69 protein-coding genes and 3 pseudogenes (2 of these 72 cut by a window edge) are annotated in these 54,087 nt (G+C 43.2%); 54 read left to right on the forward strand and 18 right to left on the reverse strand.

What is annotated here, in order from left to right:
- A protein-coding gene (locus QQ041_RS13240; protein WP_285954167.1) for a DASH family cryptochrome crosses the window boundary here: on the reverse strand, positions 1-331 show its start. 1,028 nt of this gene lie to the left of the window's left edge; the window shows 331 of its 1,359 coding nt (coding positions 1-331); it begins with the start codon at positions 329-331; its stop codon lies off the left edge, out of view.
- A 171-nt stretch (positions 332-502) separates the two neighbouring features.
- A complete protein-coding gene (locus tag QQ041_RS13245) occupies positions 503-925 on the reverse strand; it encodes a universal stress protein (RefSeq protein WP_285954168.1) in 423 nt (140 codons plus the stop codon).
- Between the two features lie 235 nt (positions 926-1,160).
- On the opposite strand from QQ041_RS13245, the gene QQ041_RS13250 reads away from it, so the two are divergent.
- The 4 genes and pseudogenes from QQ041_RS13250 (at position 1,161) to QQ041_RS13260 (ending at position 3,045) form a co-directional block, all read left to right on the forward strand.
- A complete protein-coding gene (locus QQ041_RS13250; RefSeq protein WP_146491494.1) occupies positions 1,161-2,291 on the forward strand; it encodes a PcfJ domain-containing protein in 1,131 nt (376 codons plus the stop codon).
- A gap of 23 nt (positions 2,292-2,314) precedes the next feature.
- The gene (locus QQ041_RS13255) at positions 2,315-2,449 is read left to right on the forward strand and encodes a hypothetical protein (protein ID WP_017107965.1); all 135 of its coding nucleotides are present in this window, start codon (positions 2,315-2,317) and stop codon (positions 2,447-2,449) included.
- Between the two features lie 27 nt (positions 2,450-2,476).
- A pseudogene (locus QQ041_RS24155) lies at positions 2,477-2,548 on the forward strand (GNAT family N-acetyltransferase); the annotation flags it as partial.
- Between the two features lie 242 nt (positions 2,549-2,790).
- A complete protein-coding gene (locus tag QQ041_RS13260; protein WP_017059204.1) occupies positions 2,791-3,045 on the forward strand; it encodes a DUF3297 family protein in 255 nt (84 codons plus the stop codon).
- Between the two features lie 145 nt (positions 3,046-3,190).
- Here the strand turns inward: QQ041_RS13260 and QQ041_RS13265 are convergent, their stop codons facing one another.
- The gene (locus tag QQ041_RS13265) at positions 3,191-3,691 is read right to left on the reverse strand and encodes a hypothetical protein (RefSeq protein ID WP_285954169.1); all 501 of its coding nucleotides are present in this window, start codon (positions 3,689-3,691) and stop codon (positions 3,191-3,193) included.
- Between the two features lie 179 nt (positions 3,692-3,870).
- Complete coding sequence (locus QQ041_RS13270; RefSeq protein ID WP_285954170.1) at positions 3,871-4,590, reverse strand: hypothetical protein; 720 nt, start codon at positions 4,588-4,590, stop codon at positions 3,871-3,873.
- Between the two features lie 555 nt (positions 4,591-5,145).
- Between QQ041_RS13270 and glpT the strand changes: the two genes are divergently transcribed.
- The 8 genes and pseudogenes from glpT to QQ041_RS13310 all read left to right on the forward strand — a co-directional run bounded on the left by glpT (position 5,146) and on the right by QQ041_RS13310 (position 10,763).
- Positions 5,146-6,519 (forward strand): glycerol-3-phosphate transporter, encoded by a 1,374-nt coding sequence (gene glpT, locus QQ041_RS13275; RefSeq protein ID WP_146491495.1) that lies wholly within the window; start codon positions 5,146-5,148, stop codon positions 6,517-6,519.
- Between the two features lie 77 nt (positions 6,520-6,596).
- On the forward strand, positions 6,597-7,652 hold the full coding sequence (glpQ, locus tag QQ041_RS13280) for a glycerophosphodiester phosphodiesterase (protein WP_285954171.1): 1,056 nt from the start codon (positions 6,597-6,599) through the stop codon (positions 7,650-7,652).
- A 225-nt stretch (positions 7,653-7,877) separates the two neighbouring features.
- Positions 7,878-8,342, forward strand: coding sequence for an ASCH domain-containing protein (locus QQ041_RS13285; RefSeq protein ID WP_285954230.1), 465 nt, complete (start codon positions 7,878-7,880; stop codon positions 8,340-8,342).
- A gap of 75 nt (positions 8,343-8,417) precedes the next feature.
- Positions 8,418-8,552, forward strand: a pseudogene (locus QQ041_RS13290) (D-2-hydroxyacid dehydrogenase family protein); the annotation flags it as partial.
- Between the two features lie 39 nt (positions 8,553-8,591).
- Positions 8,592-9,092, forward strand: a complete 501-nt coding sequence (locus tag QQ041_RS13295) for a GNAT family N-acetyltransferase (protein ID WP_285954172.1) — start codon at positions 8,592-8,594, stop codon at positions 9,090-9,092.
- A 43-nt stretch (positions 9,093-9,135) separates the two neighbouring features.
- Positions 9,136-9,639, forward strand: a complete 504-nt coding sequence (locus QQ041_RS13300; protein ID WP_285954173.1) for an HAD family hydrolase — start codon at positions 9,136-9,138, stop codon at positions 9,637-9,639.
- Positions 9,640-9,751: 112 nt separating this feature from the next.
- Positions 9,752-10,132, forward strand: a complete 381-nt coding sequence (locus QQ041_RS13305) for an STAS/SEC14 domain-containing protein (protein ID WP_285954174.1) — start codon at positions 9,752-9,754, stop codon at positions 10,130-10,132.
- A gap of 229 nt (positions 10,133-10,361) precedes the next feature.
- Complete coding sequence (locus QQ041_RS13310; protein WP_017097423.1) at positions 10,362-10,763, forward strand: NUDIX domain-containing protein; 402 nt, start codon at positions 10,362-10,364, stop codon at positions 10,761-10,763.
- Between the two features lie 53 nt (positions 10,764-10,816).
- Here QQ041_RS13310 and QQ041_RS13315 read toward each other — a convergent pair whose 3' ends face one another.
- Entirely contained in the window at positions 10,817-11,218 is a 402-nt protein-coding gene (locus QQ041_RS13315) for a YkgJ family cysteine cluster protein (RefSeq protein ID WP_146491500.1), read from the reverse strand.
- A gap of 212 nt (positions 11,219-11,430) precedes the next feature.
- On the opposite strand from QQ041_RS13315, the gene QQ041_RS13320 reads away from it, so the two are divergent.
- From QQ041_RS13320 to QQ041_RS13395, 16 genes are all read left to right on the forward strand, one after another.
- Positions 11,431-11,592, forward strand: coding sequence for a hypothetical protein (locus tag QQ041_RS13320; RefSeq protein WP_017059212.1), 162 nt, complete (start codon positions 11,431-11,433; stop codon positions 11,590-11,592).
- Positions 11,574-12,290, forward strand: coding sequence for a pseudouridine synthase (locus QQ041_RS13325; RefSeq protein ID WP_285954175.1), 717 nt, complete (start codon positions 11,574-11,576; stop codon positions 12,288-12,290). Before QQ041_RS13320 ends, QQ041_RS13325 begins: the two co-directional genes overlap by 19 nt.
- A gap of 65 nt (positions 12,291-12,355) precedes the next feature.
- Positions 12,356-12,730, forward strand: coding sequence for a VOC family protein (locus QQ041_RS13330; protein ID WP_285954176.1), 375 nt, complete (start codon positions 12,356-12,358; stop codon positions 12,728-12,730).
- A gap of 96 nt (positions 12,731-12,826) precedes the next feature.
- Positions 12,827-13,435, forward strand: a complete 609-nt coding sequence (locus tag QQ041_RS13335; RefSeq protein WP_146491503.1) for a sugar O-acetyltransferase — start codon at positions 12,827-12,829, stop codon at positions 13,433-13,435.
- 315 nt (positions 13,436-13,750) lie between these two features.
- Positions 13,751-14,164 carry a GFA family protein gene (locus QQ041_RS13340; protein WP_285954177.1) on the forward strand — a complete coding sequence of 138 codons (414 nt, stop codon included), beginning with the start codon at positions 13,751-13,753 and terminating at the stop codon, positions 14,162-14,164.
- A gap of 111 nt (positions 14,165-14,275) precedes the next feature.
- Positions 14,276-14,833 carry a nucleotidyltransferase family protein gene (locus QQ041_RS13345; protein ID WP_285954178.1) on the forward strand — a complete coding sequence of 186 codons (558 nt, stop codon included), beginning with the start codon at positions 14,276-14,278 and terminating at the stop codon, positions 14,831-14,833.
- Between the two features lie 25 nt (positions 14,834-14,858).
- Entirely contained in the window at positions 14,859-15,272 is a 414-nt protein-coding gene (locus QQ041_RS13350) for an NUDIX hydrolase (protein WP_146491506.1), read from the forward strand.
- A gap of 49 nt (positions 15,273-15,321) precedes the next feature.
- The gene (locus QQ041_RS13355) at positions 15,322-15,729 is read left to right on the forward strand and encodes a VOC family protein (protein WP_285954179.1); all 408 of its coding nucleotides are present in this window, start codon (positions 15,322-15,324) and stop codon (positions 15,727-15,729) included.
- 32 nt (positions 15,730-15,761) lie between these two features.
- Complete coding sequence (locus QQ041_RS13360; protein WP_146491508.1) at positions 15,762-16,181, forward strand: GNAT family N-acetyltransferase; 420 nt, start codon at positions 15,762-15,764, stop codon at positions 16,179-16,181.
- Between the two features lie 89 nt (positions 16,182-16,270).
- Positions 16,271-16,627 (forward strand): hypothetical protein, encoded by a 357-nt coding sequence (locus QQ041_RS13365; protein WP_285954180.1) that lies wholly within the window; start codon positions 16,271-16,273, stop codon positions 16,625-16,627.
- Positions 16,628-16,662: 35 nt separating this feature from the next.
- Positions 16,663-17,133: a GNAT family N-acetyltransferase gene (locus QQ041_RS13370; RefSeq protein WP_285954181.1), complete on the forward strand. Its 471-nt coding sequence runs from the start codon at positions 16,663-16,665 to the stop codon at positions 17,131-17,133.
- Positions 17,134-17,180: 47 nt separating this feature from the next.
- Positions 17,181-17,597, forward strand: a complete 417-nt coding sequence (locus QQ041_RS13375) for a VOC family protein (RefSeq protein ID WP_285954182.1) — start codon at positions 17,181-17,183, stop codon at positions 17,595-17,597.
- Between the two features lie 187 nt (positions 17,598-17,784).
- The gene (locus QQ041_RS13380) at positions 17,785-18,366 is read left to right on the forward strand and encodes an HD domain-containing protein (protein ID WP_285954183.1); all 582 of its coding nucleotides are present in this window, start codon (positions 17,785-17,787) and stop codon (positions 18,364-18,366) included.
- A 172-nt stretch (positions 18,367-18,538) separates the two neighbouring features.
- Positions 18,539-18,997: a DUF302 domain-containing protein gene (locus QQ041_RS13385; protein WP_285954184.1), complete on the forward strand. Its 459-nt coding sequence runs from the start codon at positions 18,539-18,541 to the stop codon at positions 18,995-18,997.
- Between the two features lie 259 nt (positions 18,998-19,256).
- Positions 19,257-19,772, forward strand: a complete 516-nt coding sequence (locus QQ041_RS13390) for an adenylate kinase (protein WP_285954185.1) — start codon at positions 19,257-19,259, stop codon at positions 19,770-19,772.
- A 132-nt stretch (positions 19,773-19,904) separates the two neighbouring features.
- Positions 19,905-20,129, forward strand: coding sequence for a hypothetical protein (locus QQ041_RS13395; protein WP_285954186.1), 225 nt, complete (start codon positions 19,905-19,907; stop codon positions 20,127-20,129).
- 96 nt (positions 20,130-20,225) lie between these two features.
- Here the strand turns inward: QQ041_RS13395 and QQ041_RS13400 are convergent, their stop codons facing one another.
- A complete protein-coding gene (locus QQ041_RS13400; RefSeq protein ID WP_017068336.1) occupies positions 20,226-20,558 on the reverse strand; it encodes a PBPRA1643 family SWIM/SEC-C metal-binding motif protein in 333 nt (110 codons plus the stop codon).
- Positions 20,559-20,813: 255 nt separating this feature from the next.
- Between QQ041_RS13400 and QQ041_RS13405 the strand changes: the two genes are divergently transcribed.
- From QQ041_RS13405 to catB, 4 genes are all read left to right on the forward strand, one after another.
- Positions 20,814-21,530, forward strand: a complete 717-nt coding sequence (locus QQ041_RS13405) for an HAD family hydrolase (RefSeq protein WP_285954187.1) — start codon at positions 20,814-20,816, stop codon at positions 21,528-21,530.
- Positions 21,531-21,600: 70 nt separating this feature from the next.
- Positions 21,601-22,020, forward strand: coding sequence for a nuclear transport factor 2 family protein (locus tag QQ041_RS13410; RefSeq protein ID WP_146491516.1), 420 nt, complete (start codon positions 21,601-21,603; stop codon positions 22,018-22,020).
- Between the two features lie 16 nt (positions 22,021-22,036).
- The gene (locus QQ041_RS13415; RefSeq protein WP_146491517.1) at positions 22,037-22,768 is read left to right on the forward strand and encodes a glucose 1-dehydrogenase; all 732 of its coding nucleotides are present in this window, start codon (positions 22,037-22,039) and stop codon (positions 22,766-22,768) included.
- 93 nt (positions 22,769-22,861) lie between these two features.
- The gene (gene catB / locus QQ041_RS13420; RefSeq protein WP_146491518.1) at positions 22,862-23,488 is read left to right on the forward strand and encodes a type B chloramphenicol O-acetyltransferase; all 627 of its coding nucleotides are present in this window, start codon (positions 22,862-22,864) and stop codon (positions 23,486-23,488) included.
- A gap of 82 nt (positions 23,489-23,570) precedes the next feature.
- On the opposite strand, the gene QQ041_RS13425 is transcribed toward catB, so the two are convergent.
- Both QQ041_RS13425 and QQ041_RS13430 read right to left on the reverse strand, forming a co-directional pair.
- Positions 23,571-24,749, reverse strand: a complete 1,179-nt coding sequence (locus tag QQ041_RS13425) for a BamA/TamA family outer membrane protein (RefSeq protein WP_285954188.1) — start codon at positions 24,747-24,749, stop codon at positions 23,571-23,573.
- Positions 24,750-24,864: 115 nt separating this feature from the next.
- A complete protein-coding gene (locus QQ041_RS13430) occupies positions 24,865-25,233 on the reverse strand; it encodes a cytochrome c (protein ID WP_285954189.1) in 369 nt (122 codons plus the stop codon).
- A 205-nt stretch (positions 25,234-25,438) separates the two neighbouring features.
- Here QQ041_RS13430 and QQ041_RS13435 point away from each other — a divergent pair, with 205 nt between their 5' ends.
- The 3 genes from QQ041_RS13435 to QQ041_RS13445 are packed head-to-tail and all read left to right on the forward strand — an operon-like array spanning position 25,439 to position 26,429.
- Positions 25,439-25,690: a Rho-binding antiterminator gene (locus tag QQ041_RS13435; protein ID WP_146491521.1), complete on the forward strand. Its 252-nt coding sequence runs from the start codon at positions 25,439-25,441 to the stop codon at positions 25,688-25,690.
- Positions 25,691-25,698: 8 nt separating this feature from the next.
- Positions 25,699-25,932, forward strand: coding sequence for a hypothetical protein (locus QQ041_RS13440; RefSeq protein WP_136980905.1), 234 nt, complete (start codon positions 25,699-25,701; stop codon positions 25,930-25,932).
- Positions 25,933-25,979: 47 nt separating this feature from the next.
- The gene (locus tag QQ041_RS13445; RefSeq protein ID WP_285954190.1) at positions 25,980-26,429 is read left to right on the forward strand and encodes a GyrI-like domain-containing protein; all 450 of its coding nucleotides are present in this window, start codon (positions 25,980-25,982) and stop codon (positions 26,427-26,429) included.
- A 202-nt stretch (positions 26,430-26,631) separates the two neighbouring features.
- Here the strand turns inward: QQ041_RS13445 and QQ041_RS13450 are convergent, their stop codons facing one another.
- The gene (locus tag QQ041_RS13450) at positions 26,632-27,222 is read right to left on the reverse strand and encodes a glutathione S-transferase (RefSeq protein WP_285954231.1); all 591 of its coding nucleotides are present in this window, start codon (positions 27,220-27,222) and stop codon (positions 26,632-26,634) included.
- A gap of 173 nt (positions 27,223-27,395) precedes the next feature.
- Here QQ041_RS13450 and QQ041_RS13455 point away from each other — a divergent pair, with 173 nt between their 5' ends.
- A complete protein-coding gene (locus tag QQ041_RS13455) occupies positions 27,396-29,651 on the forward strand; it encodes a peptidase U32 family protein (protein ID WP_285954191.1) in 2,256 nt (751 codons plus the stop codon).
- Between the two features lie 159 nt (positions 29,652-29,810).
- On the opposite strand, the gene QQ041_RS13460 is transcribed toward QQ041_RS13455, so the two are convergent.
- Positions 29,811-30,275, reverse strand: coding sequence for a thioesterase family protein (locus QQ041_RS13460; RefSeq protein WP_048658683.1), 465 nt, complete (start codon positions 30,273-30,275; stop codon positions 29,811-29,813).
- A 131-nt stretch (positions 30,276-30,406) separates the two neighbouring features.
- Positions 30,407-32,230, reverse strand: coding sequence for an ABC transporter ATP-binding protein/permease (locus QQ041_RS13465; protein WP_285954192.1), 1,824 nt, complete (start codon positions 32,228-32,230; stop codon positions 30,407-30,409).
- 569 nt (positions 32,231-32,799) lie between these two features.
- On the opposite strand from QQ041_RS13465, the gene artP reads away from it, so the two are divergent.
- The 7 genes from artP (at position 32,800) to QQ041_RS13500 (ending at position 38,903) form a co-directional block, all read left to right on the forward strand.
- Positions 32,800-33,528, forward strand: a complete 729-nt coding sequence (gene artP / locus QQ041_RS13470; RefSeq protein ID WP_146491526.1) for an arginine ABC transporter ATP-binding protein ArtP — start codon at positions 32,800-32,802, stop codon at positions 33,526-33,528.
- A 106-nt stretch (positions 33,529-33,634) separates the two neighbouring features.
- Entirely contained in the window at positions 33,635-34,366 is a 732-nt protein-coding gene (locus tag QQ041_RS13475; protein WP_123305080.1) for a lysine/arginine/ornithine ABC transporter substrate-binding protein, read from the forward strand.
- A 3-nt stretch (positions 34,367-34,369) separates the two neighbouring features.
- Positions 34,370-35,056 carry an arginine ABC transporter permease ArtQ gene (gene artQ, locus QQ041_RS13480; RefSeq protein WP_123326108.1) on the forward strand — a complete coding sequence of 229 codons (687 nt, stop codon included), beginning with the start codon at positions 34,370-34,372 and terminating at the stop codon, positions 35,054-35,056.
- A complete protein-coding gene (gene artM / locus QQ041_RS13485) occupies positions 35,053-35,721 on the forward strand; it encodes an arginine ABC transporter permease ArtM (RefSeq protein ID WP_285954193.1) in 669 nt (222 codons plus the stop codon). The genes artQ and artM overlap by 4 nt, the downstream gene beginning before the upstream one ends.
- Before the next feature lie 313 nt (positions 35,722-36,034).
- Positions 36,035-36,865, forward strand: coding sequence for an MBL fold metallo-hydrolase (locus QQ041_RS13490; protein WP_285954194.1), 831 nt, complete (start codon positions 36,035-36,037; stop codon positions 36,863-36,865).
- A 213-nt stretch (positions 36,866-37,078) separates the two neighbouring features.
- Positions 37,079-38,320, forward strand: a complete 1,242-nt coding sequence (locus tag QQ041_RS13495) for an AAA family ATPase (protein ID WP_285954195.1) — start codon at positions 37,079-37,081, stop codon at positions 38,318-38,320.
- A complete protein-coding gene (locus tag QQ041_RS13500; RefSeq protein ID WP_285954196.1) occupies positions 38,313-38,903 on the forward strand; it encodes an HNH endonuclease in 591 nt (196 codons plus the stop codon). The genes QQ041_RS13495 and QQ041_RS13500 overlap by 8 nt, the downstream gene beginning before the upstream one ends.
- A gap of 339 nt (positions 38,904-39,242) precedes the next feature.
- On the opposite strand, the gene QQ041_RS13505 is transcribed toward QQ041_RS13500, so the two are convergent.
- Positions 39,243-40,271, reverse strand: coding sequence for an IS110 family transposase (locus QQ041_RS13505; protein ID WP_285954197.1), 1,029 nt, complete (start codon positions 40,269-40,271; stop codon positions 39,243-39,245).
- Between the two features lie 283 nt (positions 40,272-40,554).
- Here QQ041_RS13505 and QQ041_RS13510 point away from each other — a divergent pair, with 283 nt between their 5' ends.
- The 11 genes and pseudogenes from QQ041_RS13510 to QQ041_RS13560 all read left to right on the forward strand — a co-directional run bounded on the left by QQ041_RS13510 (position 40,555) and on the right by QQ041_RS13560 (position 45,267).
- A complete protein-coding gene (locus tag QQ041_RS13510) occupies positions 40,555-40,782 on the forward strand; it encodes a hypothetical protein (protein ID WP_285954198.1) in 228 nt (75 codons plus the stop codon).
- Positions 40,783-40,902: 120 nt separating this feature from the next.
- Positions 40,903-41,382, forward strand: a complete 480-nt coding sequence (locus tag QQ041_RS13515) for a GNAT family N-acetyltransferase (protein WP_253656744.1) — start codon at positions 40,903-40,905, stop codon at positions 41,380-41,382.
- Positions 41,383-41,487: 105 nt separating this feature from the next.
- Positions 41,488-41,685 carry a hypothetical protein gene (locus QQ041_RS13520; RefSeq protein WP_285954199.1) on the forward strand — a complete coding sequence of 66 codons (198 nt, stop codon included), beginning with the start codon at positions 41,488-41,490 and terminating at the stop codon, positions 41,683-41,685.
- Positions 41,682-42,227: a GNAT family N-acetyltransferase gene (locus QQ041_RS13525; RefSeq protein WP_285954200.1), complete on the forward strand. Its 546-nt coding sequence runs from the start codon at positions 41,682-41,684 to the stop codon at positions 42,225-42,227. Before QQ041_RS13520 ends, QQ041_RS13525 begins: the two co-directional genes overlap by 4 nt.
- 112 nt (positions 42,228-42,339) lie before the next feature.
- On the forward strand, positions 42,340-42,822 hold the full coding sequence (locus QQ041_RS13530) for an ATP-binding protein (RefSeq protein ID WP_285954201.1): 483 nt from the start codon (positions 42,340-42,342) through the stop codon (positions 42,820-42,822).
- Positions 42,823-42,897: 75 nt separating this feature from the next.
- Positions 42,898-42,966: pseudogene (locus QQ041_RS13535) on the forward strand (DUF1801 domain-containing protein); the annotation flags it as partial.
- A 174-nt stretch (positions 42,967-43,140) separates the two neighbouring features.
- Positions 43,141-43,473 (forward strand): hypothetical protein, encoded by a 333-nt coding sequence (locus QQ041_RS13540; protein ID WP_285954202.1) that lies wholly within the window; start codon positions 43,141-43,143, stop codon positions 43,471-43,473.
- Between the two features lie 59 nt (positions 43,474-43,532).
- A complete protein-coding gene (locus QQ041_RS13545) occupies positions 43,533-43,814 on the forward strand; it encodes a hypothetical protein (protein WP_017077829.1) in 282 nt (93 codons plus the stop codon).
- Between the two features lie 63 nt (positions 43,815-43,877).
- Positions 43,878-44,327 carry a DUF3291 domain-containing protein gene (locus QQ041_RS13550; RefSeq protein WP_017080506.1) on the forward strand — a complete coding sequence of 150 codons (450 nt, stop codon included), beginning with the start codon at positions 43,878-43,880 and terminating at the stop codon, positions 44,325-44,327.
- 103 nt (positions 44,328-44,430) lie between these two features.
- Positions 44,431-44,727 carry a hypothetical protein gene (locus QQ041_RS13555; protein ID WP_353057837.1) on the forward strand — a complete coding sequence of 99 codons (297 nt, stop codon included), beginning with the start codon at positions 44,431-44,433 and terminating at the stop codon, positions 44,725-44,727.
- An 87-nt stretch (positions 44,728-44,814) separates the two neighbouring features.
- Complete coding sequence (locus QQ041_RS13560; protein WP_285954204.1) at positions 44,815-45,267, forward strand: hypothetical protein; 453 nt, start codon at positions 44,815-44,817, stop codon at positions 45,265-45,267.
- Between the two features lie 108 nt (positions 45,268-45,375).
- Here QQ041_RS13560 and QQ041_RS13565 read toward each other — a convergent pair whose 3' ends face one another.
- From QQ041_RS13565 to QQ041_RS13590, 6 genes are all read right to left on the reverse strand, one after another.
- Positions 45,376-46,878, reverse strand: coding sequence for an efflux transporter outer membrane subunit (locus tag QQ041_RS13565; protein WP_285954205.1), 1,503 nt, complete (start codon positions 46,876-46,878; stop codon positions 45,376-45,378).
- Positions 46,879-46,880: 2 nt separating this feature from the next.
- On the reverse strand, positions 46,881-50,000 hold the full coding sequence (locus QQ041_RS13570) for an efflux RND transporter permease subunit (RefSeq protein ID WP_285954232.1): 3,120 nt from the start codon (positions 49,998-50,000) through the stop codon (positions 46,881-46,883).
- 10 nt (positions 50,001-50,010) lie between these two features.
- Positions 50,011-51,126 (reverse strand): efflux RND transporter periplasmic adaptor subunit, encoded by a 1,116-nt coding sequence (locus QQ041_RS13575; protein WP_285954206.1) that lies wholly within the window; start codon positions 51,124-51,126, stop codon positions 50,011-50,013.
- 99 nt (positions 51,127-51,225) lie between these two features.
- Positions 51,226-52,104: a LysR family transcriptional regulator gene (locus tag QQ041_RS13580; RefSeq protein WP_285954207.1), complete on the reverse strand. Its 879-nt coding sequence runs from the start codon at positions 52,102-52,104 to the stop codon at positions 51,226-51,228.
- Between the two features lie 241 nt (positions 52,105-52,345).
- Positions 52,346-53,005, reverse strand: coding sequence for a sugar transferase (locus QQ041_RS13585; protein ID WP_060982013.1), 660 nt, complete (start codon positions 53,003-53,005; stop codon positions 52,346-52,348).
- A gap of 9 nt (positions 53,006-53,014) precedes the next feature.
- Positions 53,015-54,087, reverse strand: partial view of a glycosyltransferase family 2 protein gene (locus QQ041_RS13590; protein WP_285954208.1) — the 3' portion only. 115 nt of this gene lie beyond the right edge of the window; only the last 1,073 of its 1,188 coding nucleotides appear in the window; its start codon lies off the right edge, out of view; it ends in the stop codon at positions 53,015-53,017.

Consider the following 54,087-nt stretch of genomic DNA (forward strand, 5'->3'; position numbering starts at 1 on the left):
CATGGGCACAATGTGAACTGACAAAAACGTGTGTCACGTGCTGAGTTTTGATGATTTGAACTAAGTTCTCATTAGTATTTTGGTCTAACACAAAAAGGCGCTGTCCAAGACGCGCCAAACTCAAGGCTAAATCATCTATAGCTTGCTTAATGAAAAGGTGACGATGCGCTCCGATTTCCTGTTCTTGTGAAAGTCGAACAGAATAAGTAGAAAGCTTTGGTTCAATGGCGACGTATAGTAGATCATCGACGAGCTGCGACGCCCGATGAAGTAGTGTGTTGTCGTTGATTCTTAAGTCATTTGTAAAAAGATAGAGACCAATCTTTTTCATGCTTACACTCGTGAATTGTTAATTATTAGACGCTTACGAGTTGATAGGTTGACAAGATCACAAATGGATACTCTGAGTGGGCAATAGCAGGGATAAGGGGGTATCAAGCCAACCAATAATACCGATAGAGGTTGGCAATGCATGATGATTTTAGGAATCGAGCTGCAGCAGCTATTCCATAGGAACAACGAGAATATCGATAGGAGACGTATCGATGATTTGTTTAGAATGGGATATGAGCTTATGCCAGAAATCATGGTGGTGACCACATAGCAATAGGTCGATGCCGTTTGCTTCGATGACATTTTTGAGCTTATCGTTCAAATCGCCGGTACCCACGAAAATGTGTTTGATTGGGTGTTTAGCGTAGGCCTCAAACTCTTTCAAATGCTTAACGGCATCTTCATTGATGGGTAAATCACCGTCATTTCCTTGAATATCAACGAGTTCAGGATAAATTTCCCCATGCGTTCCATCGATATAAACAAATGAAATGCCAGCCTCCAGTTTATCAGCGAAGAAGGTCGCTCTATCAATGAGAATCTTGGTGTCGTCAGACAATTCAAGTGCGACCAGAATATGTCGGTAATCCATAATTAAAGCCTCTTGTTGTGAGTTATGTAATAAGCATAGTTTGTGTTAACACAAATGATATCGAAGAGATCTCATATTGCGTAAAATCATCATTCAATGTTCTTCTAAGGACCATCGTATTTATATCGCTTTGATTGATAAGAAATTTACAAAAGGTTGATATAGTTGTTGAAGCGTTAGCTTATGCTTTTAGATAGGCTTGATAGTTCAATGCGCCAATAACGAAGAGGCATCAATGACAGCACTACTAACCATTCCCACTCGAACATTAGGTTTTGACTACGATATTGAGATCCTAGATTGGTCTCAAAAGCTCGTCGGCTTTCATGTGTTCGAAGATGGTAGACGACCGCTTGATGGGGGGATTGGACTTAGCCTAAACCTCGTTGAGCAGTTTGATGTGAATGGTCGTTGGCTAGATTCGTTGCCTGCGCGTTATCGTGAAATCACCGATGACTTTCCTGAATATCAATACCAAATGTTGTGGTTAGCTGCGAACACTTACGAAGCTGCACAGCTACTTGAACTAAGGCCTGTTATTTTGGCTCTTATCTGCATGAAATACAGCGTCGACAACAAGAAAGCATTGGCACTAAGTCGCTTAGGGCAGAAGAAGATCCTTGCCAAGTTGGGCTTAGACAGTAGCAAAGCGACACTCAAATTCATCGACAAGCTAGAATTGCATTACAATGTTGGTGATGAGCTTGACCACATTGTTCGTATTCTCGAACCGTTGCAAAGACGGGTTCTTAAATTCAAGCATTACTCAAAAGTTGGATACACAGCCCTGCGTTTGGACCAAGTTCATCCATTTCTAACCGGCAGTCGATTAGGAATTGCAATGGTGGAAGAGGGCAGACTTAATGCACCGTCGAAGATGGCGATGTTCCAAGATGCGATATTGCTAGGGCAAGATTTGGAGATGGATGACCCACTGCGAGCCATTACCAGTCAGAACTCTTTTGCTATGTTTGAACAACTCCATGATCGCTGGACGGAGCAACGACAATTACGTCGTTTGGAGGGGAATCGCCCAATGGATAAAGACATCCCTTATCCAGTTCCTTTACTCGGTAATGGCAACATTCACCCGCTCACGGATTATTACGACCTTGAACACGAAGGCATAGAGCAGAAGCACTGTATTGGCGTGTATCACAACCGAATCATGAGCGATCGTTATGTGGTGTTCCGCATGCTTAAACCTCAGCGTTTAACCATAGGTTTACGCCGCGTTCCGAGCAAAGTATTTCCGTTTGAAATTGATCAAATCTGCGGAAAGCGAAATGCTCCGCCATCGGAGTCCGCTCGCCAAGTTATTCATGATTGGTTAGAAGCGAGTAAGCAAAAGTATCCTAAGCAATAGCCATGAAGTAGAAGGAATACAGGATGTTTCAACAAGGTGATCTTTGCCCGCATTGTGGTTTGATTATTGTCATGCCAACGGATTTGCAAGCGGAGTGCTTAGGCTGTGGCGAAGAAATCAATGAAGACCCAGCAGACAGTTACGAAGAAGAAGAGTAGCTTTATCTGCACTGATATAAACCAAGGCTAGGTTGGTCAGTCGTCGATATCGAATCAGAACCTAACCATAAAGTGATGAGTATTGAGCTTAATCGATAAGCTCGGAATAAAAGCCTGATATTAGGTTATCTGCCGTTCGAGTAATGAAGCTCTCCCTTTCATCCATAACGCATAAAACTGTTAAATTTTCGTTGAAACTCATGCCGATATTGCCTTTAAATCAAACAACTAGCTGTTGATTAGACCTATCAATACGATTTATTGCAGCAGTTGTTGAGCACAAAGCCTATATTGACTAGAATGACGCACTTTTTTTATTTACGTACATACAGGTAATGAACATGAGCGATACTAATTCAAGACCAGCTTTACCAGATCATCTTGCAGGTAACCCACGCAGCCCACACCACGTTGCTGAGTGTTTCGAATACCCAATCGGCATTCGTCTAAATGGTAAAGAGCGTACTGATGTTGAAGAATACTGCATCAGCGAAGGTTGGGTTAAGATCCCTTCTCCAAAAGCGCTAGATCGTTTTGGTCAGCCAATGCTTATTACTCTAAAAGGCACTGTAGAAGCTTTTTACATCGACGCATAATCACTTCGTGTGGCTAGTTAATACTTCATGTAATTAGCTAATGTTTGTCTAATCAGTCAACATTAAGTGACCAAGTGTTATTACCTAAAAGGGTCTAGAGAAATCTAGACCCTTTTTGTTTTTCAAATCCATTGGGTTATTACCTTTACCAAGCGATACCTGCACCAATTGAGAACTCCAAGTCTTCACCTTCTGCTTTATCGAAACCTGCGGTCACAACAAAGCCACTGTCCATAATGTAGGTTGCATCTAAGCCACCAACTTGTTTGGTTGAGCTATCAGAGAACTCGCGGCTATCTAAAGTTACGTCCGTATGGGTACGCTTAATCCCGTAACCTGGTGTGATGTACAAGTTTTCGGTGATTCCAATAGGGGCGTGAAACTGATATTCGGTGTCGCGTTGTTTGTATTCGTACGAGTCTTCATCTTCGTTATAAGCTGATCGGGTAAACTCAATGCCATAACCTAAGCTGCCCGGGCCGCGATATTTGATGTAAGAAGCAGACCAATCTCTCCACCCACGTTCAGCCGATAGACCAAATGTAATAGCAGTTTCTTCTTGGTTTTGTTCATAGGCTTGTGCGTTAGACATAGTGAACAGCAAGGCAGCGGCTAATGTCAGAAGAGGAAGCTTTTTGATGGTCATTGGATCTCTCGCTTATGTATATAAAATATTGGCGAATTCAAAGTATTGAACGCCAGTAGATTAGTAACCTAGTCCGGATCTTCCTTGAGCTTTTAATTAGTGTGTTATTTGTAGATGTTTTTGAACGGCATCCTCTTGGATTAGAGGATGCCTATTTGATATGGGAATGGTGAAAAGCGTTACTTCAAAGTACGTAGCTTGTTAACCTGCATTTTTGTTCGCACTTTGGTGACCTCTGCTTGCGAAGGTAAATTTTCTTTAACTTTGTTCTTAATATCTGCGACAGGGATGAAGTTCCACTGGCCGTCGTGATACTTAACCACAAAGGTCTCACGGTCCATCTCTTCACGGAACACCCAAACACCATCGTCGAGACGCTTAAAGTCACCAACTACATTGCCGTTGGTACCTCGAACCGTCCAAAAGGTGTAATCATCATCGGCATAAGTGATGGAATCTTTTTGGCCAGAGATCACCTTGTCACCAGAGCTGATTTCCACATTGCCTTCACGAATGATGATTTCACCAACTCGCTTGTCATTTACGTAGATGCTGTACAGAGTTTCGTGATCATCAGAACGTTCTTTAACGCTTGAGACATGTGCATCGCTGTCGTCTCGGTTAAAGAAAGGAATGTCTCCCAACTCAGGGATATGAATAAAACCTAAATCAGCTTCATCAATTCTGTCGGCAATATTTTTTGGGTTGCCGTACGTTGGGTCTGCGTTGTCATAACCATTATCACCGTCAAAAGATGGGTCGCCGTTACCAAAATCTGGATCGATATTTTCGAAACCATAGTCGCCATCAAATTGAGGTTGTGCTGGTCCAGAATCACCACTAGATGAACAGCCTGCTAAAACCGCAGTAAGAATGAGTGCGATAAATGATTTGTTCATGATATTTCCTATCGTTTATTGAATTCGTAAGATGCTCACTGACTAACCTCACTACTAGGTGACGGGTTCACGTCTTGTGTATAGACATTGCTGCATCGCTTGAGATGTACAATAAACAACTTTGGTAATTCGATAAATAAACGGAAAGAAATACAAAACATCACCACTGGCTATATATTACTGGTCATATGCATTGCTGGTGGCGATGTCCAACCCATAAGTTCATATTAATTTGGGTGTAAAGAGGTTGGTTGCATTTACAATTATTTAACTTAATTGCATGTCCTCATTTTAATAGTTCGATATTCGCTCACTCGAAAGATAGTTTTCTGTACAAGCGCACTCTTCACTGAAGGGCAACACAAACAAAATATGAAGCGTAGTCTAATTAAATGAAACTAATATGCTGTATTTAAAGTTATTTTTTGTTAATGACTACCTCTATCACAGAAATTAATCCTGAAGCACATACAATTCCCTTGATTTCGAATGAGCGCTAAATTTTTTCGTTCGAGCATTTTAATTCTTCCTTCGCCCAATAATTATGAGGTTCCTATGTTTGGAATATTCAAACCTATGGCGCATATCGATCGCTTGTCATCAGATAAGATCGATAGCACCTACACACGACTACGATGGCAGCTGTTTCTCGGCATCTTCGTTGGCTATGCGGGGTACTACTTAGTCCGAAAAAACTTTAGTTTGGCGATGCCTTATCTCATTGAACAAGGTTTTAGCCGCGGAGAACTAGGGGTTGCATTAGCGGCGGTTTCTATCGCTTACGGCTTATCTAAGTTCTTAATGGGCAGTGTTTCTGACCGTTCTAACCCTCGTTATTTCCTCAGCGGTGGCTTGTTAATGTCGGCGCTAGTGATGTTCTGCTTTGGCTTTATGCCATGGGCTACAGGCAGCATTACTGCGATGTTTATTCTGTTGTTCTTGAATGGTTGGTTCCAAGGTATGGGCTGGCCGGCTTGTGGACGAACCATGGTGCACTGGTGGTCACGTAAAGAGCGTGGCGAGATAGTGTCAGTATGGAACGTTGCTCACAACGTGGGCGGTGGATTAATTGGTCCAATGTTCCTGTTGGGTCTATGGGCTTTCAATGACGATTGGCGAACCGCTTTTTATGTTCCTGCATTTTTTGCCACTCTCGTTGCTATTTTTGTTTGGTTCACAGTAAGAGATACGCCTCAGTCTTGTGGTCTACCTCCAATTGAAGAGCATAAAAATGACTACCCAGATGATTACGACAAGTCTCACGAAACTGAGATGACAGCAAAAGAGATCTTCTTTAAGTATGTCTTTAATAACAAGCTGTTGTGGTCAATCGCTATCGCAAACGCGTTCGTTTACCTGATTCGTTATGGTGTACTTGATTGGGCTCCTGTTTATCTAAAAGAAGCGAAAGACTTCTCTGTAGATAAATCATCTTGGGCTTACTTCTTATACGAGTGGGCAGGTATTCCGGGCACGCTATTGTGTGGTTGGATCTCAGATAAGTTGTTTAAGGGCCGACGCGCACCAGCAGGGATCCTGTTCATGGTTCTCGTGACTGTCGCAGTGTTGGTGTACTGGTTGAACCCAGCGGGTAACCCAACGGTTGATATGTTGGCACTGATTGCAATTGGCTTCCTTATTTATGGCCCTGTAATGCTGATCGGTTTGTATGCACTGGAACTTGCGCCTAAGAAAGCGGCGGGTACAGCGGCTGGCCTAACAGGTCTATTTGGTTACTTAGGTGGCGCGGTTGCTGCCAACGCAATACTTGGCTTTATGGTTGACCATTACGGCTGGGATGGTGGTTTCATTATTTTGGTCGGCGCTTGTGTGGCTTCAATAATCTGTCTGCTTTATGCCTTCTTAGGTGAGCGTGCGCACCATAAACAAAAAGATCTCGAACGAGAGAAAGAAGCGCTAGCTCAGTAGTGTGTTTACTGAATTACATCTATAAATAACAACAGAGGCAGGTCTATCCTGCTTCTGTTTTATCAAGGGAAACAATAATGAAAACAACGTCACTGTCTCTGACCTTATTATCACTAAGCTTATCTGCACAAGCGTTCGCTGAGCCTTTAGTGATTGCTCATCGCGGTGCTTCTGGTTATTTACCTGAACACACATTACCCGCCAAAGCGCTGGCTTATGCGATGAAACCCGATTACATCGAACAAGATGTCGTGATGACCAAAGACGACCAATTGGTGGTGTTACATGATCACTATCTAGATCGAGTAACAGATGTCGCTGACCGCTTTCCAACACGCGCTCGTGCAGACGGTCGCTTCTACGCAATTGATTTTACGCTTGCAGAGATCAAATCTCTGAAAGTGACCGAAGGCTTTAACCTAGATGAACAAGGTAACAGAGTGGCAGGGTACCCAACGCGCTTCCCAATGTGGCAGTCTGATTTCCGTGTCGCTACCTTTGCAGAAGAAATCGAACTGATCCAAGGGTTAAATAAGACCTTAGGTTATGACGTAGGTATCTATCCTGAAATTAAAGCACCTTGGTTCCATCGCCATGAAGGCAAAGACATATCTAAAGCGGTACTAGCCACATTACAGCAATATGGTTACCTATCGAAAGATGACAAAGTGTATTTACAGTGTTTCGATGCTAATGAACTTCAGCGCATAAATGATGAACTCATGCCGGCGATGGAGATGGATCTTAAGCTCGTTCAGTTGATGGCCTATACAGACTGGAACGAAACCATGACTTACAAGGGCGATAAAGCAACGCCATACAGTTATGACTGGATGTTTGAAGCGGGTGGTATGGAAAAAGTTGCGACTTATGCGGAAGGAGTAGGCCCTTGGAAGCCAATGCTGGTGGACGATGCATCGACCAAAGATAACATCATCATTAAACCATTAATGAAATCTGCCAAAGATGCAGGCTTAGATGTTCATCCGTACACGTTCCGCGCTGATCCAGGCCGAATTCCAGGTTATGTCGATAACTTCGATGGCATGTTGGATGTGTTTTATAACCAAGTGAAAGTCGACGGGGTGTTTACTGATTTCCCAGACAAAGCAGTCGACTTCTTAAACCGTTAATTGGTTAATCCACAATAAAATACAAAGAGTTAAAAGCACTGCTTGAAGGTGTTTTTAGCTCTTTTTTTGATCTAACAATCCTGCATTAAATCTACACTCTTAGTACACACTTTAATCGTTACTTGATTTACACCGTTTACACTCCTTGATAGGTTACGCGCAATGCAGTCAGGTGCTCAATATGTAGCGCTTCTGGCTGAAACGAATATTGAAAATGGACACATCATGGAAGAAAGAAGCAAAGCTTATCTCGATAGCTACCTCAACACATTACCAGCGGACATTGCTTCGCAATACACCTCTTTTAGTTCCGACTATTACTGTGCTGACGAATACAACGCCAACCTATGTGCCCAGTTAATTCTCAAAGGTGAAAAACAGGCATCTTGCAGCCTTGAACATTGGTACAGCCATGAAGGAGAAGTTATGCCTGTCGTTGGACATTTGCAAGTCGTCACCGATTGGGATGGCAAACCAGTTTGCCTTGTCGAGGTAACCTCGGTGTCGCTGTGCAAATACAACGAAGTGACCGCTGAGTTTGCTGCCGCAGAAGGCGAGGGTGATAAAACACTAGAATGGTGGAGAGATGCGCACTGGAACTTCTTCTCACGTGAATGTGAAGAGCTCAAAATTGCACCAACTGAAGACATGTTACTCGTACTTGAGCGTTTCAAAGTGGTTTATCAATAATACAGTAACCGTGAGTGTATTATTGAATCGCAAGGCTCGGCACTTTAGGTGTCTTTGACTAAAGCAAGATAACTAGACACCGAACCGGTATTGTCCTTAGCAAACGTCACTGCGACTCCATATTTGGGCTATGTTGAACAAAATAGCTACGAACTCTACTTTGATATCGCCTTCGACAACATTCTGTCCTATCAAAAGGATGGCATATAGCGATAGAATCTGCCCAAAGCAATAAAAGGGTAGAGAAATATGAGCTTAACAATCAGAGAAGTCGCGGTAGAAGATGCACAAGGCATTATTGATGTATTGAATCCAATCATTATCGAAGCGCGTTATACGATCTTGGATCAGACTTTTACTGTTGATGAAGAAAAGGCATTCATTGAGTCGTTCCCAGAACGTGGTGTATTTAGCGTTGCAGTCAACGAGACGACAAGCCAGCTGCTTGGTTTTCAGAATGTAGAACCATTCGCTACTTACACTAAGGCCTTTGACCATGTTGGTATTATTGGTACTTATGTTGATGCTAATAGCCGTGGACAGGGCGTTGCAAAACAGTTGTTTGATTACACATTCAAAGCGGCAGAAGCCAAAGGTTATGAAAAGCTGTTTGCCTATGTACGAGCAGACAACGAGCGTGCTTTAGCGGTTTATCTTAAGCAAGGTTTTGACATCGTCGGAACGGCTAAGAAACACGGTAAGATTGGCGATCAGTACTTTGACGAAATCCTTATCGAGAAATTTTTATAGGATCACTTAAACGCTAGGTAACTCATCGTATGCAGGAGGCAAGATGAAAAAGCTAATCGAATTAACAGAAATAGTCTTATTCGACTGGGGCAATACGCTGATGGTTGATTTCCCAGACGCACAAGGGAAGATGTGTGACTGGGAAACCGTACAAGAAGTGAGTGGTGCTCGTGCATTATTAGCGGAATTGTCGAAAACTCATCAAGTTTATGTTGCCACCAACGCAGGCGACTCCAGTAAACAGGACATCATTCGAGCCTTTGAGCGTGCAGGCCTGTCTCAATATATTTTGGGTTACTTTTGTAAGTCGAGCATTGGCTTTTCTAAGTTCGAGTCAGGGTTCTATCCTGCCATCATTTCCAAACTCGGTGTTGCACCACAAGATATCACCATGGTAGGTGACACTTTAGAGAAAGACATTTACCCAGCACTTGAAGCGGGTTTGCAAGCGGTGTGGTTGAACGCGGAAGGAGTTGAGTTCAAGTCCGAGCATCCGAGCATCATTCAAGTTCAATCTCTAAGCGAACTGTTGAAAAAACACAATTAATTCTCTGATATTAAGCCCAGATCAAGCGCTTGTCTGTTTTGACGCCGACCTCTCATCTCTTTGTTGTTTAATCCTCTAAGCTAACTCTAGTTTCCACTATGAGGGCTAGGTTATGAGTATCGAACGTCACGGAATATCAGTTGGAATTGAACGTGTTAGCGGTGAAACCATCGTTGTGTTTAAAGCGAAAGGCAAACTCACACACGATGACTATCAAGCAATGATGCCAATTCTAAGTACTACGTTAGAAGAACTCGATTCATCTAAACTTAAGATGCTGGTCGACATCTCCACCTTAACGGGCTGGGAGTTGCGTGCTGCTTGGGATGATTTCACATTGGGATTAGAGCTCAATTCGAAGATAGACAAAATTGCGATTTATGGTGATAAAAGCTGGCAAGAATTGGCTTCAAAAGTAGGCAGCTGGTTTGTGTCTGGTGAGATTAAGTCATTCGAAGGCCATGACTCTGCGCTTAAGTGGTTGGTCGACTGATACTCTTTTTCGGACAACTACTGGGTAATCAGTAAACAACGCCAATGACAGTTGACGAGTATCGTCTCTTAGGCTGTCATTTTTCGTTTTGGCTATGATATTTCCTATTCGATTCAATAGAGTATATTCATTCCAGCGTGTAACATACATAGGCTTTGTTTGGTCTTGAGCAATAGAGCGATCAGACTCAGTAATAACGAGAACCAAAACAGAAATAAGGTCTAACGACATGAATAAGGTAATTGATAAGCTCGCTTGGATATTCATTAAAGATGGCAAGTTGTTGATGGTGAGATCAAAAGGCAAAGAACTGTTCTATCTACCGGGTGGTAAACGTGAAGCTGGCGAAAGTGATGAGCAAGCACTGGTTCGCGAAATCAAAGAAGAGATCTCAGTCGATTTAGTGCCGGATTCAATCAAATACGTTGAGACCTTTACAGGCCAAGCTGATGGAAAAGCGGAAGGCGTATCGGTGCAATTGACTTGCTACCTTGCTGATTATACTGGAGAACTGTCTCCGGATGCTGAAATCGAAGAACTTAAGTTTGTTGATGGTAATGACAGAGCGGTATGCTCATTGGCAGCACTGGTTGCGCTTGATTGGTTAGAAGCGAACCAGTATTTGGCCTAAGGTTTTAGCTACTATTAGCTAATGCTGAAGAGGGATCTTCAAAAGCTCATCGCTTATGAATAGCTTGAAGGGCGACTGTCTTTCATCAACAGGTCGAGTTTCCTTTGAGCTTTCTTCGTGTCTTGCAAGTCCACCACTTCAATCATTTCACATTCATCTCGCACCATCTCATTAATCAGGCTTGGATAGTGTCGGCAATCTTCTGGTCGATCTAAGTAAATGCTACATGTGTACTTGGCTTGAGCCTTGGTATCTTTTGTCGTAACCAGCTCTAGAAAAGGGCATCGAGTTAAACGTTCGCCAGTTTCTGGGTCAAACCATATCTCGCTTCCGCGAACATATTCAAAGATGTCGGGGTTGAACAGCTCCCACAAATCGATCTCTTCTTGAGTCGCGGCAAGGTCACCATCGCCGTATTTGATACAGCATTTTCCACATTGATTACAATCTTTCATTATCGACTTCATAAGTTGGTGATCTTTTACCATTTTACCACTGTTGGGCATGGCACGTTGACTTTGTTGTTCATGGTTAAGTCATTACGGGGCGGGAACTTGGAGGAATTGCGGCGACTAAAATCCATTTATCTATACACCACCACTCCAATCGAACCTGTAAATGGTGATACAATTTGTGCCTCTCACGTTATTCAAACAAAGGCGTCAAAATGAGAACCGTATATACCACCGAAGGCAACATCAACGCAAAGAAACAAAAAGAGGCTTACCCAAAGCTCGCTTTATGTGACAAGTGCGTTGGTGATTATGTGGTTATCGAACAAGGTGAACGAACGTACAAGCCTTGTGCTAAATGTGGTGCCGACGATTAATGCGCCTTGATAAATACCTATGTAAAAGCACTGACCTAACCAAGTCTGAAGCGATTGAACGCATACAAAATGGTGAGGTCGACGTAAACAGCGAGACGGTTACCGATGAATCGACTCAGGTTCATGAAAGCAACACCATCTTGTTAAATGGCACTCCGCTTAAGTTGCGAGAATTTCGATACCTCTTAATGCACAAGCCTGCGGGTACTATCTGCTCTAATATCGATGAAGTTTATCCTTCATTGTTCAACTACATCGAGATAGACAAAGCATCAGAACTGCACATCGCAGGGCGCTTAGATGCAGACACTACAGGCTTAGTTTTGATTACCGATGATGGGCGATGGTCATTCAATATCACGCTGCCAACCAAGTCATGTAAGAAGGTATACCGCGTGACATTGTCACGAGATATCAAAGATGATGTCGCTGACAAGTTCAAAGCGGGCGTTAAATTGCAGGGCGAACAAAATCTGACGCGTCCGGCAGAGCTTGAAGTGATTACCAGTAAAGAAGTGCTGTTGACCATAACTGAAGGCAAGTTTCATCAAGTGAAACGAATGTTTGCTGCGGTAGGTAACCGAGTTGTTGGTCTTCACCGTGAACAGATTGGTGATGTGCGTTTAGATGTTGAAGCAGGTCAGTGGCGTTATTTAACCAAAGCCGAAGTCGACTCATTTCAGCAGGGCTCCGAATAAACGTTTTAACCGCTTAATGCGATAAGCCTATTATTACCAGAACATCAACACGATGAGGATGCAGGATGGAAAACCTAAAAGTCACAGAAATTAAGTCTTTCGTGCCCGCTAAAGACTTCGAACTATCTAAGCGATTTTACCAATCAATTGGCTTTGAAGTGATGTCTGAATTTCACGACATCGCCTATCTGCGACACGGCAGTTGTGCATTCCTTCTACAAAATTTTTATGAACCTGCGCACTGTCACAATTACATGATGCACTTGCTGGTCGAAGACGTAAAAAGTTGGTATCAACACATCCAAAACTCTAATGTAGTGCCGGAATTTGAAGTTACCGTTTCCGAGCGAGTTGAGCAGCCTTGGGGAATGCTTGAGTTTTGTATCACTGACCCAAGTGGTGTGCTATGGCGTGTGGCTGAAAACATCAGGCCGCACTAATTCATCCAACTTGTATTAAGGCCAGTGAAAACTTCAAATTATCCATCTGTTTCTTTATTTATGCCGACATAAGGCAATGATCAAATAGGTTCAAACATGGATATAAAGGCTAAAATGCACAGCCAAGACGTTTACTATTGTGACGACGTTGATCTGGTCGCTGAGCAAACACAATGCTTAGAAGTGCTTTACGATTTCAACCACACTCGCCCGAGTGAAGGTGACAAACGCCAACAAATCATGAAGCAGCTGTTCGCCGAAGTCGGTGAGGGCTGCTACATAGAACCACCGTTACATGCGAACTGGGGGCGTCACACGCACCTAGGCAACAACGTATACGTGAACTTCAACCTCACTCTTGTTGACGACACAGACGTATTCATCGGCGATAACGTGATGATTGCGCCTAACGTGACCATTGCCACTGGCACGCATCCTATCAGCCCGGAACTCAGGCTAAAAGCCGCGCAGTTCAATGTTCCTGTTCGCATCGGCAACAACGTATGGCTTGGTGCGCACACGGTTGTACTTCCTGGCGTCACCATCGGTGAAAACTCAGTAATAGGTGCGGGCAGCATTGTCACTAAAGACATCCCAGCCAATGTAGTAGCAGTCGGTAATCCATGCCGTGTGGTACGCGAAATCAACGAACGCGACCGAGAGTATTATCACAAAGAACGCCGCATTCCAGATGAACTAAAGTAAGCAATTTTGACACGCCTGAAATTAGCTGTGACATAAGCCATTGTTATGCAATGGCTTGAACAATTTGGTAGAGTGACAGTTCAATGAGCATGGAGGTTTTATAATGGGAACTGTAATCGGTCTGGTGATTCTAGCTGCTATAGATTGGTATCTTGTTCGTAAAACAGGGCTTCATATACATAAATGGATCTCTAAAAAGTATGCCGCGTATCTGTCGGAGAAGGGAAACAAAAAATAGCCTTTCTTATTAAGTCATCGGTATAAAAAGCGTTATCCGCTATTAATTTTACACACATTGCAAAGATTGGAGGACTCATGAAAGGTAAAGGAAAGTGTCTATGTGGCTCGGTTGAGTTGGAAGTAGAATACGCCAGTAATGAATTAGGGGCTTGTCATTGTAGTATGTGTAGAAATTGGTCTGGCGGTCCGATGTTAGTCATTGATTGTGCTGATTCAGTTAAAATATCAGGTGAATCAAATGTAGTGAGATATAAGTCATCAGATTGGGCGGAAAGAGGCTTCTGCGGCAAATGTGGCACTCATTTGTTCTACTATTTGGTACCAAATAATCAGTTCCACCTTCCTATCGGGTTATTGATGTCAGAGGATGACTACAAGCTAACACATCAGATATTCATCGATGAAAAGCCTGAATACTACGAATTTAAAAATGAAACACAAAATATGACTGGTGCGGAAGTATTTGCCCACTTTGAAAGTGGAGAGTAAGCACTGGGCTGTCACTTCATATTGAAACTGAGACGCTAAAGATCTCATTCGATATGGGAAGTGGCGATACGCTTGTAAAAGTGCGCCATTACTGGACGTTGATAGTTCACGATGAATAAACAAAAACTAAAGAACCTCATTCAACAAGTTCCTGAGTTAATTGAAACAGCCAATGTATGTCGTGGAGTGGGTTTGCCAAACTTCTATATTGCAGGCGGCGCTATCACTCAAATGGTCTGGAATGATATCGAAAACAAACCGCTTCTAGAGCAAGTTAAAGACTTCGATGTAGTCTATTTCAATAATGCCTCAGTCATTACTGAAGATGAGTTCAAAATCCGCATTCGTTCACGGTTAAGTCATTGTGTCGACGTGGACGTAAAGAACCAAGCGACCATTCACGAGCGTTACGCTAAGAAGTTCGGTTGCTTAATTCACCCCTACGATTGTGTTGAACAAGGTATCGAGTCTTGGCTTTCTGCGTTTGCTATCGGGTTTACTCTGGATGATTCAGGAGATATCAAGTTGTTTACACCATACGGTGTAGAGGACGCGTTTGATATGTTGATTAAACCGAATAAGCGAGCAATGACAGAAGTGAACTATAACAAAATGACCGCTGGTTATAAGGCTCGATGGCAGCAAGTCAAAGTGCTCCCTTGGGATTAAACGATAGAGTATTAAGGAGTTTTAAGTGAGTCAGGAAGTAAGAGTAGGTGTCGCTGCGGTTATTCTACGTGAAGGACGAGTGCTACTTGGAGAACGAATTGGTTCTCATGGGGCTCATACTTGGGCAACCCCGGGCGGACACCTTGAATGGGGTGAGAGCATTGAAGAGTGTGCAAAACGCGAAACACTCGAAGAGACTGGCTTAGTTGTTAGTACATTTGAGAAGCTGTCTTTCACCAATGATATTTTTGAGAAAGAGAACAAGCATTATATAACGCTGTTTGTTGTTGCTTCTGACGCTAGCGGCGAACCGCAGATAACAGAACCTGATAAATGCAAGCAATGGAAATGGTTTAAGCTAAATGAGTTACCTGAGCCATTGTTTCTTCCTCTGACGAATCTGTTGAGCGATCCGGCCATCCTTGGGAAGCTAGCTTAGTAAAACAGATTCTTCTCATATCTCTAATTGAATGACTAAAGGATCAATGATGACGTTACGAATAGTTCCAGAGCTTTATTGTTTCGATATTAATGTGAGCAAATACTTCTTTGTCGATGTGTTAGGGTTTGAAGTGAAATATGAGCGCCCAGATGAGGAGTTTGTGTATCTAACGCTTGATGGTGTTGATGTGATGCTTGAAGGGATTGCGGGCAAAAGTCGAAAATGGCTATCGGGTGATCTGGAGTTACCTTTAGGGCGTGGTGTTAACTTTCAATGGGATGTTATCGACATCGAACTTCTTTATCAGAGAGTAAACGAAAGCGGCGCTGATTCTATTTACTTAGCGTTAGAGTCGAAGTCTTATCAATGTGGAGACTCGATCGCGACTCAGAAGCAATTCATTGTTCAAACCCCAGACGGTTATCTCTTTAGGTTCTGCCAAGATATTAGTTAGATATAAGCTGTTAATCCAAAGGTAGGAAGTCAATGAAATATAAATTAGATATCGAGCCTTCTGATGACGACATTAATGAAGTCAGAGGTGGATTAATCAAACACAACACACCGTTTCTGGAAGGGATCCCCAAGTCTCAAGCTGCGTACTACGCGATGGAGGAAGGCAACAAAGTCGGTGGCATTATCGCTGACCTTTGGGGAAACTGGTTACTGATTAAGTTCCTCTGGGTCGATGATTCGATGAGAGGAAAGCAAGTCGGCAGTGAGCTGCTTGAACGTATTGAAGAGTACGCACAGTCTCAAGGCTGTACGTTGTCACTGGTCGATACATTAAGTTTCCAAGCGAAGCCTTTCTATGAGAAACGAGGGTATGAATGTCAGATGGTGTTAGAAAATTACCCTGTAGATTCCTCGCTATCGTTTCTTACCAAGTCGCTCGTCAAAAAGTAGCAATTAAAGACCCCGTATATACAAGGAGAGTAGAGTGGTAAACATTCGAGTACACTCCAATATCAAAACAATCCTTGGAGTATTTAGAAATGTTGTTTTCTAGTCTGTCTAAACCATCGGTTCATGGCTCCGAGTTATGTTCTGAACTGCTCAATTTCTTAACCGAGCATAAGAGTGATTTCGAAGAAAAGTTAATCCCTGATCTGTCATACATCGATGATATGGCACATGTGGTGAACGGTATTAAAATCAAAGACGTTCTACACATCAATGCGAATCAATACCGACTTCAATATTCGTTTGACTGGGAGCTGTTTCTAGGTTGTTCGGATAGGAACGAAACTGGCGCAGAGAATGGAAGTGTTCTATTCACACTTGAGGACGATAACGTTCTTAATATCAACTTCCCAAACTACGGTTCTCGAGATACTAGCGATGAGCTCTAGTCGGTTTTTGTGCGTGTTATATAGAGGAAAGAAAAATGATAACTATCGAAAGGCTTGAAGAGTCACATGTGGCGTTAGTTCAGGCCATCCAATTAGCCGATGAACAGGTCAAGTTCGCTGGCACAGCAGCAGAGTTTTTATTAGACGGCAGTGAAACTACGCACTTACATGTGATTAAGTTTGATAACGAAGTTGTTGGTTTCTTTAAGCTGGATATCGCTTACGCGGAGCACTATGAATTTTGCCCTGAAGGAAGCATTGGGTTAAGAACTTTTGTGCTTGATAAAGACCAGCAAGGTAAAGGTTTAGGAACTGGCACGGTCAAAGCTTTGTTTCCATATTTAAAAGTGAATTACTCAGCGTATGAGTCGATTTACTTAACTGTGAATTGCAAAAATCCCGCAGCATTTCACTGTTATAAGAAAGGTGGCTTCGAAGATACTAATGAACAGTATTTAGGTGGCGCAGCAGGTCCGCAATTTATCATGTGTGGGCGAATTGCTTAGTAACATGAAACAGTTTCCACTGAGTTAAAACCCCAACAAGGTATGTTATGAAACAGAATATTGTCCATATTGCGCTGGTCGTAAAAGACTATGACGAAGCCCTCGATTTTTATGTTACCAAGCTTAAGTTTGATCTCATCGAAGACACCTATCTACCGGAAGAAGATAAGCGCTGGGTTGTTGTTGCTCCACCAAACTCAACTGGTGTGAGCCTGTTGCTTGCTAGAGCTTCCAAGCCAGAGCAACTTGATTTTATCGGTAACCAAGCTGGTGGACGCGTATTTTTATTCTTAAACACCGATGATTTCTGGCGTGATTACGAACGTATGACGTCTTTGGGCATTAACTTTGTCCGAGAGCCTAAAGAGCAAGACTATGGTACCGTTGCTGTGTTTGAAGACCTCTACGGTAACTTGTGGGATCTGCTTCAGTTAAACCCTGAGCATCCAATGGCTAACAGGTAGATTTTGGTGTGACGCTCGAACCTCTGCTCTAGGTTTTTATCGAAGGTTTGGGATGGCGATTGAGGGAAGTGAATTCGAAAAATCGGGTGTCTCTTATTACAAAATGGCGGTTCAATGGGGTTAATGACTCTGGCTGATTGCGCTAACCATTTACCTATCTAAACTCATCAACTCAAGGAAGACCATCGTGGAAGACATTAAAGGCATTCTTCAATTCATGGCTGAAATCGAAAAGCTAAAGGATGTTTATCGACAAACAAAACCGGTTGGATTGGATCGATATGAAAATTCGGCTGAGCACAGTTGGCACGTCTGTTTAAGCGCGCTTATGTTGAAAGACTATGCCAACGAAGAAATCGATATTATACGAGTGATGAAGATGCTTTTGATTCATGACCTAGGGGAAATCGACGCAGGCGACACGATCATTTACGCCAGTGAGACCGAAGAAAACAAACTCAAAGAGAGAAACTGCGTTGAGCGCTTGCTTAAGTCATTACCTAACCATTTAAGAACCGAGTATTTAGAACTATGGCTTGAATTCGAAGCGGGAGAGTCACCAGAAGCTCGATTTGGTAAAGCGATTGATAGAGTGCCCCCTTTACTTCATAACATCCATGGTGGTGGTCATAGCTGGAAGAAGCACAACATATCCAAAGATAAGGTAATGACTTTTAACGGTGAGCGCATTTCTAAAGGCAGTCGTGCTCTATGGAAAGAGCTAGAAGTGCAACTTGAAGGGGCTGCGGAGCAGGGATTACTCAAGTAGAGCTGCTCGGAGATAAAATAAGAACACATAGCGATAATAAGACGCATTAGAAAAGTGATCCTCTCTGCAAACTGAGAATGGGAACATGTCTATACTGAGGTTGGTTACGTCGCTTCCTCTATAAGTGGCGCTATGAATGTAAGCTTTACTAGGTTAAATCTCAGAGGTGATGATGAAAAAATTACTAGCACTATGCGCCATTTTACTTTCGGCATCCTTTTCAGTTGCGGCTTCTGATGGTTTGATTAAATACCAGAGTAATTATTCAGTGAAAGAGACTGCTGACCGCTTTGAAGAAATCGCCAAAAGCAAAGGCCTGACATTGTTTGCGAGAATTGACCATCAGAAAAACGCGAGTAACGTTGATCTCGAACTTAGACCAACCGAGGTTATTATTTTCGGTAATCCAAAAGTAGGGACACCATTAATGCAATGCGCTCAAGATGTCGCGATAGATTTACCGCAGAAGATATTAGTCACTGAGGATTCTAATAAAGAAGTATGGCTATCTTACAACGATCCTAATTACTTGGTAGAGCGTCACGCAATCAATGGCTGTGACGAAGTGGTTAAGAAGATATCGGGTGTACTAAGCAAGCTTTCAGAAGCGACAGTGGCGAAAGCGAAATAGCAAAGTCCAATAAGTACTCATTAAGCTTACTAATGGGTGCAATATGACGATGATATTGCTTACTAGTCAGTGTGTTGACAACTAAACAACAATATATAAAAGTAGTTATATGAAACTGAATTTAGCGCCATCTAACCAACGAATTATCATCATTCCTTAGGAATGATGGGTTTTTGGATGCGTTTTATTTATCGAACCCACCCGTGAGGTGGGTTTTTCGTATCTGCCTTATGGGTTTTATCTCAAAGAAGGAAGTTAGATGAAGAAAGTAGCGGTATTTGGTAAGCCTGGTAGTGGCAAATCTACCGTAAGTAAGGCACTCGCAACTGCGACTGGCTTAGAGCTTCACCAGCTAGACTCCATCGTTTACAAGGCGAATGGTGAGTTCGTTGACAGTGCTGAGTTTGAACAAGCACACGAGAGCATACTGCGTTCCGACAGCTGGATCATCGATGGCTTTGGCCCGCTAGACTCGTTTAACAAGCGCTTAGACGCGGCAGATACTTTGGTTTATATCGATCTTCCTTATCCGATGAGTTATTGGTTTGTGACCAAACGTATGTTGAAAGGCTTGTTTGTGAAACCAGAAGGTTGGCCTGAAGGCAGTTCAGTTGTGAAAGGGACGATACAAAGTTACAAGACACTAAAACTGTGCCCTAAATTTTGGAATGAAGACTTCAGAGAACGCTTAGAATTACGAGCCAAAGATAAAGAGGTACACATCATCACAAGCGTAACTGAGCTAAACAACTTTGTGCGCCAACACGTTGGTTAATAAGTAGAAAACCAAGATCACACTTGAGCATTTCGACTTGCGAGCAACTTTATAAAATGTATCGATTTAGTTCAACGTGTGGCATATTTACCATGCGTTGGATTTTTGTGATTGGCAAAGGCGATAGATATTATGTATGGAAGCGAACAAACAAGAGCGTTCTGTTGTAACTGCAAAGAACTGACTCTGCACAAGTACACTATGTTCAGTAACCAATCCGAAAAAGCGCCACAACATGAAAAGAAGCCAGGGTTACTTGGAATGATTTTATCGTCGCTAGCTTCAAGTGGCGGAAACGGTGACTATAAATGTATAAAGTGTGGAACCAATTTAAGTACACCAGACAACCTAGACTGAGTTTGGTTTACACAAATAAAAACGGGAAGACCCCAATGATCTTCCCGTTAGGTATTGCTTAACTCATCGTGCTATTGGCAGTTTGAGTAAGAAGCCTTATGCACAACACTTCTTGTATTTCTTACCGCTACCGCAAGAACACGGGTCGTTACGGTTAGGGGTCTTTTCAAACGTCATCGTTTTTGGCTTGTTTAGTAGAGTATCAAGCTCGATGGTGTTCTCTTCTTTGTCTGCGTCGACTGTAACGGTAACGAAGATAGTATTTTCAGCGGCTAGTGCTTCAACTTCTGCTTTGCGCGCTTCAGTTTGAACCATTACTGCGATTGGAGATTCTTCAGTACCCGCTTTTACATCGCGGTTTACGTTGTAGCCAGCAAGAACGTGGTTCTGTCTTGTTTCGATACGGCCTTTGAAAAATAGTTTCGACATTGGGTACTCATTAAAAATGTTGAATGGCGCTATTTTTAACGGCGATAGCGCAATGGAGCGGGGATTATACGCATATATTGCAATTGATAAAGCAGTGATGTGAGCAAAGGCTGTTTGGTTTTTGTTTTCTAGCAACGATTTGTTCTCTAGCTCTGTTCCTATTAGACAAATTTTGAAATTTAAGACAATAAGGTTTCCCTCAATAGGGTTTTGAGTGATAAATTCAAATCGTCAATTTAAACAAAGAGATAGTGTATGAAGTTAGATGCCATCCTGTGGGATTACGATGGAACCTTAGTCAATTCTGTTCCCAAAAATATTGCAATCACAAAAGACATTATCTCTTTGGTCGCACCACACTTGTCAGGTGATAACTTACCTAAATATCTGCTCAGCGAAGCGCTTTATCATGAAGCCAACCACGGCGCTAAAAACTGGCAAGCCTTATATGTCGACTACTACGGCTTATCCCATGACGAAATGTTGATCGCTGGTGGAATGTGGGCAGAGCATCAAGAGAAAAACCAAACAGCCGTAGCTTTGTTTGACGGCATGGAAACGGTGGTCAATCAGTTTGCTCATCTTCCTCATGGAATCTGCTCTCAAAACTCTCAATTGAACATTCGCGCCGTGCTCGACAGTTATGGCATTGGCGATTTGTTTAAATCGGTAGTGGGTTATGACGATGTCTCTAATGGCAACCAAAAACCACACCCGTTTGGTGGTGTGAAATGTGTTGAGAACATATTTGGAGCAGAACAAGCTAATGAGCTTTGTTTGATGTATATCGGTGACCATGAAGCGGACACACAATTTGCTCGTAACATTGAATCTGCACTGGGTAAGAGCACAAAAGTGATTGCCGTGGCCGCAGGTTATAGCCGATCTGAGCCTGAAAATTGGCAAACCAAGCCCGATTACATTGCGAACAGTGTCGATGATCTTTTAACGATCATTAGTAAGTACGCATAGAAAGCTAAGTATGCATAACGAAGCAGTAAACTTAAAAATCACCAAACGTGAATGACTTTAAGGAAGAGTGATGACACCAAAACAAGTGGTATTAGGATTTTGGGATGCAATGCGCAGTAATGATTTTGCAAAGGCAAGTGAATGGCTAGCCGCAGATTTTGAAGGCTATTGGCCCCAGTCGTCTGAATTGACGGTAGGGCGTGCCAACTTCACGGCAATCAACTCTGAATACCCAGCCAATGGTGTTTGGGAGTTCACGCTCAATTCGATTGTCTGTGAAGGTGATACCGTAGTAACGGACGTTTCAGTTACAGACAGTGTATTGAAAGACCGAGTGATCACCTTTCACACGGTCGTTGATGGTTTAATTCAAAAGCAAACTGAGTTTTGGCCAGACCCATTTGAAGCGCCGGCGTGGCGATCGCAGTGGGTTAAGGTAGTATCGAGCAATCAGCTTATATCGAATAATCAGGTTGCATCGAATAAGTAAGTATTAGGAGGTTTCATTGAGCAAGGTAGTGATTGTAACCGGCGGAAGCCGAGGCATTGGCGCAGCGACGTCTAGATTGTTGGCCACTAAAGGCTATGCCGTATGCGTTAACTTCATACACAATGAGTCGCGAGCTGAAGACCTAGTGAATGAGATTCGTGAGCAGGGCGGAACCGCGATAAGCGTGCGTGCGGATGTGTCTGTTGAATCGGATGTGAAATCCTTATTCGAGATTGCTCGTAACAAGCTAGGCCCAGTGACCCACTTGGTCAATAATGCCGGGATTTTGTTTACCCAGTCACCATTAGTTGACATCGAATTGGATCGCTTTGAAAAGGTGATGAAGTCCAACGTATCAAGCTGCTTTCTGTGCAGTAAAGCCTTTATCAAACAAGCTGATGGTGCAGGTTCGATTGTGAATGTATCGTCTGCCGCTTCTCGCACAGGCGCACCGTTTGAGTATGTGGATTACGCAGCATCGAAAGGTGCGATGGATTCACTAACCAAAGGCTTATCGCTTGAATTGGCTTCACGCAATATCCGAGTGAATGGCGTAAGGCCAGGTTGTATTTATACTGAGATGCATGCAGACGGCGGAGAGCCAGATCGCGTAGACAGACTAGCTTCGCAGCTACCATTACAACGAGGTGGCACACCAGAAGAAGTAGCGAACTCTATCGCTTGGTTATTATCTGATGAAGCTTCGTATGTAACCGGCTCGTTTATTGATATTGCTGGCGGTCGATAGGGCGTATTGGTCTTCAAATTAAGGTAAACCAGTTACAACCATCAACACGCAACAAAAGTACCTAACTAAAAGAACGAAACTAAGAGTACAAACATGAAAAACTATTTTGAAAGTCCGTTTGTTGGTAAGTCACTCAAAGAACAAGTGACCAACCCAAACATTATTGTGGGCGAGCACAGCTATTACTCGGGTTACTACCATAACCACAGCTTTGATGACTGTGCGCGTTACCTATTACCGGATAGATCAGACATCGATAAACTGATCATTGGCAGCTATTGCTCGATTGGCTCTGGCGCCGTGTTTATGATGGCGGGCAACCAAGGTCACCAAAACCAGTGGGTGAGTACCTTCCCATTCTTCTATCAAGACGACGAGAAGTTTGAAGGTGCGATAGACGGCTTTGAACGCTCTGGTGATACCGTGATTGGTAACGATGTTTGGATTGGCACAGAAGCCATGATCATGAGTGGTGTTAAGGTCGGTGATGGAGCCATCATCGCAAGTCGAGCGGTTGTGACTAAAGACGTCGCACCATACTCGATTGTTGGTTCAAACCCAGCGCGTCACATCCGTTATCGTTTCAATGAAACTGAAATCGCTCAGTTACTAGCAATGAAATGGTGGGCGTGGAGCGAAGAACAGATCAAAGGCGCAATGTCGTTGATGTGTTCTTCAGATATCAATGGGCTTTACCAATATTGGAAAGCATTCAAGTAATTATTGTGACCGGAGCGCTTTGTCTCATCGTTACTGCTTTGGTTTATCGCTTTGATTTATCGGGTAAGCACTGCGTAATGAATTAGATACCCGCACCGACTTGGAAGTAGAGGGCGGTATCTTCTTCACTGAACGCAATATCAATGCCTGAAATAAGACCATAGCGTCTTGCGATAAGGTAACGGAACCCGACGCCGTAAGCCGCGTGAGAGCTTTGATCAAACATGTCTTGATTACTGCTACCCGCATAGCCAATTCCCGTAAACACCGCGGTTGACCAACGTCGTGTCCATTGTTTGCTTACTTGAACTTCTGCCGCGACCGTGTGTTCACCTTGATAACGATTACGGGCGATACCTCTCAGTTCAATGTCTGGGTAATATTGAGGAGAAAGCACTCGTTCATTGGTCGACAATGATTTGTACTGTCCTCGCAATGCTAGGTTCCACTCCTTGTTTAACTCCCAATAGTTCAGCCCTTCCACATTAAACGTTTGGTAGGTGTAGTCACTGCCAATCGCATCACCAAACCAAAGGTATTCCGCGACATAGTTGTAGCCTTGCGTCGGATTCAAGAAGCTGTTCTTGCTGTCGTATTCGGCGATTAGACCCAAACCGGAAGAGGTCGGTGACGTGTTGCCAATGTTGTTTAAGATTTCTTGTGCTTTGGGGTGGTTATTAAGTGAAAGAGTGGGTGCAAAAAACTGCTGAGAAAACCCCAGTAACCATTGGGAGTCGGGTACTCTAAATTGGAGTTTCTGTATCCCGCCCATGCCCTTGAGTCCTAGCTCAACACCTTCGTTTGGATCGAGTGGAAGCAGAGCATTCGATGAGCTTTGTCGATAGAAGGTCATGTTGATATCGCCATAACCTAAGCCACCAAGGTAGCGTATTGAATCTTCCTTCCAACTGCGCTTGTGACCAACAAACGCCATCCAAGTGCCATTCTCTGTTGCAAAACCGCCAACCGCAGTGATTGCAGGGGTAAGAAGCTGCGCGCCGCCATCGATGGATTTTTCGGCGAGTTGTTTACGCGTGTTTTTTTGTTCGTCAGATTCGTGCATGAAGATGCCGGTGAAGCCGCCACCATATCCTACCGCAGGCTCTGTAATGAGAATTGGGACAGGAAGAAAACCATAGGCATTTTCTGCGAGGTATTCTCCCATATCGAGTTGGCCATCAATTTCATCGATAAAGCTGACGGCGTGGGTCGTCGTAGAAACAAGTATCAGGCTACTTAGTGCTAGGGGGTTAAAGGTCATAACATTCCGTATTATTCACTATCTATTAAATTGAGTGTAATCAATCAAATAGTTAGCGCAATAGAACGGGGAGTATTAACCGAGATATCTGTTCAAAAGGCGATTGGAACACCGTTTACTTTTGGATTAGCTCTACGTACGTCAGAATATCCAGAGCATCTTGCTTTGTGATAACGCCTTGCCATGCTGGCATGCCTTGTTCTACATCGCCTTCTAAAATGTCATCCGCCAAAGAACTTGGACTGGTAAAAAAGCCGCTTAGTTTATTAGCGATGTTAGCGGGCTTGTGTGGTAACGAAGCGGCAGTAGGCCCGTTTCCGTGACCTTTGTCGCCATGACACACCTGACAAAGCTGTCGATACTTGGTTTTGCCATTGGCGAAGTGACTCGCGTCGACTTCTGAGGCTGCACTCGCATTAAAGGCTATCATTGAAGCGACTAAACCCAAGAAAGCTAACACGTGTATATGGTTCATGGTTTTCATTGTTCTATTCTCGATTATTATTTAACAATGAAAGAATAAGCAGGTGTGAGTAGAAGAAACGTGAATGAGATAGCTTGATTATCCCGAATTCAAAGCAGGTTTGGTTACGGGTGACCATCATGTGATTTAGGTAAATGATTGATTATATGCATATTGCATAGTATGGCGTGTCGCATTAGCGTGGTGGATGAATTGGAGGGGTATTATGATTAGTTGCAACGATTACGATTATATTGAGATTGTGTGTATGCACCGATACCCAATCAAGTTAACTCTGAAATCTGGCGAGCAGATTGAATGCGTCGGGTTAGATACTCAACGCAATGACAGCCGTGAAGAGTGTATTAAGGTCAGTATTCACGGTTCGGAACAACTCGTCGTACTCACTGATCTTTCCACACTAGAAGTCTGTGTCGATAATCCTCATTTTCAGCAGATTTCATTCAAAACGTCATAGGTTGTCAAATGAATAACACGATAGAGCAATGCTATTGCACCGCGTGCCGAGAAGACACACAACACGTTGTTGTGTTGGTTAGAAAGACGAGTGCATTTGCAGACAAACCCAACCAAAAGCGCAGCGAGTTTTGGGCAGGCGTGATTAAAGGTTGGTTCCTCGGTCCGTTTATCGCGTCAATGGATGAGTTTTCTCGTCATCTTGTCTGCGAAAAGTGTGGTCATAAAGAGATACAAGATTAGTTAAGATCTAACAGAATTACAGCGTCAATTGGCTTAGGAAAAAACGAATGAAAGTACAAATGATTGAAGCCGTAAAGGCATATGGTTTTTCAGTAAGAACCACCAATACCAATGAGATGGACCCAGCAACAGCCAAGATAGGCCAATTGTGGCAGGGCTTCTTTGACCAAGTGTTTCCGAAATTAACGCCGGATTCAAAAGTGTATGGCGTCTACACCAATTACCAGTCTGACTTTACGGGCGAGTTTGATGTTATCGCGTGTACCAACGCACTTGCAGATCAGAATTTAGATGCGCTTGTAGAAACCGAAATAGAGGCGGGCAAGTACTTAACGTTTTCTGCTGAGGGTCAATTACCACAAGCTGTGATCGACCTATGGGGTGAAGTGTGGGCGTATTTCAATGCTGCAGACTGCCCACATGTTCGAACTTACACAACAGATTTCGAATTTTACAAAGGTGAAACTGAAGTAGAAATTTCGATTGCGATTCAGTGATCAATTTAAAATGAACAAAAGGCTTAGCTTAGACTGTGGTGGCTAGTTAAGAGACAGTAGTTACCGGTAGAGAGACAGAGGAGACCCAGTTAAGCCTTTGAATATCTGTTCATTACAAAGAAGATACAGTGTCACGTAATTACCTAATACTTACGCTTTATCTAACCCTGAATTCCCCTAGAGCACCCCAAATACCCTTAAGTCACCCAAAAACACAATCTTGCTTGGTTTCATTCCACAAAGGGTATTGCTTCATGACTTGGGTGTAGAGCTTACTTTCCAAGTGAGCTCTTAACCAACGTCCTACGTTTTGATAATCAGATTGCACAAACCACTTCTTTTCGACTCTTACAAACTGGCTGACAAACGGCATTACCGCGAAGTCGGCCAAGCTTGGGGTTTCTCCAAATAAGTAGGGCTGATTTGTGAGTCGCGCTTCTAATTGACTAATGAACACTTCGCAAGCGTGTCGACGTTGCTCTACATCGATGTTTCGGTAACGAACAGACGCACGGTACTTTTCTAAGTGACCAATAAAGTCATCATCGTTGGTTTTAATCAGCTGTTGGACTTGCTCGCTAAGTGTTGGATTGTTGGAGCGTAGAAGATCTTGAGGATCATTTTGTTGAAGTGCCCAGTTCATCACTTCTATGCTTTGTTCAATGATTTGTCCATTCGGTAAAACCAAAACAGGAACAGTGCCTTTTGGCGAACTGGCCAATAGTTCGCTAGGTTTGTCTTTGGTAACGATTTCTCGAAGTAACACTTTTTGCTGTGATAGTGCGATGCCCATTCGTCCGCGCATTGCATAAGGGCAGCGGCGCAAAGAGTAGAGGATAGGTAGGTCGGATTCGTTCGGCATTATTGAGGTCATTTAGTTTGAAAAGTGTTGTACGGTGGTAAAGAGATCGTGATGTGGGTAGAATACGCGGCTTAAAAATTATAAGTAAGTGAGCGACTTCAAAAATGAGCAGAAAAATTGAGTTATTAGCCCCAGGTGGCGATGTAGAAGCGATAAAAGCCGCCATCGTAGCGGGTGCTAATGCAGTTTATTGTGGTTTAGACACATTCAACGCTCGTAACAGAGCCTCTAACCTATCGTTAGACGAATTGAATGGTGTGATTCGCCTTGCTCATGAATACGGCTGTGAAGTGTTCCTGACTCTTAACGTTGTGCTACTGGAGCACGAGACTAAGAGCATCACCAAACTGCTGAACCAGCTTGTGAACACCAAAGTGGATGGCATCATTGTTCAAGACTTGGGTTTATTCAACCTGGTTAGGAAGCATTTCCCATCATTAGACGTTCACGCGTCGACTCAGTTAACAACGCACAACGAAGGCCAGATTAAGTTTTTGTCTAAGATTGGCGCAACACGCGTTAACTTATCTCGTGAGTTGAACCTGCCTGAAATCAAGATGCTGACGGAAGTGGCACACGATCACGATGTATTAACCGAAGTGTTCGTACACGGCGCTCTGTGTATCGCATTCTCAGGTCAATGTTACTCAAGTTCAGTAAGTGTGGGTAACTCAGGTAACCGTGGTCGTTGTAGCCAAGCGTGTCGTGATGAATATGAAATCACCAACGCGGGCAACAAGTTCCCACTCAACCTGAAAGATAACTCAGCTTACTACGACCTACCTGAATTGGTTGATGCGAAAGTCGACTCATTGAAAGTAGAAGGCCGTATTAAAGGCGCACACTACGTTTACACCGTGGTAGACACATGGCGTAAACAGATTGATAGCTTTGTAGAAAGTGGTTTGTTGATCGAAGACGATTCGAACCTGCACAAAGTATTCAACCGTGATTTCACCAACTCTTTTCTAAAGGGCAACCTAACGAAAGACATGTTCATCGATAACCCGCGCGACAACAGCATGAACTACGCTGTTGAGAAAGCGACGGAGCAGAACAACGAAATCTCTGTAGTACAGATTCAAGAGGTGACCAACGAACTTCACCAAGCGAAAGACGTTCTTGGTAACGAGATGCGTGAAAAGATCGAGTTCCTTGATATTCGCAAGACACCAGTAGCACTGTCGTTCAGCGCAAAATTGGGTCAACCATTTACGGTGACCGTGAACACGCCAAAAGAGAACTTTACCCTTCAATCTAAATCGCTATTGAAAGCGGTTGAAGAGAAGGCTATTACTCAAGAGCTACTTGAGAAGCGATTCAAAAACGTGAAGAGTGCAGTTCACACGTTAGAAAGCCATGATTTCAGTGAACTGGACGCGGGTTTGTTGATTCCTCTAAAAGAGGTTTCAGATATTAAAGACGAGATCGACTTCATTCTGAACGGCTCTGTGGAAGTGATTAAGCATGTTGAAGTGCCAGCATTGCCTCAGCACCCTAAAGTGAACGAGAAGCCGACTATGTCTATGCTTATCGCTGATGTAGAAGACTTACACCTATGTGATGTGACTAACGCGGATGTTTACTTCAAACTGCCTGAAAGTTTCAAGAAGCGTTGCAACAAGTACATCGACATCTTGGCAGCAAACCCACGTTTGATTCCTTGGTTCCCAGCGGTATTGATCGGTAAAGATTACGACGAAGCCGTTCGTATTCTTGAAGAAATTAAGCCTGCTCGCATCGTGACAAACAACACGGGTATTGCTTACAAAGCTTACGAGATGGGTATCGAGTGGGTTGCTGGCCCGTTCATGAACACAACCAACTCTCACGCATTGGTTACTCTGAAAGAAGAGCTTAACTGTGCTGGCGCATTCATTTCGAACGAGATCAATAAAGGTCAGATTCGTCATATTCGTCGCCCAGAGAACTTCAAACTGTTCTACAGCATCTACCACCCAATCTTGATGATGACCAGCCGTCAGTGTTTCTTCCAAAGAACGGTAGGTTGTAATAAGCCAAGCATTGAAGCGGGTTGTATGTTGAAGTGTGAGAAAGCGACCACGATTACCAACGTGAAAGGCATCTCTTTCGCGGTTGATAAACAGAAGGGTGGCTACCCAAGCATTTACAACCACGAACAGTTCTTAAACCATGATGCTGTAACGGATTTCTCAGGTCTGTTCGACGAGTTCTTTATTGACCTAACCAACATCGGTGCAGGTTCAAAAGAAGTACAAGACAAAGTAGAGCTTATCAAGCATTTCGAAGCGCTATTGAACGGTGTTGAAGGTTCACAACAGAACCTAGAGCAGATGGTTGAGATTCGTACTAATGCTCAATACGTTCAAGGCCTATAGGGTTCAAGGTTTATAGGGTTCAAGGTCTATAGCTTTTAAGACAAAGAGTGTTCATGGTCTATAAGACTTAAACGCTTATAAGCACTTTGAACCAATAAACAAAAGGCCACTCAATTGAGTGGCCTTTTTGTATCTGAGTATTCTGAATCAGTGAATATGTTATTCCGTGACTGTTTCTTGTTTGAAGCATGGGCTTTTCAACGTGTTCATCTTTTCGATTTCGTTGGTTAAGCGGAGTGAGAGCAGGGCTTTTTGGTTCGAAGCAAAATCAAACATAACGATGGTCGCGGTACCGATTGTCGTCAGTTTCTGCTGAGTCTTACTGACAATCGCGTATTCCATGGTAAACCGGTCGTCTTGAATGTCGGTGACACGAGAGCCTATCATCAACGTATCTGGATACGTGACTGGGCGGAAATACTTACAGTAAGTGTCGCCAAGAACAGGCCCAACTTTGGTAATCGCCATCTCTTCCATCAACTCAACGTGCTTGAAAAAATCTAAGCGAGCGGTTTCGAAATAGCGAAAATATACGGCGTTGTTAACGTGATTGAGTGCGTCCATTTCTCCCCAAGCGACAGGGATTTCTGTTACTACCGGATAGTCAGATAATAGTGCTTCCATGCGAACTCTCTTATTGTTATTGGAATAAAAACCCTACCGCTAATTTAACGAAACTGCAACATGTGTAATTCAAGTTTTTGAAGCCTGAAATCACACAGTGTCAGTCACTTAGTTACACATGCACTCGATGGCTAGGCATTAAGGTGTTTGAATTGCAGCTCAACTAAGCGTTGGTACAATTCGCAGCTATTGATGAGAGACTGGTGGTCGCCGATGTCTACTAGCTGTCCTTTATCGAGCACTGCAATCTGGTCGGCGTGTTTAATTGTTGATAATCGGTGCGCGATAATGATGGTTGTTCTGCCACGCATTAATTCTTCTAAAGCTTGTTGAACATGATGTTCACTTTCGCTGTCTAGCGCACTGGTTGCTTCATCTAACAATAGAATATTCGGATCTTTTAGGATGGCACGAGCGATGGCAATGCGTTGTCTTTGCCCGCCAGAAAGCCTAACACCGCGTTCACCAAGAAAACTGTTGTAGCCATCAGGTAGGTTTTGAATAAACTCGTGCGCGTGTGCTTTTTTAGCCGCCTCGATAACTTGTTCGTCTGTTGCCTGCGGGTTGCCGTAGCGAATATTATGGAACACATCGTTACTGAACAGTGCGGGTTGCTGCGGCACCAACGCCATCTGCTTTCTTAGCTCGTTAGGATCAAACTGATTCAGTTCAACACCGCCTAACGTTACTTTACCCACTTGCGGGTCGTAGAAACGTTGCAATAGTTCGAACAGGGTAGTTTTACCTGCACCAGATGGACCAACTAACGCCAACACTTTGCCTTCATGCGCAGTTAACGTGAGGTTACTTGTTGCGGGTTGGTCGGGTCTTGATGGGTAACAGAAGGTCACATCATCAAATGCGACTTCTGGTGTCACGTTATCAAGCGAGGTTGGGTTCGCAACTGGCGCAACAATATGGCTTTCAACTTGTAGAATCTCGATTAATCGTTCGGTAGCGCCTGCCGCACGTTGCAGCTCGCCCATTACTTCTGAAATCGTTCCTAACGATGAAGCAACCATGATTGCGTAGAACACAAACGCGGCTAAATCACCCGCCGACATGGTGCCGTTAATCACATCGCTACCGCCAACCCAAAGCATGCCTGCGATAGCACTGAATACAATCACGATAACGCCGGAGATAAGAATCGCGCGCTGTTTTACACGCTGGCGACCGATCTCGTAAGCCTTTTCCACTTCTACCGCGAATGACGCTTTCTCTTGCTCTTCTCGGCTGTAGCTTTGAACCGTTTTAATATGCTCAATTGCTTCACCTGCATAGGAACCCACATCAGACATCGAATCTTGGCTTTGACGAGAGAGGGCCCTCACACGACGCCCGTACACAAGAATCGGAATTAAGATAAACGGCACCGAAGCCAATACAATCAGCGTTAGCTTAATGTTGGTCGCAAACAGCATGATGATTGCACCAATACACATCAACGCGCTGCGCATCGCCATCGAGAACGATGAACCGATGATGCTTTGAAGCAGAGTGGTATCCGTAGTGATTCGCGACATGATGTCGCCACTGCCATTGGTTTCGAAGTAACTTGGATGCAGCGTCACGACATGATTGAAAACCGATAAACGAATGTCCGCACTCACACGTTCCCCAACAGAAGAAACCAAATAGAAGCGGAAGAAAGTACCAATCGAGATCAACACGACCACGACCATGATGAATTGAATTGCGCTGCCTAAATCTGAGAGTGATTGTTGGCTAAAACCTTGGTCGATCAGAAGACGAATACCGTGTCCGACTGAAAGGGTTAAGCTCGCTGTGAAGATCAACGCGATCAACGCTGCAATTACACGACCTTTATAAGGCTGAATGAATTTACTCAGCTCAAACAAAATACGGAGGCTTTTTTTCTCAGGTTTGGCACCGGGATCTTTTTGAGTCTGTCGCTGGTTTGAGTCGAGCGTAGAAGAGACATCGTTTTGCATATGACTGCCTTAATGTGTTGTCGCTTTAAAAATAGATGGCTTGTTACTTACTACTTACTACTTACTACTTACTACTTATTACTTATTGCCTGTACTGCGAGTTGTTCGCTGGGAAGTAATTGTTGTTGAGAATAGAACCCATTAAAGCATTTATTGCGCTGTGACGCTCACTAGGAAACTCAATTTCCAATATTTCTTCACCACTAAGTGAATAATTCGAAACGATCTTAAAGGAAAACTAAGCATTCTGATCCAGTCATTGTGAGAGGGAAATAGGGCATTTAACTCTAATTTTTATGCAAGTAAATTGGCATTGATAGGAGAGTGTGCTCATAAGTTATCAATCGAGTTAGGATTTATAAATTGATGGCAAAACGTTTGCTTTTTGTCTCGATATTAACTTTATCAATGACTTGCAACTTTTGGTTGTAAGACCAGTTATAGCGACTGTTTTTTGTGCAATATTTGTTACAAAAATTCAACAAAGTAGTTTTTTATACATTTTTCTTGCATAAAACCTCGGATTGAATAGAATAACCAACAAATGACAATTAATGCAGTATTGTGGCATGAGTATTCAAGTAAAGAGCATCAACAAATCATACGGTGATACCCAAGTTCTTCACGACATCAGTTTCGACTGTGAAAGTGGCGAAACCTTGGTATTGCTTGGCCCAAGCGGCGCGGGCAAGAGTTCATTACTGCGTGTATTGAACCTGCTAGAAATCGCGGACAACGGCGAGTTAGACATTGCGAACGAGCAATTCGACTTTTCAAGCCAAATCCAAGAGAAGCAGGGGCTTAAACTTCGTCGTAAAGTCGGCATGGTGTTCCAGCAATACAACTTATGGCCACACATGACAGTGATAGAAAACTTGATTGAAGCACCAACCAAAGTTGCGGGTTTGGATAAGCAAGAAGCGATTAAACAAGCTCAAGAAGTACTAAAGACACTTCAACTTGCCGACAAAGCAGACGCTTGGCCACTTCAACTGTCTGGTGGTCAACAACAGCGTGTTGCAATTGCACGTGCGCTGATGATGAAACCAGATGTGTTGTTGTTTGATGAACCAACAGCGGCGCTTGATCCTGAAATCACCAATCAAGTCGTGAGCATTATTAAAGAATTGAGCGGGACGGGCATTACCCAAGTGGTAGTGACGCACGAAGTTGATTTCGCGAAGAAGATTGCTAGCCATGTTCTGTACCTAGAGAAAGGGTACATAGTTGAACACGGTACCAGCGATTCATTCGTTAATCCTAAGACACCTGAGTTTGCTGAGTATTTGACTCACTAAGTCACTCATAAAAACAAGTTAACTCACTAGATTTAGCTAAACACAACATCACTCAAATTATAAGAATGGCCACAGGCCGCAATTACACAGTATTCGGAGTAACAAAATGAAAAAGATTCTACTAGCTTCACTTATCGGCCTTGCTTCTTTCAATGCAGCAGCTCAAGAAGAAATCAAATTCGCAATGGAAGCGACTTACGCACCGTTCGAATACATGGATGAGAACAACCAAATCCAAGGTTTTGACGTAGACCTAGCAAACGCACTTTGTGAAGAGATGAAAGCGACATGTACTTTCCACAACCAAGCATTCGATAGCTTGATCCCAGCTCTTAAATTCAAACGTTACGATGCAGCGATCTCAGCAATGGACATCACTGAAGCGCGTCTTCAACAAGTGAACTTCTCTAACGCTTACTACGATAACTCTGCAGCATTCATCTCTTTTGAAGGCAAAGTAGCAGACCAAACAGCACTAGAAGGTAAGCGTGTTGGTGTTCAAAACGGTTCTACTCACCAGAGCTTCCTACTTGAGCAAATGACTGGCGTAACAGCGGTACCTTACTCAAGCTACCAAGATGCATTCATCGACATGAAAAACGGTCGTATCGATTCTGTATTTGGTGACACAGCTGTTGTAGCTGAATGGTTCAAGAAAGAAGACAACTTAACGTACGTTGGCGACCAAGTAACAAACCAAGAGTACTTCGGTAACGGCTTTGGTATCGCAGTAAACAAGAGCAACCAAGAACTTGTAGACCAGCTTAACGTTGCACTTGCAGCGGTGAAAGCGAACGGCGAATACGACAAGATCTTCAACAAGTACTTCGGTAAGTAATTTATGGAATTAACGGGTTACTCTTTAGGGCTCGTCGAAGCAAGCTGGATGACTGTTCAGCTTGCGTTCGTAAGCCTATTGGTTGGATTGGTTCTAGCAGTTTTGTTTGCGAGTGGTGAGATGTCTCGTCGTATTGCAATCAAATGGCCAACGACTGCATTTGTGACGATTGTTCGTGGTTTACCAGAAATTCTGGTCGTACTGTTTATCTACTTTGGTTCGACACAAGTTCTGTTCATGATCACTGGCGACTTCATAGAAGTGAGCCCGTTCTTATCTGGTGTTGTTGCACTGTCACTTATTTTTGCTTCTTACGCTTCGCAAACCTTGCGTGGCGCACTAAAAGCAGTAAGCAAAGGGCAGAGAGAAGCCGCAAGCGCGCTTGGTATTCCTCAGTCTCGTGCATTCTTTCGTATCGTGTTACCTCAAGCGGTAAGACACGCACTACCAGGGTTAACCAACCAATGGTTAGTGTTACTGAAAGACACCGCGCTAGTATCGCTGATTGGCGTAACGGATTTGCTGAAACAAGCACAACTAACATCAGCAGCAACGCACGAAGCATTTACTTGGTACGCAACGGCAGCAGCTATATACCTAATCATCACATTGATTACGCAAAGAGCAGTAAAAGTGATTGATGGTAAGTTCTCTATTCAAGGTTTGGGTAACAAAGGGGCAATGGCATGAATCAACAATACCTCTCTCAAATGCTTGAAGGCTTAGTGACCAGTCTTCAACTCACAGGCGCTTCATTGCTGGTTGGTTGTATCTTGTCACTGCTGATGACGGTAACGCTAATCCTAAGAATACCTGCGATTCACTGGTTAACACGTGGCATCATTACGCTGTTCACCGGCACACCATTACTGGTCCAGATCTTCTTGGTGTATTACGGCCCGGGTCAGTTTGATTGGATTCGTGAAAGCTTCATGTGGACTTGGTTAAGCCAACCTTGGTTCTGTGCAATGTTAGCATTAGCGTTGAACACTGCAGCATACAGCACGCTACTGTTCAGAGGCGCATTCAACGCGATTCCAGCAGGGCAGTGGGAAGCATGTCGCGCACTTGGCATGGACAAAATCGCAACGCTGAAAGTGTTACTGCCATACGCTCTACGCCGCGCCATTCCAGCTTACTCGAACGAAGTGATTCTAGTCTTCAAAGGCACGTCACTGGCAAGCACGATCACCATCATGGATTTGATGGGCTACGCTCAGCGTATCAACGGCCAAACCTACGACACGCTCACCGTGTTCGGCATTGCTGGCGCATTCTACTTAGCAGTAAACGGCATACTAACGCTGATCTTCCGCCAAGTAGAGAAGAAAGCCCTCGCATTCGAAGCGGTATAAGCCTAGCTACTCACAAGCTCAACTAACGTATAAAGCCTGCCATTTATGTTCGCATAAATGGCAGGCTTTTTTGTGTTTGGGGTATGCGCACGGGTGCTGTTTTTATATCCAGTAGCTCGGTTTTTTTGCGAAATTCATACTATATGAAAATATTCTGCATTTTGTCATTCAATGAGCCTATCTATGTTTTAAGTCACTGAAATACCGTGATTAATTGTGGTAGAGTTCCGCTCATATGAAACTAGATAGAATGATTCTGTATTTAAATGCAGAATTTTTCTGTCTAAGAACTGTTAGCAATATAGGAGTTTATATGAAAAAGTTGAGTGTTGTTCTGTTCTTATTGGTTTCAGTTTGTGCAAGAGCAAGTGAAAATTTGCCAGAGATGAATGATAAAAATGGGTATGTAGAACCCTTTCAAATGTTTGACGACGTGTATTATGTCGGTGATAAATGGGTTTCCTCTTACGCAGTAGAGACAAATACAGGGCTAGTTATTATTGATACGCTAGACTTCCCTTATTCTAAATGGATACCGATCAATCTTAAAAAGTTAGGATTAGAGAAGAAGCCAGTTACTCATATTTTAGCTACTCACGGGCATTCTGATCATGTTGGTGGCGCACAATACCTTCAGGCGAAATATGGCTCTAAGGTCGTCATGACCTCAAAAGGTCATGACCTAGCTCAAAAACAAGCAGAGAAGAGTGAGGGAACCAATAAATTTTTGCCCCCTAATGTAGACCTTATTGTTAAAGACGGTATGACTCTCGAGATCGGAGGGACGCTGTTTAAATTTTATATTACACCTGGTCATACCGAGGGTGACTTTTCGTTAGACTTTATGGTGCGAGATAGCGGTGCACTACATCGTGCGTTTGTCGTTGGTGGGCATAGTTTGAGTGCTAAAAAGCCAGAGTTATCGAATCAATTTTTCAAAAGTATGGATAGAATCAGAGAGATTGCACTAAAACCTCCTGTTGTGACCGTAAATCTAGCAAACCATCCACATAAAAATGATCTGTTCGCTAATCGTGATAAACGAAAAAACGGAGCAGCAGTCAATCCATTTATAAGCAAGTCCAACTTTTTTATGTTTTTAGAAAAACAGGAAAATTTAGCGAGAAAAAAATTAGTCAAGTAGCATAATCGGTCAAATCTGAAAGCTGAATGTAATAAATGAAATTACTAAAGCGTAAAATATTGCTAACAAAGCATTTAAGAGGGATTCTCAACGCTTGGCATTTTTGCATCTACTTCAAATTTAGTGTTTACGGTACAATACTTTAGGTCGGGTGGAGGCGTTGTTCACCCCTTAATGCGGCGTTATGTCACTTAGCAAATATTGAGAAAATTTATGAAATTTAAAAAAATTCACTTCAGTGAATGGCAGCAGTTTGAAAAGATTGATATCGACCTAAGTAGCCGAGTTACAGTGCTTACAGGTGCAAATGGTAGCGGTAAAACTACAATTCTAAATCAATTAGCAAGGCATTCAGGGTGGCAGATTCAGTCACTGTCAACTCCAAAAGAAGATAAAGTCTCGGGGGTTGTAAAGTTCATTTCTCGCTTATTTAAGTCTCAAGAGAAACATGATGCAATGCTTGGCTCAATTGAATATGAGAATGGCACAGTTGCAAGGCTAACCATTGCAAACTCAAATACCGCTCAATATGGTATTACGCTTCAAGGGCAGCAGGCTATCCCTTGTTTTTACATACCATCCCATCGCCCAATTTTTAGGTATCAAGCTTTAGGTAATATTCCAACGGCTAAGAAGAATAAGCAAAATGCATTCAACGAAGTATCTAATGTAAATAAACAGCGCTATCAAGGTCAAAATAATCAGTCCGCTAGTTTTATTATGAAAAATACCCTAATTGGGTGGGTTATCAATGGTTATGGTGTTACTAATAACAACAAAGTGATCATGCCAAAAGACTTAGAGCAGATAGAAAATTTTGAAGGCTTTCAAGCTGTGCTTAAAAGAATTCTGCCAGCAACTCTTGGTTTTGAAGAAATCGAAATACGAAACATGGAGATCGTATTTGTATGTAATGGTGGTAGTGATGAGTTTTTACTCGAAACAGCATCGGGTGGAGTTAGTGCGTTAATTGATATAGCTTGGCAAATATTTATGTTCTCTTCAAAGGAGAATAGCAGATTTACAGTTATTATTGATGAAATTGAAAATCATTTACATCCAATCTTGCAAAGGGAAATCTTACAAAACTTAGTTGATGCATTCCCCGATGCTTCTTTTGTCGTTTCTACCCATAGTCCTCTTGTTGTTGGTTCAGTCAAAGAGTCTAAAGTTTATGTTCTACGCTACAACTCAGAAAACAAAATTGAGTCACAAGAATTAGATCTAGTTGGATCAGCGAAGACTGCCACAGAAATTCTCGATGAAGTGTTAGGTGTTTCATTTACAATGCCTGTTTGGGTTGAGCATCAGTTAAAGTCTGTTATTTCTGAGTTTGCATCAAGTAAACTTGATGCAGAGGCGTTTTCAGGCTTAAAAACTAAGCTTGCTGAAATGGGCTTGGAAAAAATGCTTCCTCACACTATCCAATGTATTTTGGATTATCAAAATGATTAAGCTTGAACGAGGTTCATGCCCGTACCCTAAAGCCTTAGAAAACCAAAACTACAAACATGCTAACAATAAAGAGGCACTTAAGAAGGCATCATTTGATAAGTGTATGTACTGTGAAAGTAAGATTTCTCATATAGATCATGCTCATGTTGAACATATAAAACCTAAAGCGAAAGATAAGTTTCCTGAATTTGCATATGTGTGGGAAAATTTGGGTTACGCATGTCCTAAGTGTAATGGGATTAAATCAGATAAGTATTTTACACTGTCCCCATTTATTAACCCTTATGAAGATGAGCCAAGCGACTATATTTTCTGTGCAGGTGCGATTTTATGCCCAAAGAGAGGCAGTGAAAGAGCAGAAGTAACCATAAACCAAATTGAGTTAAATAGACCAGAACTTCTCGAAAAAAGAATGAACAAAATTAGCGAAATTCAAAAAAGTCTCGATGCTTGTTATAGGGTTAAAGATCCAGGATTACGCGCTCTACTTATTCAAGAGTTAAAATTATCAACAGCTCAGGATAAAGAGTATTCATATATAGTAAAATATTTTCTGAAGTCGCACGAGATAGACGTGACATAACAAACAATTTAAGAGTGATTCAGCACGCTTGGCATTTTTGGTTTGGGTTTAACTCAGTGTTTACGGTGATCAAATTAAGTGTAGTGGTTGCGTGCTTCACACCTTAATTGGGCTACATGGACTCCCTCTTTTGTCAACAATAGCTCCCGCTGACAACAGTGGATCGGACAGCAGCTCTACATTCGGTGTTTAATCGGAATCGTTCCGTCACCTTGATGATATTCGCTTGATGCCAGCCTCATTCGTTAAACAGTATTTATTACTTCCCAATTAAACAGGTTTAGGCATCTCGGTCTGGTCGTATTGTCATCATTTGCTATTGCTTTGACTCGGTGAGTGTTAACCGTTTACATAGTTAATCTTGTAATCTTTTCCTGTTGTTAATAATGCCCATATTATACGAGCGTTTTTTGCTGCTAGGGCGACAGCTGCTCGTTTATAACCTCGGCGTTCAACGAGTTGATTTAACCAAATACTGTTGCGATCGGTTTTCTCTTTACATCGTGCAATAACGGCTCTTGCGCCATGAATAAGTAAAGTGCGAATGTGTTTTTCGCCTCTTTTGCTGATGCGACCAAGATGAACATGACCACCTGTTGAGTATTGTCTTGGAACCAACCCTATCCAAGCGGAAAATTGGCGGCTAGAGCCAAATTGTTTGGCGTCATTGACGGTCGCGACAATGGCACTTGCACTGTGTTCACCGACACCTGGAATATCCATGAGGGCTTTGGCTGAAGCCATCTCATGAACTAAAGCAGAGACTCTGCGATCATAGTGCAATACTTCTAGGTTAAGGTTTTGAATCTTGTTCGATAGATCTTGAAGTAGCTCTCGAGCGAGTATAGGCAAACCATTTTCTGCATCTTCAAGGACACTACCAATAGTGTTTTGAGCCGAGTAGCGCCCCTGAGGCATCACAATACCAAATTCGGAAAGTAAACCTCTGAGCTGGTTAATAGTCGCCGTTCTTGTTTTAATTAGCCCCTGTCGAATACGGTGCAGGCAAAGCACAGCTTGTTGCTCTTCACTTTTTATAGAGACAAATCGTGTTTTGGGTCTAGATACCGCTTCACAGATGGCCTCTGCGTCATTGGCATCGTTCTTCTCATTTTGTCGATATGGAATAACGAATTTGGACGCCATAATTTTCGGGTTATGACCTAGTTTCAGTAGCTCTCTCGCCCAGTGGTGTGCACCAGAGCACGCCTCCATACCGATGAGGCAGGGAGGCAACTTCGCGAATGTGTCTAAGAGTTTGTTTCTTTTGACAGTTTTGCGTAGGACGCACTTGCCATATGCATCAACGCCGTGAATACTGAACACATTCTTGGCGAGGTCAACGCCAATAGTTTTAATGGTGGACATAGTAACCTCCAGTTCTTCAGCGTGTACTAAGTAAGTATGGCACGCAGAGTGTCAGGTAGAGGGAGTCCATATCATTCGTTAGGTAGCTAAGGAATGGCAAGTCGAACATATGAAACCAAGTATAGATGATGTACTAAAAGCTCTTCAGGAAAGCTGGTCCTTAGAAAGCACTGAGGAACCTGAAAACTGGACTCCATCCAATCCAAGCCGCGGACAATGTGGAATATCTTCACTAATAATTAACGACTATTTTGGTGGAAAGCTAGTGCTATGGAAGGTGTTCTTGCGTGGAGAACAAGTTGGCTTTCATTACTCAAACGAGTTACGTAATGGTACCCCATTTGATTCAACTGGCGATCAATTCTGGGAAAGTGAAGAACTGAAAGACCCTTCTTCATTTGAGAGACCAGAGAAACCACCAAAGAATGGAGCTGACCGGTATTTGAACTTATCAAACTTGGTTCGTAGTAAGTTGGAAAACTACCGGGCAGAAGCAGAAGTCGTTACCTAACAAATTGCTCAAATGGACTTCTAACGCTTGGCAGTTTTTTTGGGTGGTAAGTTTGAGTGCGTTGGTCACGTTGTTCGTTATCTGGTAGGGCGTTTATTCTGTTTATAATTCTGGTGGTTTATGAAAGTTAGAGCAATGAGTCCAGCTGATTTATCAGCCTTGTATGATATTTATATTGAGAAGGAAGTAGTTAACAACAATCGCTATTCACCCGATATAAAACGGGAAGAATTCGACTTAATGTTCAATGGTAGCCAGCACAATTTCGTGGCTGTTGAAACCGGTGGAGAAGTGTTTGGGCACTTGGCTATTATCACGACTGAAAAACCAAGGCTCAAGCATTCAGCGTCTTTTGGTATTGTTGTTGCCAAAGCGTCACGAGGTAAAGGTGTTGGTCGTTTCTTAATGGGGCACTTGTTATCTTATTGTGAGAATGAACTCGATTTAGCTCGCCTTGAACTAGAAGTTCACGCTAACAACAAAGCGGCACTGGCGTTGTACAAATCCTTTGGTTTTGAAATCGAAGGTACAAAGCGTAAAGCTGTACTCGTCGAAGATGAATTAATAGATATTGTCATCATGTCGAGAGTACTAACATAACGAAGCAATTAAAACGGTGCTCAACGCTTGATTTCAGTTTAAGTGTTTTTAGTTTAGGTAGAGGGTCGCGTTACTTACTCGGTTGTTTGCTGCGAGGAAATAAACATGAAACAACTAATATTCAGAAATATGCAGTTAGCTGTAAGTATTGGATCTGGTTTTGCGATCTATCAGTACTTTTTTATGACAGACGGTGCGTTTGATTTTTATGGGTCAATTGTGGTGTCTGCTTTTACGTTTGTAGTTAGCAGTATTGGTACCGTTCTAAAAGAGATAATCATGCGTAAAAAGGAGACTGCGTGAGAATAGTGGAAGCAAGTCGGTCTGATCTAGAGTCTTTCTTCGAGTATATAGGAGCGCAGCTTCTTGAAAATGCGGATGATGATTCTCCACTTTTCCAACCGATCTCTAAAGAGAATTGTGTAGTTTCAGAACAATTTAAAGACAAGTTTCGAAATGGTTTTGAGGCAAGCCTTGGTGAAAATGGCTGGAGAAAGCTATGGGTAATCAAAGACTCTAAGGAACGAGTGTTTGGTCATGTAGACCTACGTCATTACGGTGAAGAGTATAAGTTTCATCGTGTGCTTCTCGGCATGGGTGTTGATTCAAGTCTAAGAAAGCAAGGGTTGGGTGTAGAACTGATTAAGCGCGTGACTGAGTTTTGTAACGAAAGCCCAAGTGTCGATTGGTTAGATCTCAATGTTCTCTCGAATAATCTTCCTGCAAAAAATTTGTATTTGAAATGTGGTTTCGAAGTGATTGGAGATGTCCCAGGTTGTTATCTTATAGAAGGACAGTCTGTGTCTGAAACAATGATGACACTATGCACGAGAAGTTCCGAGTAAGAACGCTTTTAAGAATGAATTATGACACTTGGCATCCTAAGCTTATGTTAGTGCTTAAGCTTGGTGTCAGCGCTTTTACACGGCAACTCTACCTAGAAGCAAAAGAGGAATCATGACAAAAATCTATTTCGTGTGTGGCTTTATTGGCTCGGGTAAGACGACTTACTCTAAAGCGCTTGCAGAAAAGTATGGCGCCTTTCGTTTCTCGATTGATGAGTGGATGATTCCTTTGTATGGCGAGCATATGGAGCGTGAGGTTTTTGATAGCCGGCTAGCTACGCTACAAGGGTTATTCAAAGACTCTACAATGCAGCTGTTTTCCTTGGGTGTTCCGGTGATTTTTGACTTCGGTTTTTGGCGTAAATCAGACCGGGATTCTTTTACAAGCTGGGCATCAAACCTAGGTGTGGACAGCGAAGTTCACTACCTTGATGTTCCGTTTGAGACTTGTAAGCAAAGAGCATTTAGCCGCAACTCGGAATTGAATGGTAAGTCTTATGAAATGACACCTGCAATGTTAGATTTGTTTTGGTCTTGGTTTGAGGTTCCAACTTCAAATGAAAATATTATTTGGGTTCAACAGGAAGCTCAATAAGGTATGTAGTCAAACATAGTTTGAGTTAGCAGCTCCTTAATATCGCAACAAGTGGATCGGAGGTTCAATGGACCAATCAAGCAGTGCTTAGAGCTAGCCTTAACTTATCAGCAACGGAAGCATCTACCGCTTCTTGGCGCGTAAGTCTTACGTGTTGTCAGCTGCTTAGCTGAATGTGGTTAGAATTTAAAAAGTACGCCTGCCACTGATTTACAAGGCTTGGCACTTCTCGTTTAATGTAGGTTAGTGTTTAACGTCTTATGGTTTAGGTTAGTGACGTTGCTCGGACCGTAAAGTGGTATGTGGACAGGGAAAGTTATGAATCAACAAGAAGCCTTTATAGGATTTGCGGTTTATGGGGTTATCAGTAGTTTAATCGGCCTTTTTACATTTTTTATTATCAAAGATGCAAAGTACAAACAAACATTGTGGACTTTGCAGTCTGTTATGTTCGGTATCTTTTCGATTGGTTTTATCTATTGCTCTGGTGGTAATGGGCCAGAATTGTTGGTCTGGATTCCGCTGGTTACTTTAATGTCTATTTACAATGTCTACTCTTTGAAATTTTGTGGTTCTTGTGGAAAAACTAACGGAAGAAAAAGTGGATTGTCATCCATTAAATCATGTCGTGAATGTGGTAATGCTTTATAGTAAAGCTAATAAATATCAGACGTTTGTTCATTTTAGTTTCAGCCTTAAAAGGAAGTTGTATGAATTTAGATAAAGCTAAAAAACGTATCGCAAAGCAGGTTAAAAAAGGCGACAACGGATATCCAAAAATCACTTTAGCGTATTACGGAACGACCAAAGATCTCGCAACGGAAGTCGCAGTTCAATTTATGCTGGGTGAGAGCGATGGTGTGCAAGAAGAACGTTTTTCTTGTGAAACCGAAATCCGAGATAATGAGCTAATCCAAACGACGCTGCTCAAGATAATCGAACGCGCTAATGTGAACTCAGTGATTGAAGTTGAAGGCGTGGCTGTTCTTTAGTTTTATAAGAATCAGTCGGCTTGCTAGGAAAATTTACTCATAATTTATCAAGGAAGAAACGTTATGAAATTAGCTCAGTTAAATATCGCTCTGGCAAAATACCCGTTAGATGCGCCAGAAATCAAAGAGTTTGTCGATAACTTAGAGTTGGTCAATGGAATTGCAGAAAGCAGTGAAGGGTTCGTTTGGCGTCTGAAAGATGAATCTGGCGACGCCACCAACATCCAAGCTTTCGATGATCCTAATATGATTGTGAACATGTCGGTGTGGGACTCTGTGGATTCGTTAAAGAACTTCATGTTCCGCACGCATCATCGTGATTTCATGCGCCGAAAGGGGGACTGGTTTCATCGTTTACCTGAAGATACTTATGTGCTTTGGTGGATTGAAGAAGACCATATTCCCACACTCGAAGAAGCAATAGAGCGACTTGAACACCTCAGAGAAATCGGTGATACACCGTATGCCTTCACTTTTAAAACCAATTTTACAGAGTCAGAAGCGCCAAAATAGCGTTCATAGATAACCAACATTATGTTTTTAGACGTTTTATGGTAGTTCCCGTGAAGATGAGCCGGTTATTGGTATGATGTATCTATAGTATTCGAGAGGTTTTATGATGTTGAAAATGAAAAGTAGTGTACTTGCGATGTGTTTATTCGGTTTCAGCATGAGTGCTACCGCTTCAACACTGGAAGATTGTGCCAAACTTCTTCCTGACGGTCACACGTATAAAGTAGAGATCATTTTAGACGTAGATAAGACTGAGAAGGATCCAACGGTGAAAGGCAGTTTTGGTGTGACGGGGGGAGCGGATGCGCCAGATACTTTTGATATCGGTGATTTTGTCGAGTGCGCAGGTCCTCTGATCAAAACCGTAGATACAGACAGCAACGATGCATCTAATTCCTAGTCACTGGTTGTCGCGTAAATAGTTCACTTTCGTCATGGAAGACATGAACAGGGGTACTTAAACTAGGTTGAGGTGAATAGGGTAATTATGGGCGATTATTTAGATATTTGGTTTACGGTTACCTCCTTAGTTTTTATTGTAAGCTTACTTTCAGCTCTTTTTGTTGGGGTCTGGCGTAAAAATATAAAAGCGTTGATTCTATTAAGTGGAGTCGCAGCAATCAGTATCGTTCTGTTTCTCTCTCAGAAGTATCAAATCCGAAAGATCCTCGCTGAAGAGCTGAGCGTGTCGAGTTTCGTTGTGGAGGCTCATGAGGAGTTTGAGGAATCTAAATTGTTAGATTCTTTGAGAAGTAATAACTACGTAGCGATGAATAGAACGAAACCTTTGTCAAAAAGTAAAGTACGTATTGTTATTAACTCTGGCGAGGTTGAGTTATTGATAGCTCAAGACTCTAAGAACGAAGAACTGTTTTGGGTCTATTACCCTAAATACCGATTTAGTCGTTTAAACCCAATAGGAAAGGTACGTATCCGTTAAACATGGGTGCACAATTGCCACAGCGACTTTCAGTAACAAAAATACCGCCGACGATATCGGCGGTATTTTTATTAGGCTTATTGCATCGTTCAGCTGAGAACAGAAAGATTAGTTAACGTGGGCTAATTCGACACTCTGTGTTTCATTAGCGACTTTCCAATCGCCACCTAACGCTTTATACACTGCAATCGTGGTATTGGCGGTTTGAAGCTTGGCGGCCACTTGGCGATCTTGCATCGCTTTTTGTTGTCTTTGTGCGTCTAACACCGACAAGTAATCGACTAGGCCCGCTTTGTATAGCGACTTTGCTTTACTCACTGCGTTATCGACGGCAAGGGTAGCTTCATCGATGCGCTTTTGGTTTTCTTGGCTACGACCATAGGCAAACAAGCTTGAATCGACTTCTGAAAAGGCGCTATCTACCGAGTGTTGGTAGTTAAGCGCTGCAGAGCGGAACCTTGCTTCGTTCATTTCAACTATGGCTTCACCTCGTCCACCATCGAACACATTCCAACTTATGCCAGCAGAGGCCGCCCAGCCGAATGAGTCGCTACTGAACAGATCATCAAAACTTCCGGCAGTCACTCCTGGCGTACCCGTTAGAAAGAATTTTGGATAGCGATTAGCTATGCTTGCGCCGAGTTCTTCGTTAATGGCTGCCATTTCTCGTTCTGCAATTCGGATGTCTGGGCGCTGTTCTAACAAGTCAGAAGGTAAGCCTGTCGGAATAACATCGTTCATTCTCGGTAACGTAAATTCACCCGCTAAACGTTGGTTCACGCTCGTAAGTGATTCGCCTAACAACACTGCCATACGTTGTTTGTGAACTTGCTCTGCGATTTCAAGTTGAGGAACAATGGATTCAGTCGCGGCAAGCATGGCTTTGGCTTGAGCAAGATCTAACTCCGAGCCATAGCCGCTACGAACCACTTTGGTGACCAGTTCTAAAGTCTGCTTTTGGTCGGAAATGTTCTCTAGTGCGATCGCTTTTCGCTCTTGAGCGCCACGATATTGCAGGTAGTTGTGAATGACATCGGCAGTGATCAAGGTGTTCAAACCGGATTGGAATATCTCGGCTTGTTCAACTCGAATCGTCGCCGCGTTGGATTGCTTATCGATACGTCCAAACAAGTCCATTTCCCAGGCGATGCTAGCACCTAAGAACCCGCCATCGTGTTGCGCTTCCAGCAACGACATCCCCGTTGCTGATTCAACCGCATCAGAGGCGCCAAATACTGGGCCGAGTAGGGAGTCGTTCTCACTCAGTTGGTAGTTGTAATAACCGCCGCCGACATTGATGGTTGGGACTTTGAATGATTCAACCACGCTTTTGTATGAGTTCGCCATGTTGATTCGCTCTGCGGCCAGTTTAAGTGGGATGTTCTGGTTTTGAACATCGGCCACTAATTGATTGAGCGTTGGATCATTGAACTGTGCCCACCAATGATTGTGTTGCTGGTCTGTCTCACTGTGGCTTTCATTATCTTGGCTATACAAGAATGTTTCTGCCATGGTGGTTTGCGGGCCATCGTAATCAGGGCCAACTGCACAGCCTGTCAACAACAAGGCGAGAGCAATAGGAGCCATTTTAAACTTTGTTAATGGATACATATTTATTGCTCCTTGTTGAATGAGGATGGAGTACCGTTATGTGCAGATTGAGGCGTTGCATCGAGTACAACTACAGCATCTTTAATGGCTTCTGAAACTGACGTTCTCTCTTCAGTTCGATAGAAAAGCTTGTACAGGGCTGGCATTACAAACAGAGACAACACGGTTGCCGCAGCCAAGCCACCGATAATGGTTGCTGCCATCTGGTCAAACAGTAGGTCACTTAGTAACGGGATCATGCCAAGTGCCGTGGTGAGTGCACCCATCGAAATCGCCATTGTGCGGTTCACGGTGGCTTCTTTAATTGCGTCTGACAGTGAGCGACCGTCTTTACGTTCAAGCTCGATCTGGTCCATCAACACGATGCCGTTCTTGATGATCATACCGGTCAAGGTTACCGCGCCGATAAGCGCCATGAAACCGAATGGTTTATCCAACAGCAATAAGCTGAATGTTGCACCCGTCGCCGCAAGCGGTAGGGTGGTGAAGATGATCACTGGCTGTTTGAAGCCGTTAAACATCGCCACTAAGATAATCATCATCAACAACATCGCTTTAGGTAGCTGTTTAAGAATATCGCTGACCGCTTTATGCTCGTCGTAATATTCGCCACCCCATTCCAAGTGGTAACCGTGTGGAAGGTGAATGGATTCTATTTGTTCTTTAACGGAGTTTCTTACCGCTGCAGGAGTTGTGTAACGACCAACGCCAGCTTGCGCAGTGATGGTTTTTACTCGGTCACGACGCCAAATCATGGTCTCTTCGCTTGTAAGCTCAAACCCGTCAATGACTTGACCTAGTGGAACGCTGTGGATGCCCAATAAAGAACGTACCGGCAAAGTTTCTAGCGATTGAATAGAGCTTTCTGTACCACGCAGTTGAATCGTCACCAGTTCGTCGTTTAAGTTCATACGACCTAGCGGCATGCCTTCTGACGCGCGTTTCATCGCGAATGCAATGTCGGCACGGTTAATACCCGCAAGGCGCATCTTGTCTTGGTTGATGACGGGTTCTAGCACTTTGCTCTTTTGACGCCAGTCGTCACGCACGTACTTGGTGTCTGGGTGTCGAGCAAAGATAGCTTTCGCTTGTTCAGATAAGCCGTGCAGTACCTCGATATCTGGGCCTGAAAAACGCGCTTCGACACTGAATTTATCCGAAGTCGCAAGCTTTAAGCTTCTAAAGCGAGGATCGGCGTTTGGAAACTCTTCCATTAACCATTTGTCGCCACGCGCAATCAAGGGGCTGAGTGAAGGGAAATCGGTCGCGTTAATCAAGATCTGACCGTAAGCAGAGTCAAACGGCTCTGGTTCAATCGTCACTGAGAAACGAGGAGCGCCAGCACCAATGTAAGATGAAATACTCTCGACTTCCGGCTGCTCTAACAACCATTGTTCGATACGCTTCATGTCTTCTGAGGTCTGTTCAACCTTGGCGCCATTGGGCAGCCAGTAATCTAAGAACAGAATGGGTCTGTCGGCTTGTGGAATAAAGTTAACGGCAATATTCGGGATAGCCAATGCAGTGACCAAGATCAGCGGAATAAGCCCCGTCAGTGCTTTGAGTGGGTTATCTACCGTCCAGTTTACGCTCTTACGGTATAAGCTCACTTTGGTATTGTCAGCTTGCTTAGTTGGCTTGATGAAGAACCAACACATCAAAGCTGTAAAGGTCATTGCGACAAACCATGACAACAACAGTGAAGAGGCGATAATTAGGAATACTGAGCTTGCGAACTCAGCGGCATCGGTTTTTGAAAAGATAACAGGGCTCGCACCCATGATAGCGATAACTGTCGCGCCAAAGAGTGGTGTAGCGGTCTCTTTAACAGAATCAATTGCAGCTTTGGTTCGGTCGACGCCTTTGTTGATTTTCACAATCATCATATCGGTGATGACAATGGCGTTATCCACCAACATGCCAAGCGAAAGAATGAAGGTACCTAGCGAAACTCGGTGTAAATCAATTGACGCGATGTTCATGTAGATAAGCGTCAGCAAGATAGTCAGCAACAAGCTTGAGCCGACAATGGTTGCGCTTTTTAGTCCCATGAATATCGATAGGACGATGAATACAATCGCGACACTTTCTAGCAAGTTGCTTACGAAGTTGTCGATCGATTTCTGAACTTCTTCCGGCTGGTTAGCAACTGTTGCAATATCAACACCTAACGGCAGGGTCGATTGAAAATCGCTGACGATCTGATTGATTTCATCGCCAAGTGATACCACGTTGACGCCGGTGACTGGGCTCATCGCTAATGTGACTGCAGGCACGCCGTTGAAGCGGTTCTCTGTCATCATTGGCTCTTGGTAGCCCATTGTGACGTCTGCAATATCGCCTAAGCGGATTAAGCTGGTGCCTAATTCACTCACACCGCCTTTGATCATCAGATTTTTGATGTCGTCTAATGAACCAAACTCACTCGACTGTTGAACTCGGATTCGCTCAGTTCCTGCTGAAAACTTACCGGCATCAAAGGCCATGTTTTGAGTATTCAGCTGCGACCAAACTTGTGTGATGGATAGGCCGTATTGCGCCAACCTTTCATCTGGGATGTCGATATGAACAACGTGTGGTTGAACACCGTGTAATTCGATCTTCTTAATACCATCGACGGTTTTAATTCGACGTTGCAACTCTTCTGCGTAACGTCTTAGTTCAGCAGGAGAAGCATCCTTACTGTGGATAGAGAAAAGCATGCCGTAGACTTCAGAAAACTCGTCTTGTACGACACTGATCTGTGCAGTCGAAGGCAGTAATAGCTTCATATCAGATATTTTGCGACGCAATAAGTCCCACTCTTGAGGAAGTGCTTTTGAATTAAGAGACTCTTTGAGGTCGACAAACACCATCGACATGCCAGGGCGAGAGAGTGAACGAAGTCGGTTTAATGATCCCATCTCTTGCAGTTTAGTTTCGACGGTATCAGTAACTTGCTGTTCCACTTCTTCCGCAGAAGCACCGGGGTAGAGCGTTACTACGACGGCCGTTTTGATGGTAAAGCTTGGATCTTCGAGCTTGCCAAGATCAAAGTAAGAAAACAGGCCTGCGATAACACTCAATGCAGTGAAAAACAGGATGAAGGTGCGTTGTTTGATCGCAAAATCAGCTAGATTCATCATGATTTACCTACAGACTCTTAACTTGAATATCGGAGAAGTGTTGGCCTTCCATGACGTACTGAGCACCACTCACCACGACGAAATCGCCATCGTTGAGCGTTGATTCAACGCATACGGTATTTTGGGACATCGAAACCACGTCCACAGTTACGCCATGAGCTTGTTCATTTTGAATAGTGAACACTTGCTCGATACCCGATGGATTCACGATCGCTGAATACGGTAAGCAGAAATTATTGGTTGGTTCGCCAAGTTGAGTCGTGAGTGTTACGGCTTTGCCCGGCAACACAGATTTGTCGCCTGACTCTAGATGGTAAGTAACCGCGTAGGTTTGCTTAATAGGATGAGGTGACGTTGCAATTTCAGTCGCGTACCCAATCAATTTTTCCTCTGAGCCGTACCAGTTGATACCAGCGGTCTGATTCGGTTGGAATTTATGAATTAGGTTTTCTGGGACTTGGATTTTAACTTCAAGTTGATCGGGGTTGTGGATGGTGAAAACTGAAATACCCGGCAGGACTTGTTCGAACTGTTCGAAGTTAGATGCAGCTACCACGCCGTCAAAAGGGGCGAGCAGTTGTGTATAACGAATCGAATCTTTTGCGCGGCGTATGTTTTGTTCAACCACTTTAACCGCGGCTTCACTTCTTTCATAGCCGCTGATAGCACGATCCAGATTAACATCGGCAATCGCGTTGTCATCAATCGCTTGTTTCACTCGAGCGAGCTCAGTCTTAGCCAGCTTGTGTGCAGATTTTGCTTCAAGAGAACGAGCTTGTAACTCTTCCAACGCCACTTGGTAATCATGCGGGTCGAGTTGTGCCAACGGCTGGCCTTTCTTTACTGGATCGCCAATCGAGACCATCACATTTTGAATAGTACCAGGTACGCGAAACGCCACTCCTGCTGTTTCTGATGATTGCAATTTACCCGTGAAGGATTTTTCGATCTGATGAGAAAGAGGCTCAAGTTGAATAACTTGAATTGGTCGCGTTTGCTTCTGAGGGAGCGTCGCCTCAGAGTCATTACAGCCAAAAAGAGGGATCAGGCTTAGTGCGATGACCGTATGTTTAAGGATAGGTGTCTGTTCAAAGATAGACGAACGTTGAGAAATAGGCTTCATGGATTACTCCTGTCAATTTATGGAGTAATTCTATCTTTCAGTTAGGTTTAGATAATCTAGTCTATTCGCGAAACACTGTCATAATATTCATTACAATAGCTATAGATTTGGAAGCTCTTGTAATAGAAAATCAATCAAAAGTTGAGCGGAGTGACTTAACGCTTTGCGTTGAGGGTAGAGTAGCCATGCTTCTTCTTTTTGAAGCTCCTCGTTAGGGAATAGGTTGATTAAGGCCCCACCTTTGAGTTGTTGTCGTACCAAGAGTTCTGGCAGTAATGCTATACCTCTGTGACGTGTTACACCGCCGATTACGAAGCCTATGCTGTCACTCACCACAGAAGGTTCGACCTTGATGATGTGATCTTTGATGTCCCATCGCTTGTCGATGTCACCACTTGGCCATCTAAAGCAAACAAATGGGTAATTGGCGAGTTCTCTTAAGCTTGAAGGCTTGCCTTCTTTCTCTAAAAATTCAGGACTAGCGACAAAAATACGTTGGAGATCCATGACTTTACGTGCAACTACGTTAGCGTCACTCAATGTGCCGCCATGCATGGCCAGGTCTAATCCTTGGCGGTACATGTCGACAAAACCGTTGCTAATATTGCGAATATCTAGCTCAACCTTAGGGTACATATCTTGAAATTTAAATAGAGTTGATTGCATGATGTCGCTGGTTTCAGGCAGCAGGCCTATTTTCACTTGTCCGTGTGCAACTTCTGATAGGTTGGAAGCAATATGGTTTGCTTTGTCGAGTGCTCTTAATGCATTGAGCAGTTCTTTGTAATAGAGCTCGCCAGCTTTAGTTAAGGAAAGGCTTCGAGTCGTTCTAAAGAATAATTGAATGCCGAGAGACTTCTCAAGGTCGTTAATTCTACGGCTAACGTTAGCTCGCGGAAGGTCAAGAGCATTGGCTGCAGCAGTGAAACTACCTAGCTCGACAACGGTGGTGAACAGCTTAAGATCTTCGATTTTCATAACAACGGCATTTAATCGTTTTTAGAACAGTATGTTGGCATCGTATATCAATTGGATTTTAAAATCGAAGCGTTCTTTTAGTTGGCTTGTTATCAAACAGAGAAAAGCCGGCCGATAATTCATTATCAAAGCTGGCTTTTTGTTCACAGTGGACAGACTGCTCTATTTATCACAGGCGACAGACTGCTCTATTTATCACCTTGGACGAGATTGATTGTAATTTCACCTTAGACCATATTTTTTAGCGGCCTCGTCCGTCGACCATTACGATGATAGTTTTAGAAATGATGGCGAGGTCAGCGGCAATCCAAGATTTCATAGAACATAGACTCAGTGCGTAGCTGTGATCAAAACCTACTTTACGACGTACATCATCGATGCAGGTGTCATAACCTTGGTTCACTTGTGCAAGCCCTGTAATACCGGGCATTACGCCATAAGTGCGGTCCGCAAAGTAAGGGATTTCGTTCTCTAGTTTGGTGTAAAAAGTAGGGCGCTCAGGGCGTGGACCAATAAGAGACATTTCACCTTTTAATACATTAAACAGTTGTGGAAGTTCATCGAGACGAGTCTTTCTCAAGAATCGACCAACCGGTGTGATTCGTGGGTCATTCGCGGTTGCCCAAACTGCACCTGAGCGAGTTTCTGCGTCTTCGTACATGCTACGGAACTTCATGATTTCAAATAGTTCCATTTTCTGTGGTGTTGATTTACCAACGCGAAGTTGGCGGTAGAAAATAGGACCACGAGACGTGAGTGCAATCGCCATCGCAATTAGAGGAAATACAGGCGCCAATAAAATTAGAGCTAACAGAGCACTTACGAAATCGAACGTACGTTTAGCTCTTGAGATTTTGTATTGGTATAGCTTTTGGTTAGATAGCTGTTCAATGTTCATCATAATAAGTCCTCAATGATTCGCTCGTGTCCAAGGTGAATTTTCTAGCCCGACTAGGTAACGAATGCCACCAATGAAGTTGGCGTAGTGTCCAACAATCAAGTATGAGATTAATGAAATAGGTTTGTTCACTAAACGTTTTGGCAATATGCAGCCAAGTACGCCAATGGTGTAAACAGAAATTTGTGCCAACAGTAATCCCTTAAATACCAGGTAGTGGCTAAGTAAGATTGAGCACACTAAGCACACAATCATTAGATATGGGGTCAGTAGGCGCAGCCCTTTCCCTGAGAAGAAGGCAAATGCGATACCTTTGAATTTAGGGCTAAATAAGCCAAATAATCGAATCGCTTGTTGCATGTTGCCAGCTGAGATACGGAGTCTTCTTTTGAAGTCTGTTTCTAGGTTTGATTCTTCTAACTCTAATGCCACCATTTGGGTTTCGTATTCAGCGATGTAACCTTGTTTGACAATTTGCATAGGCAGTATGAAGTCATCGTTGATGGTGTTTAGAGGAAGCGGTTTAAACAGGTGTGTTCTGAACAAGTAGAATGCGCCGTGAGACCCTAAGCTAGAGCCTAATGAAGCCTCTGACTCTTTAACTGCGGTTTGATACTGCCAGTAAGTGTTCTCTCCTTCGTTTCTTGTTGGGCACAGTTGATAAGTTGCATTCACTACACCGACCTTGTCACTTTCAAAATGAGCAGCTGCAATAAGTAATGCATCTAGTGAAATAAGGGCTGATACATCACTTAGTGCTGTAATGTCACTGGCAATCTGTGTCACTTCGTCATTGAGAGTCGCGACTTTACCTCGATTTACTTTGTGGTCATGTATCTCAAAGTGGATATCACTGCACATCGCTTCTTGAATGGTCATTTGTGCAATCTCCACCGTGTTATCAGTACAACCATCACAAGCGATAATGACTTGCAGTTTCTTTTTTGGGTAATCTAATGATGCAAGGTTACGAACCTTGTCCGCTATCCATTGCTCTTCATTAAATGCCGGAACAAGAATGGTAATGGTTGGTAGTGTGCAATCTTGTTGTTCGTCTTTGTAACAACGATGGCTCTCTTCAACGT

The sequence above is a fragment of the Vibrio sp. TMPB1044 genome, from assembly GCF_030442075.1.
Classification (GTDB): Bacteria; Pseudomonadota; Gammaproteobacteria; order Enterobacterales; family Vibrionaceae; genus Vibrio; species Vibrio satsumensis.

Excerpts from the sequence above, each read along its gene's own strand:
- QQ041_RS13360 (WP_146491508.1), top strand. The coding sequence starts at position 15,762 with ATGAAATATAAATTAGATATCGAGCCTTCTGATGACGACATTAATGAA.
- QQ041_RS13390 (WP_285954185.1), top strand. The coding sequence starts at position 19,257 with ATGAAGAAAGTAGCGGTATTTGGTAAGCCTGGTAGTGGCAAATCTACC.
- QQ041_RS13285 (WP_285954230.1), top strand. The coding sequence starts at position 7,878 with ATGGAAGAAAGAAGCAAAGCTTATCTCGATAGCTACCTCAACACATTA.
- QQ041_RS13305 (WP_285954174.1), top strand. The coding sequence starts at position 9,752 with ATGAGTATCGAACGTCACGGAATATCAGTTGGAATTGAACGTGTTAGC.
- QQ041_RS13340 (WP_285954177.1), top strand. The coding sequence starts at position 13,751 with ATGAAAGGTAAAGGAAAGTGTCTATGTGGCTCGGTTGAGTTGGAAGTA.
- QQ041_RS13455 (WP_285954191.1), top strand. The coding sequence starts at position 27,396 with ATGAGCAGAAAAATTGAGTTATTAGCCCCAGGTGGCGATGTAGAAGCG.
- QQ041_RS13260 (WP_017059204.1), top strand. The coding sequence starts at position 2,791 with ATGAGCGATACTAATTCAAGACCAGCTTTACCAGATCATCTTGCAGGT.
- artM (WP_285954193.1), top strand. The coding sequence starts at position 35,053 with ATGAATCAACAATACCTCTCTCAAATGCTTGAAGGCTTAGTGACCAGT.
- QQ041_RS13545 (WP_017077829.1), top strand. The coding sequence starts at position 43,533 with ATGAATTTAGATAAAGCTAAAAAACGTATCGCAAAGCAGGTTAAAAAA.
- QQ041_RS13585 (WP_060982013.1), bottom strand. The coding sequence starts at position 53,005 with ATGATGAACATTGAACAGCTATCTAACCAAAAGCTATACCAATACAAA.
- QQ041_RS13450 (WP_285954231.1), bottom strand. The coding sequence starts at position 27,222 with ATGGGCATCGCACTATCACAGCAAAAAGTGTTACTTCGAGAAATCGTT.
- QQ041_RS13425 (WP_285954188.1), bottom strand. The coding sequence starts at position 24,749 with ATGACCTTTAACCCCCTAGCACTAAGTAGCCTGATACTTGTTTCTACG.
- QQ041_RS13250 (WP_146491494.1), top strand. The coding sequence starts at position 1,161 with ATGACAGCACTACTAACCATTCCCACTCGAACATTAGGTTTTGACTAC.
- QQ041_RS13310 (WP_017097423.1), top strand. The coding sequence starts at position 10,362 with ATGAATAAGGTAATTGATAAGCTCGCTTGGATATTCATTAAAGATGGC.
- QQ041_RS13300 (WP_285954173.1), top strand. The coding sequence starts at position 9,136 with ATGAAAAAGCTAATCGAATTAACAGAAATAGTCTTATTCGACTGGGGC.
- QQ041_RS13355 (WP_285954179.1), top strand. The coding sequence starts at position 15,322 with ATGACGTTACGAATAGTTCCAGAGCTTTATTGTTTCGATATTAATGTG.
- QQ041_RS13270 (WP_285954170.1), bottom strand. The coding sequence starts at position 4,590 with ATGAACAAATCATTTATCGCACTCATTCTTACTGCGGTTTTAGCAGGC.
- QQ041_RS13475 (WP_123305080.1), top strand. The coding sequence starts at position 33,635 with ATGAAAAAGATTCTACTAGCTTCACTTATCGGCCTTGCTTCTTTCAAT.
- QQ041_RS13520 (WP_285954199.1), top strand. The coding sequence starts at position 41,488 with ATGAAACAACTAATATTCAGAAATATGCAGTTAGCTGTAAGTATTGGA.
- artQ (WP_123326108.1), top strand. The coding sequence starts at position 34,370 with ATGGAATTAACGGGTTACTCTTTAGGGCTCGTCGAAGCAAGCTGGATG.
- artP (WP_146491526.1), top strand. The coding sequence starts at position 32,800 with ATGAGTATTCAAGTAAAGAGCATCAACAAATCATACGGTGATACCCAA.
- QQ041_RS13505 (WP_285954197.1), bottom strand. The coding sequence starts at position 40,271 with ATGTCCACCATTAAAACTATTGGCGTTGACCTCGCCAAGAATGTGTTC.
- QQ041_RS13245 (WP_285954168.1), bottom strand. The coding sequence starts at position 925 with ATGGATTACCGACATATTCTGGTCGCACTTGAATTGTCTGACGACACC.
- QQ041_RS13540 (WP_285954202.1), top strand. The coding sequence starts at position 43,141 with ATGAATCAACAAGAAGCCTTTATAGGATTTGCGGTTTATGGGGTTATC.
- QQ041_RS13330 (WP_285954176.1), top strand. The coding sequence starts at position 12,356 with ATGGAAAACCTAAAAGTCACAGAAATTAAGTCTTTCGTGCCCGCTAAA.
- QQ041_RS13565 (WP_285954205.1), bottom strand. The coding sequence starts at position 46,878 with ATGTATCCATTAACAAAGTTTAAAATGGCTCCTATTGCTCTCGCCTTG.
- QQ041_RS13495 (WP_285954195.1), top strand. The coding sequence starts at position 37,079 with ATGAAATTTAAAAAAATTCACTTCAGTGAATGGCAGCAGTTTGAAAAG.
- QQ041_RS13265 (WP_285954169.1), bottom strand. The coding sequence starts at position 3,691 with ATGACCATCAAAAAGCTTCCTCTTCTGACATTAGCCGCTGCCTTGCTG.
- QQ041_RS13315 (WP_146491500.1), bottom strand. The coding sequence starts at position 11,218 with ATGAAAGATTGTAATCAATGTGGAAAATGCTGTATCAAATACGGCGAT.
- QQ041_RS13435 (WP_146491521.1), top strand. The coding sequence starts at position 25,439 with ATGATTAGTTGCAACGATTACGATTATATTGAGATTGTGTGTATGCAC.
- QQ041_RS13490 (WP_285954194.1), top strand. The coding sequence starts at position 36,035 with ATGAAAAAGTTGAGTGTTGTTCTGTTCTTATTGGTTTCAGTTTGTGCA.
- QQ041_RS13575 (WP_285954206.1), bottom strand. The coding sequence starts at position 51,126 with ATGAAGCCTATTTCTCAACGTTCGTCTATCTTTGAACAGACACCTATC.
- QQ041_RS13295 (WP_285954172.1), top strand. The coding sequence starts at position 8,592 with ATGAGCTTAACAATCAGAGAAGTCGCGGTAGAAGATGCACAAGGCATT.
- QQ041_RS13530 (WP_285954201.1), top strand. The coding sequence starts at position 42,340 with ATGACAAAAATCTATTTCGTGTGTGGCTTTATTGGCTCGGGTAAGACG.
- glpQ (WP_285954171.1), top strand. The coding sequence starts at position 6,597 with ATGAAAACAACGTCACTGTCTCTGACCTTATTATCACTAAGCTTATCT.
- QQ041_RS13555 (WP_353057837.1), top strand. The coding sequence starts at position 44,431 with ATGATGTTGAAAATGAAAAGTAGTGTACTTGCGATGTGTTTATTCGGT.
- QQ041_RS13515 (WP_253656744.1), top strand. The coding sequence starts at position 40,903 with ATGAAAGTTAGAGCAATGAGTCCAGCTGATTTATCAGCCTTGTATGAT.
- QQ041_RS13570 (WP_285954232.1), bottom strand. The coding sequence starts at position 50,000 with ATGAATCTAGCTGATTTTGCGATCAAACAACGCACCTTCATCCTGTTT.
- glpT (WP_146491495.1), top strand. The coding sequence starts at position 5,146 with ATGTTTGGAATATTCAAACCTATGGCGCATATCGATCGCTTGTCATCA.
- QQ041_RS13560 (WP_285954204.1), top strand. The coding sequence starts at position 44,815 with ATGGGCGATTATTTAGATATTTGGTTTACGGTTACCTCCTTAGTTTTT.
- QQ041_RS13410 (WP_146491516.1), top strand. The coding sequence starts at position 21,601 with ATGACACCAAAACAAGTGGTATTAGGATTTTGGGATGCAATGCGCAGT.
- QQ041_RS13465 (WP_285954192.1), bottom strand. The coding sequence starts at position 32,230 with ATGCAAAACGATGTCTCTTCTACGCTCGACTCAAACCAGCGACAGACT.
- QQ041_RS13375 (WP_285954182.1), top strand. The coding sequence starts at position 17,181 with ATGAAACAGAATATTGTCCATATTGCGCTGGTCGTAAAAGACTATGAC.
- QQ041_RS13500 (WP_285954196.1), top strand. The coding sequence starts at position 38,313 with ATGATTAAGCTTGAACGAGGTTCATGCCCGTACCCTAAAGCCTTAGAA.
- QQ041_RS13255 (WP_017107965.1), top strand. The coding sequence starts at position 2,315 with ATGTTTCAACAAGGTGATCTTTGCCCGCATTGTGGTTTGATTATTGTC.
- QQ041_RS13400 (WP_017068336.1), bottom strand. The coding sequence starts at position 20,558 with ATGTCGAAACTATTTTTCAAAGGCCGTATCGAAACAAGACAGAACCAC.
- QQ041_RS13335 (WP_146491503.1), top strand. The coding sequence starts at position 12,827 with ATGGATATAAAGGCTAAAATGCACAGCCAAGACGTTTACTATTGTGAC.
- QQ041_RS13550 (WP_017080506.1), top strand. The coding sequence starts at position 43,878 with ATGAAATTAGCTCAGTTAAATATCGCTCTGGCAAAATACCCGTTAGAT.
- QQ041_RS13325 (WP_285954175.1), top strand. The coding sequence starts at position 11,574 with ATGTGGTGCCGACGATTAATGCGCCTTGATAAATACCTATGTAAAAGC.
- QQ041_RS13445 (WP_285954190.1), top strand. The coding sequence starts at position 25,980 with ATGAAAGTACAAATGATTGAAGCCGTAAAGGCATATGGTTTTTCAGTA.
- QQ041_RS13460 (WP_048658683.1), bottom strand. The coding sequence starts at position 30,275 with ATGGAAGCACTATTATCTGACTATCCGGTAGTAACAGAAATCCCTGTC.
- QQ041_RS13395 (WP_285954186.1), top strand. The coding sequence starts at position 19,905 with ATGTATGGAAGCGAACAAACAAGAGCGTTCTGTTGTAACTGCAAAGAA.
- QQ041_RS13385 (WP_285954184.1), top strand. The coding sequence starts at position 18,539 with ATGAAAAAATTACTAGCACTATGCGCCATTTTACTTTCGGCATCCTTT.
- catB (WP_146491518.1), top strand. The coding sequence starts at position 22,862 with ATGAAAAACTATTTTGAAAGTCCGTTTGTTGGTAAGTCACTCAAAGAA.
- QQ041_RS13580 (WP_285954207.1), bottom strand. The coding sequence starts at position 52,104 with ATGAAAATCGAAGATCTTAAGCTGTTCACCACCGTTGTCGAGCTAGGT.
- QQ041_RS13320 (WP_017059212.1), top strand. The coding sequence starts at position 11,431 with ATGAGAACCGTATATACCACCGAAGGCAACATCAACGCAAAGAAACAA.
- QQ041_RS13430 (WP_285954189.1), bottom strand. The coding sequence starts at position 25,233 with ATGAAAACCATGAACCATATACACGTGTTAGCTTTCTTGGGTTTAGTC.
- QQ041_RS13440 (WP_136980905.1), top strand. The coding sequence starts at position 25,699 with ATGAATAACACGATAGAGCAATGCTATTGCACCGCGTGCCGAGAAGAC.
- QQ041_RS13345 (WP_285954178.1), top strand. The coding sequence starts at position 14,276 with ATGAATAAACAAAAACTAAAGAACCTCATTCAACAAGTTCCTGAGTTA.
- QQ041_RS13370 (WP_285954181.1), top strand. The coding sequence starts at position 16,663 with ATGATAACTATCGAAAGGCTTGAAGAGTCACATGTGGCGTTAGTTCAG.
- QQ041_RS13365 (WP_285954180.1), top strand. The coding sequence starts at position 16,271 with ATGTTGTTTTCTAGTCTGTCTAAACCATCGGTTCATGGCTCCGAGTTA.
- QQ041_RS13405 (WP_285954187.1), top strand. The coding sequence starts at position 20,814 with ATGAAGTTAGATGCCATCCTGTGGGATTACGATGGAACCTTAGTCAAT.